Below are 55,276 nucleotides of genomic sequence, written 5' to 3' on the forward strand. Positions count from 1 at the left end.
ATTTAAGGGATGTTGTACTAGTTCGTCGAAACATGGCGAGAAACGCCCGATACCGCGCCGCAAAGCACAGCAAGGCCTTGGCCTTGCTGTGCTTTTTTCCTTGTCCCGGACCGGTTTCGCCACAATGATTGTTCAACCATCTTGCAATCGATGACGCCGGGGGCGACTTAAACGCGTTTTTCGGCGCGCGTTTGGCAGGCAATGCACAGGCGCGCCTCGGGCCGCGCCTGCAGGCGCGAAAAACCGATGTTTTGGCCGCACTCGTCGCACATGCCGTAGCTGCCGTCGTCGAAGCGCGCCAGCGCGCGCCTGATGGCGAGCGCCTGCGCGGCGTTGTGGCCGGCCGCCTCGAGCGCGAGGTCGTTGAGCAGGCGCACCGTCGCCTTGTCGGCGGGCGAGGTTTCGATTTCCTCCACCGCGAGTTCGCGCGCGTTGGCGGGCGCGCTGGCCGGCGCGGCCAGGGCGCCGAGGCGTTCTTCGAGGATCGCCCTGAGCAGGGCGAGCTGTTCCGGTGCCAGGCCGTTCATCGCGGAACTCCGTGTTGTTCGAAGGCAGCCGCGCCTCGGTCGACGCATGGCTAGCCTTTAGTGTAGCGCGATCCGCGTGCGCCGGCGCACGCGTGGCTTTGGCGCGGCCCGTATCAGGGCTTTTTGGCGGTCGCGTCGACCAGCGCGATCTGCTTGCGCACCTTGTCGAGAGCGGGAACGATCAGCATCACCTGGTGCGTCATGACGGCGCCGCCGAGCGTGACCAGGCTGCCGGCGAGCCCGACGAGGTGGCCGATGTGGCCGATCTTGCGGATCGTTTCGGCGGCGTTGGCGGTGAGCGCCATGATGTGCTTTTGCTGCTGGCCGAGCTCGCTGACGACGCTGATCGCGGCGTCGGCATACAGGCCGTCGGCGCGCTGGCGCAGCAACAGTTCCTCGTCGAACAGCGCGCGCGCCGCGTTTTGCTCGGACTCGCTCAGCGGGCCGTTGTTCTCCCTGATCTGGCGCAGGATGCGGGCGTGGATCTCGTCGGCGCATTCGCCGAGCTGGTCGGCCAGCGCTTCGATCTCGGCCGCGTTCGACAAACCGTGTGGGGAATCGGCGCCGGCCGGCTCCGCTGCGGCCGGCGCCGGTGCTGCGGCAGTGAGTGCGGCGGCAGCCTTGGCGGCGGCGTCGGCCGCTTCTTGCGGGGTCAATTCTTTCATGGTCGGTCTCCGGTCAAATCGAGGTGTCGTGCAAGCCTTCGCGGATCATGCGCAGGTCCTTGGTGTACTTGGCCAGCGTGAGCATCAGTTCGGCGCCGGTCATCTTGTCGAGGTTGTCGCGCAGCTTGCGGTGGCCCAGCGAGACCTTGCTCAAGCCTTGCATCGCGAGGTCGTAGCGCTTGTCGATGAGGCGGTATTCGATCGACTTGTTCAGGTAATGCACCTTGGCGAGCGTGACGAGCATGCGGTCCTGCGGCTTGTTCGAAAACGGGATGTCGATGTCGAAAATGCCGAGCACGATCTTTTGCTCGTTCTCGTTGGTCTTGGCGTAGTAGCGGGTGAGCGTGATCATCGCCTCGATCAGGGTTTGCAGGTCGGCGTCGCCGTCGCGCACCATCGATTCGACGCTGCGGCCCTGGTAGCCCGAGGCGATCACGCGCGTGAGCAGGCGCGTCAGGCCGGTGTAGGCGACCACGTGCTTTTGCTCGATGCCGCTGTCGGCGAAGGCCTTCAGGCCGGTGCCGAGATCGTCGAGCTTGGCGGTCAGGTCGAAGCGCTCGTCGCCGGCGAGCAAACTGAGCGTTTGCATGTAGAGCACCACCGTTTTCTGCACGCTCTGGAAATCGTCGTAGGCCGCGCGCCGCTTGGCGTCGTTCTCCTTGGCGATCTTGTCGGCCGCCGCCGTCAGGTAGGGTTGCTCGCGCACGTAGGTGTCGCGGAAGCGGCTCGACAATTCTGAGTAGCCGCCCAGCTTGGCGGAGGCGTCGGCGAACTCGCGCACTTCGGACAGACTGACTTTTCCGGTGCTGGCGCAGCCCCCGAAAAGGAGGCTGACGGCGAGGGCTGCACAGACGGTAAGGGAGCGGCTTGCGTTCATGGGGATCCTCTCGGGCGGCGCGAAAATGGCGTACCGGAAGGCCCCATTCTTGCCTCTGTGGCATAGAGGCATCTTGCTCAAGGTCAAGCTTGTAGTGCTTGGCGGTAAAATGCGGCGGAGGGTCCCCGTCCGCGGCGCCCATTCCGAAGGAACCACCATGTCCAAGCCACCCCAATATGACGTGATCGTGTTCGGCGCGACCAGCTTCGTCGGGCAGATTTTGTGCCGCGTGCTGACCGAGCAGTGCGCCGGCCAGTTCGTGTGGGCCGCGGCCGGCAGGTCGCGCTCGAAACTGGAACAGGTGCGCGCGCAACTGGGTCCGGCGGGCGTTGGCGTGCCGCTGATCGTGGCCGACGCGGCCAGCGCCGACGACATGCGCGCGCTGTGCGCGCGGGCGCGGTTGGTCGTCTCGACGGTGGGGCCGTACGCGCTGTACGGCGAGCAACTGGTCAAGGCCTGCGCCCAGACCGGCACCGACTACTGCGACCTGACCGGCGAGGTGCAATGGGTGCGCCGCATGATCGAATGCTACCAGGACAGCGCGCGCGCGTCGGGCGCGCGCATCGTCCATTGCTGCGGCTTCGATTCGATCCCGTCCGACCTCGGCGTGCGCTTCCTGCAGCGCGAAGCGCGACAACGCTTCGGCCAGCCGTGCACCAGCGTCAAGATGCGCGTCAAGGCGATGGCGGGGACGGTCTCGGGCGGCACTTGCGCGAGCCTGGTCAACATCGCCAGGGAGGCGGCGGCCGACCCGGCCGTGCGGCGCGAGCTGGCCGACCCGTATTCGATCTGCCCGCCCGGGCATGGCTTGAGCGCGCGCCAGAACGCCGCCGCGAGGGCCGATTACGACGCCGACTTCAAGACCTGGACCGCGCCATTCTTGATGGCGGGCATCAACACGCGCGTCGTGCACCGCTCGAACGCGCTCTTGAACGCGGCCTACGGCAGGGAGTTCACCTACGACGAGGCGACCATGGCCAAGGGCTGGCTGCGGGCGCAGGGCTTCACGCTCGGGATCGGCGCGTTCATGCTCGCGCTCGGCGTCGCGCCCCTGCGCGGGGTGATCGAGCGGCGCGTGCTGCCGCAGCCGGGCGAGGGGCCGAGCCCGGAGGCGCAGGCGAAGGGTTTTTTCGACTTCCGCTTTTTGGGCACGACCGCGCACGGCCCGCAGTTGCGGGTCAAGGTCACCGGCGACCGCGATCCGGGCTACGGCTCGACCGCCAGGATGCTGGCGCAGGCGGCCGCCTGCCTGCTGCTCGACGTGCCGCGCACGGAGCGCGGCGGCGGTTTCTGGACCCCGGCCACGGTGTTCGGCGACAAGCTCATCGCGCGCCTCGAGGCGCACGCGGGGCTGCGCTTCACGGTGCTCGAGGCGTGACAGATTAATTATAGGGGTATAGGGCTGCACCTCCAGCTTGATGGCGAAGCCCGTATTTTCGGGGTGGAACAAGCTTTCCGGCCGTGGCGAGCGATGCTGGACATGCATAAGCGGAGCACGCAGTCACCGATAAGCGACGCCATCACCGAATTGGAGGAAACGCTGGGAGCGAAGTTGCTGCTGCGTTCACGCGGCGGCTGCGCGCCGACCGAAGCGGGCCACCGCGCGCTGGGCAAGGCGCGCCCCTCGCTCGCCTTGCACGCCCCCGTGGACTGGGCGCAATTGAAGGCGCTGCCGTACATCCAGTTCGCCTGCCCGGGCGCGCTGGCAATGCTTGACCATTGCCGCGCGGCGGGGTTCACGGCCGACGTCGCGCGCACCGTCGCGACCGAAAGCGCGATCGCGGCCATGGTCGGGCATGGAACCGGCTATTCGATCTTGCCAAGACTTGCGGTGTCCCCGATCCGCAACAGGTCAACATCGTCGCCCTGCCATTTCCGGCGCGGCGGCGCTTTGCGTTGCTCACTTTGGCCGGCGCGTCGCGCATGAAGGCGGTGCAGATCGCGCTGCGTTATGTCGGCAACCGGCGCATCGTGGCAAACAGCCCGGCCTTCCGGGCCGGCCATTTAAGCTGGTCGTGACGGCGCCGCGCCGGCAAGCACCAGCCGCATCGCTTGTTCGAACAGCGGCGTGCCCGCGCGCGGGGTCGCCGGGCCGACGTCGTGGAACCCCTCGCGCAGGTAGAGCCGCGCGGCGGCGCTGCCGCCGCAGGTCACGCTTAGCTGGACCGACAGCGCATTTTTTGATCGGGCCCAGTTGATAGCCTCGCGCAGCAGGGCGGCGGCGACGCCGCGGCCGCGGCCTTCCGGCGCGACCCACATCTGGAAGATATTGACCACCGCCGGATCGTCGGCATCGCGCTTGGCCCACACCTGCCCGACGGCCGCTCCCGCGAGCTCGGCGACGAGCGGATAGTCGTGGCCCGAGGTCCCCGCCGCGGCTAGGCGCTCGGCCCAGGCCACCGGCGGGCGGGCTTGTTCGGAGGCCAGCGTGCTGCAAAACATGTCGGGCGCGTTGGCCAGCGCGCGCAGGCGCACTTCGCGGTAGATCGGCGCCTCGTCGGCGGCGAGCACGCGGATGACGAGCGGTGGTTGCGGTTGTGACATTTGACCCTTGGGTTTCATTGTTGGACGGCCTGGCGCCACACCAAGCCTTCCACGGTGGCGCCTAGCGGAATGTACTCGCAGCCGATCCAGCCATTGTAGCCGAGCGCGTCGATCAGTTTCAGCAGGGCAGGGAAGTCGATCCCGCCCGTTCCCGGCTCGTGCCGTCCGGGCGCGTCCGCCAGCTGCATGTGGGCGATCAGGGGCAGGTGCGCGCGGATGGTCTCGGCCAGGGCGCCCTCCATGCGCTGCATATGGTAGATGTCGTATTGCATGAACAGATTGCCGGCGCCGCACTCGGCGATGACGGCGGCCGCCTGCGCGCTGCCGGTCAAAAAATAGCCGGGCATGTCGAAGCTGTTGATCGGCTCGATCAACAGGCGCATGCCGTGCTCCCCGAGCCGAGCCGCCGCGTAGCGCAGGTTCGATACATAGGTGGCGTGCGCGGTTTCCCGGTCCGCCGACGAGGGCACGATGCCGGCCATGCAATGGAGGCGTTCGACCCCGAGGCCGCGCGCGTATTCGAGCGCGAGCGCGACGCTGTCCCTGAATTGGGCCACCCGCAGCGGGTCGCACGCCATGCCGCGGTCGCCCGCATCCCAGTCGCCGCAGGGAAGGTTGTGCAGCACCAGCTCGAGCTTGTTGCGCGCCAGTTCGCGGGCGATGTGACCGGCCTCGAACGAATACGGAAACAGGAATTCAACCGCCTCGAAACCGGCCTCGGCGGCGGCCTCGAAGCGATCGAGGAAGGGCAGCTCCTTGAACAGCAAGCTCAGGTTGGCGGCGAATTTCGGCATCAGGAATTGGACAGGTTCATGCCCGCGATCTGCCCCAGCACGAGGCCGAGCGCGTCGAGCTGTCCGGGGGTGGCGCCGCCCAGCGACTCCTGGCAGATACCGCGCGCCGTCGTGGTCGCCTCGCCCAGCAGGGTTTGGCCGGCCCCGGTGATCACGGCATAGCCGACGCGCGCGTCGCGCGGATCGCTCTGGCGCGCGACCAGGCCGATTTTTTCGAGCGGCAGCAGGGTGCGCGTCACGCCCGATGCCGTCAGCGCCAGCCGTTCGGCCAGGTCGACCCGGCGCAGTCGTCCGCCCGCGGCGCGGCTCAGGTGGTGCAGCAGCACGTAGTCGCCGAAGCCGATGCCGTGCACGCTGCCCAGGGTGTTGTCGAGCCGGCGGCCCAGCACCGCCTGGGCGCGCGCCATCCGTACGCAAAAGTCGAGCGCCGCGTCGGCGCCATGGCCGGTGGCCGGCTGGTCGGAGGTGCCCATAGTGTCCTTGTGCTTGATTTATGCTTGAGTTGTCAACTCTATGGCAATCATCGGATGGATGGGGATTTTTTTTCAAGCGGACGTAAAAACAGCCACCGCGGCCTGCGCCGGGGTGGCTGTTGTCGCCGCGGCCATGCGGCCGCGTTCGTGTCTTACCGGCCGCGCCCGCCCGAGCGGTGCAGGGGCGAGGCGCTGGTGCGGTTGCCGCCACCGCCGTTGCCGGACGCGCCGCGCGGTTTGCCCGCGCTGCGGTTGCTGTTGCCGCCGGCGCCGACCTTGACCACCTGGCCCCCGCCGCCGCCGGAGCGGCGCCCGCCATGCCCGGGCGCGCCGCTGCGCAGCTGCACCGGTTGCGCGCGCGCGGTCGGATCCGGCTCGAAGCCCGGCACCACCTGGCGCGGCAGGGTTTGCTTGATCAGCTTCTCGATGTCCTTGAGCATCTCGTGCTCGTCCACGCAGACAAGCGAAACGGCCTCGCCGGTGGCGCCGGCGCGGCCGGTGCGGCCGATCCGGTGCACATAGTCCTCGGGGATGTTCGGCAGGTCGTAGTTGACCACGTGCGGCAACTGGTCGATGTCGATGCCGCGCGCGGCGATGTCGGTCGCGACCAGCACCTGCAGCGTGCCGTCCTTGAACTCGGACAGCGCGCGGGTGCGCGCGGTCTGGCTCTTGTTGCCGTGGATCGCGAGCGCGCCGATGCCGTCGGCGCCGAGTTGCTCGACGAGCTTGTTGGCGCCGTGCTTGGTGCGCGTGAACACCAGCACCTGGGTCCAGTTGTTCGACTTGATCAGGTACGACAGCATCGGGTGCTTCTTGTCGCGGTCAACCGGATGGATCTTCTGGGCGATCACCTCGACCGTCGAATTGCGGCGCGCGACCTCGATCATCGCCGGCTTGTTGAGCAGGCCGTCGGCCAGGGCCTTGATTTCTTCCGAGAAAGTGGCCGAGAACAGCAGGTTCTGCCGTTTTTTCGGCAACACCGCGAGGACCTTCTTGATGTCGTGGATGAAGCCCATGTCGAGCATGCGGTCGGCCTCGTCGAGGATCAGGATCTCGACCTTGGACAGGTCGACGGTGCGCTGGCCCATGTGGTCGAGCAGGCGGCCCGGGGTGGCCACTAGGATGTCGACCCCGTGCTTGAGCTGCTTGATCTGCGGGTTGATGCCGACCCCGCCGAAGATCACGGCCGAATTGAGGTTGGTGTACTTGCCGTACACGCGCACGCTTTCCTCGACCTGGGCGGCCAGTTCGCGCGTGGGTGTGAGGATCAGACAGCGCACCGCGCGCGGCGAGCTCTTGTTGGCCTGGGCGGCGCCGACGGCGTCCGTCGAGAGCCGGTTCAGGATCGGCAGCGTGAAGCCGGCCGTTTTGCCGGTGCCGGTCTGGGCGCCGGCGAGCAGGTCGCCGCCGTTCATGACGGCCGGGATGGCCTGGGTCTGGATCGGGGTGGGGACGGTGTAGCCGTGTTCAGTGACGGCGCGGACGATGGCGTCGGACAGGCCGAGTGCGGAAAATGACATGATAACTTTATGGTGGAGATCGGCCCGTCGCCAAATGAGGGCGCCAGTCGCAGGCAATCAGAGTGAGAGAACGGGGCGGCAAGACACTGGAGGCAAGGCCGCCCGGGGGGCAGTATAACAGCCCGGGGGAAATGACGAGCAAACGCCCGGAGAAACGCCCGGAGAAACGCCCGGAGAAACGCCCGGAGATGCGCCCCGGGCGCGCCGCCGGCGGCGGCGAACGACTAGGCGAACGGCCCGAGCAGCGTGACCATCTGGCCGAACACCTTCGGGCTGGCGGCCAGGATGTCGCCCTTGCTCATATACCCGGACTCGCCCGAGAACTCGCCGCAGATGCCGCCGGCCTCGGTCACCAGCAGCGAGCCGGCGGCCAGGTCCCAGGGCTTGAGGCCCTTCTCGAAGAAGCCGTCGCTGCGCCCGGCCGCCACGTTGGCCAGCTCGAGCGCGGCCGAGCCGGCGCTGCGGATCGCCTGGCAGCGCTCGGACACGAGCGCGTACATGCGCAGGTATTCGTCGAGCGCCTTGGGGCCGGCCGCGTGGCCGGAGCAGAGCAGCGCGTTGGCGATGCGGTCGAGCTTGGTGACGCGGATGCGCTTGTCGTTGAGGAAGGCGCCGCCGCCCTTGCTGGCGGTGAACAGGTCGTTGCGCACCGGGTCGTACACGACGGCCTGGGTGATGATGCCGCGCTGCTGCAGCGCGATCGAGACGCAATAGTTGGGGTAGCCGTGCATGAAGTTGGTGGTGCCGTCGATCGGGTCGATGATCCACGCGAATTCGCTCTCGTCGTTCATGTTGGCGGAGGCGCCGGACTCCTCGGCGAGGACCGCGTGGTCGGGATAGGCCTTGAGCAAGGTCTCGATGATCGCCTGCTCGGCCGCCTGGTCCACATCGGTGACGAAGTCGTTGTGTTGTTTTTCAGTGATGGTGACGCGGTCGATGTCGAACGACGCGCGCTGGATCACGGTGGCGGCGCGGCGGGCGGCTTTGATCGCCGTATTGAGCATTGGGTGCATGTGGAGCTTCCGTTAAAAGAACGCTACGCGCCCACGGCGCCCCCACGGGCACAGCAAACGGTAATGAACAAGAGTGAATTAAAGAGCGGCGCGGCGGCGAAATGGTTAGAATCCCGGGCTGGAGGTCGATGGCGCTGCCATCCATTCCGCCCGAAACATCCCCTTCGACACCGCGCGATTGCGCTATTTTAAATGAACCTGCCCGAAATCGACACTTCTGTTTTCAAACGCCTGCGCTTCGTGCTCGTCGAAACTAGCCGGGCCGGCAACATTGGCGCGGCGGCAAGGGCCGTGAAAACGATGGGATTCTCCGACCTGGTGCTGGTCAACCCGCGCTTTCCCGACGCCTGCGGCGACCCCGAGGCCATCGCCTTCGCCAGCGGCGCCCAGGATGTGCTCGACGGCGCGCGCATCGTCGGCAGCATGGCCGAGGCGCTCGAGGGCTGCAATTTTGCCGCCGCCGTGTCGGCGCGGCTGCGCGCGTTCTCGCCGCCGGTGTGGGCGCCGCGCCAGTTCGCCGGCCACATGGCGGGGCAGGGCGATCTGCGCGGCGCGCTCATCTTCGGCAACGAGCGCTTCGGGCTGCCCAACGAGCTCGTCGAGCAGTGCAATGTGCTCATCAACATCCCGGCCAACCCCGGCTACTCGTCCCTCAACCTGGCCCAGGCGCTGATGGTGCTCGCCTACGAGTGCCGGGTCGCGACCGAGGAGGGGGCCGCGCCGGCGCCCGGATTCGGTTTTTCGGGCGCGGCGGCCGGCATGGACCAGATCGAGGGCATGTACGGGCACCTCGAGCAGGCGCTGGTGGCGATCGACTTCCTCGACGCCGGCAATCCGAAAAAACTCATGCCGCGCCTGCGCCGCCTGTTCGCGCGCACCCAGCTCGAAACCGAGGAAGTCAACATCCTGCGCGGCATCGCGCGCCAGATATTGAAGACGCGCGACTGAACAAACGGCACGGGGATTATCCATCTGTTAAATCCGGCTTTTCTTGTCGCTCTCCATGGAGGAAAAGGCGATTTACGACCGTGCTCGATTCGTGTTAACGTAATGCAAAGCGTGATGCAAAGCGTGATACAAAGCGCGTGCGCGGGGTGCCCATGGAAACAAGCCGGAACGAACGGAAAAGACCGATCAGCGCGCTGATGGAAGTCGCGGTGCTCATGTTTACAACGATGTGCGTGTTCGAACTGGCCAAACAGTTCCTGCTTCCCGCGGTGACGATCTGGGAGTCGCACGCGCTCACGATCGTCTTCACCACGCTCGGCGCGACGCTGGTGGCGCGCCATGTCCTGCGCGAGCGCGAACGTTTGATCGGCCGGCTCACCGCCGAGGGGCGCGAGCGCCAACAGGCCTTGGCGCAGGCCGGCGACCAGAACAGCTTCCTCAGCGCGCTGATCGACAATCTGCCTTTGAGCGTATTCACCAAGGACCCGGCCGACGAATTCCGTTTCACGCGGTGGAACCGGCACGCCGAAAAGGAATTCGGGTTCAGCCGCGAATCGATGCTCGGTAAAAACGATTACGATTTCTTTAATAAGGAGGAGGCCGATTTTTTCCGCGCGACCGACGAACAGGTGATGCGCGAGAAAAAGGTGGTCGATGTCGAGTGCGAGACCGTCACCACCGCGCATGGGCAATTCCTCGCCCACACGATCAAGGTGCCGTTCTACGGCAACGAGCAAACCGGCGACGCCTTGCTGGGCATTCTGGAAAACATCTCCGCGCGCAAGCAGGTCGAGCAGTTGCTGGTGGACGACCGCGCCAGCCTCGCCGCGCAGGTCGCGCACCGCACCAGCGACCTGGCGGCCAGCCAGGGCCTGCTGCAGTCGGAGGTGGCGCAGCGGCTCGAAGCCGAGCGCAAGGTCGAGTACCTGGCCTATTACGACGTCCTGACCGACCTGCCCAACCGCACCCTGGTCGAGGACCGCATCGAACGGGCGATCGATGCGGCAAAGCGCAGCAATACCCACGTCGCCGTGCTGTGCATCGACCTCGACGACTTCAAGAACGTCAACGATTCGCTCGGCCACCAGATCGGCGACCAGTTCCTGCAGGCGTTCGGCGCGCGCATGCTGGCGCTGATGCGCAGCTCGGACACGTTCGGGCGCAACGGCGGCGACGAGTTCGTGCGGCTGCTCACGGGGCTGCGCGACGAGCAGTACAGCGCCTGGATCGCCGACAAGGTCATCGCGGCAGCGCGCGCGCCGTACCAGGTCGGCGAACACGCGCTGCACATGACCTCGAGCATCGGGATCGCGACCTTCCCCGCCAACGGCGCCGACGCGCTGACGCTGCTGCGCAACGCCGACAACGCGATGTACCACGCCAAGGCGGAGGGGAGGGACATGTACGCGTTCTTCTCGCTGTCGATGACCTCGCGCGCGCGCGCGGTGCTGCAGGTGCGCCACGAGCTGCGGCGCGCCGTCGAGCGCGGGCAATTCGTGCTGCATTACCAGCCGCAGGTCGACCTGCGCAGCGGGCGCATCGTCGGCGCCGAGGCGCTGGTGCGCTGGCAGCATCCTGAGCGCGGCCTGATCTATCCGGGGAGCTTCATCGGCATCGCCGAGGACTGCGGCCTGATCGAGCCGCTCGGCGCCTGGGTCATGCACGAGGCCTGCCGCCAGAACAAGGCCTGGCAGGACGCCGGCCTGCCCCCCCTGATCATGGCGGTGAACCTGTCGGCGCGCCAGTTCCAGCGCAACCAGGTCGAGCAGCTCACGGGCGAGGCGATCGCGGCCAGCGGCCTCGCGCCCGAGTGGCTCGAGCTCGAAATCACCGAGGGCATGGTCATGCAGAACGTCGAACTGGCGATCGAGGTCATGCAGCGCCTGGTCGCGACCGGGGTGCGGTTGTCGATCGACGACTTCGGCACCGGCTACTCGAGCCTGAGCTACCTCAAGCGCTTCCCGATCGACAAACTCAAGATCGACCAGTCGTTCGTGCGCGACCTGGGCCAGAGCGGCAACAATCCGGCGATCGTCACTGCCATCATCGCGCTGGCCAAGAGTATGGAACTGAAGGTGATTGCCGATGGCGTCGAGGACCAGTCCCAGATGGCCTACCTGCGGCGCCAGGGTTGCGACGAGATCCAGGGCTATTATCTGAGCAAGCCGGTCGGCGCGGAGCGGTTCGCGCCGCTGCTGGCGGCCGACGGCCACTACGGCGCCCAGGTGGCGGCATAGCCCGGCGCGGCCGGCTGGCCCCTAACCCACCCTGAACGGGTCGGCCCGGCCCTCGAACAGGTTGTCCATCGCTTGCCGCTCGCGCGCGCAGATGGTGGCCACGAAGCGGTTCGGCTCGCGCATTTTTTTGAACGTCGTGAAGCCGCGCTCGAGGAACTCGTGCAGGTCGCCCAGCCGCGCCAGCCGGGCCGGCCCGCGCATCACCTTCAGCGTCATCGACAGCAGCGGAATGCGCACCAGATCGCACAGCGACTCGCCCAGCTGGCGCACCAGATCGAGCTGCCTGGCGCGCTCCTGCGGCTCGCCCACGCTGCGGTAGGCGCGCGCGTAGTCGTCCTCGTCGAAGGCGGTGCCGAGCTCGCGCGCCATGGCCGTGTCGAGCCGCTCCGACAGCGCGTCGAGCACGATCGCGTCGGTGATGGCGCGCAGCGCCTCGTACGACAGCAGCCGCTGCAGGGTCGGGATGATGCGCTCGAGGTCGACGTCGCGCTGGCTCAGGTCGTGCGCCCCGTACAACTCCTCGAGGAAATACACGGCCGCGTCGTGCGTGTCGCGCCCGGCCAAGAGGTCGGCGTGGGTGGCGGCCAGCCGCGCCGACTGGAACCGTTTGAGCGCGGTACGCGCCGCCAGCAGCGCCGGTTCGCGCTTGGCCTCGAGGCGCTCGGCCTTGACCGCCTTGAGTTGCTGTTCGAGTGTGTGGACCAGTTTTTCTTTTCCCATAGGATGTTGTTTACCAGAAAGACGTAGATTGTTCACTCTATTTTGCTTGGCCAACGCGCAATCGGTTAGGCGTACACTACGAAAAAACAACATAGATCAAGCAAGGACACGATGGCGACGACTCGCAGGGGCTTTTTGAAGGTGGGCGCACTGGCCGCGCTGGCGCTGGCGGCCGGCGGAGGCATCTACCGCCTCACGCGCGCGCCCGTGGCGCCGGGGCCGTTCGTGCTCGACGGCGAGGCCCGCAGCGCGCTCGAGGCGATGCTGCCGGCCATGCTCGGCACCGCGCTGCCGCCCGGGCCGGCCGCGCGCGCCGCCGCCGTCAAGGCCGCCACGCTGCATGTGCACCAGGCCATCCTGGGGCTGCCGCGCGCCACCCAGCAGGAGCTGCAGGACCTGTTCGGGCTGCTCGCGCTGGGCCCGGCGCGCCGTTTTTTGGCCGGGGTGCCCGACAGCTGGGGCAGCGCCAGCGCCGAGCAGGTCGGCGCCTTTCTGCAAAGCTGGCGCACGCACCGGCTGGCGATGCTGCAAACGGCCTACCACGGCCTGCACGACCTGATCATCGGCGCCTGGTACGCCGACCCGTCGAACTGGCCCGCGATCGGCTACCCCGGCCCGATGGCGCAACTGAGCTAGGCCAGCGCCTCCGCCCCTTTTTTGATCGAACCGTCATGACCCCTGAGAACGCCGCCGCGCCAAGCGCCAAAATCCGCATCCCCGACCCCATCAAGGCCGGGCTGGCCGCCGGCTGGAACGTCACCGACTGCGCCACGCTTACCGGGCCGCGCGAGATCGAGGCAGACGTCGTCATCGTCGGCAGCGGCGCCGGCGGCGGCGTGAGCGCCGAGATCCTCACGCTGGCCGGGCTCAAGGTGGTGATCGTCGAGGAGGGCGCGCTCAAGTCCTCGAGCGACTTCAAGATGCGCGAGGCCGAGGCCTATCCCGCGCTGTACCAGGAGTCGGCCGCGCGCAAGACGGCCGACAAGGCCATCAACATCTTGCAGGGGCGCACCGTGGGCGGCTCGACCACCGTCAACTGGACCTCGAGCTTCCGCACCCCGGCCGACACGCTCGCCTTCTGGGGCAGCCAGTTCGGCCTGAAATCGTACACGCCCGAGGCGATGGCGCCGTGGTTCCTCATGATGGAGGAGCGCCTGGGCGTGAGCACTTGGCTGACGCCCCCGAACGAAAACAACGACCTACTCAAGCGCGGCGCGGCCAGGCTGGGCATCCCCGCCGCCGCCATCATGCGCAACGTCAAGGGCTGCTGGAACCTCGGCTACTGCGGCATGGGCTGCCCGACCAACGCCAAGCAGTCGATGCTGGTGACGACCATCCCGTCGGCCCTCGCCGGCGGCGCCGCGCTGCTCACCCACGCGCGCGCCGAGCGCTTCGTGTTCAAGGGCGACCGCGTCGACCACCTGGTCTGCCACGCGCTCGACGCGAGCGGCCTGGCCGCCACCGGCCACACCGTCACGCTGCGCGCCAAACACTTCGTGCTCGCCGGCGGCGCCATCAATTCGCCGGCCCTGCTGCTGCGCTCGAAGGCGCCCGACCCGCAAGGCCTGCTAGGCGAACGCACCTTTTTGCACCCGACCGTGATCTCTGCGGCCATGTTCGAGCAGCGCGTCGACGGCTACGCTGGGGCGCCGCAAACGATCTATTCGGACCACTTCCTCGACGTCGACCCGGTCGGCGGCCCGATCGGCTACAAGCTCGAGGCGCCGCCGCTGCACCCGTTGCTGCTGTCGACCACGATGGCCGGCTTCGGCCAGGCCCACGCCGAGACCATGCGCCAGTTCCCCCACGTGCACGCGCTGCTGGCGCTGCTGCGCGACGGCTTCCACGAGGACTCGCCGGGCGGGCGCGTCAAGCTGCGCGGTGACGGCTCGCCCGTGCTCGACTATCCGATCTCCGACTTCGTCTGGGACGGGGTGCGCCGCGCGCTGCTGTCGATGGCCGAGATCCAGTTCGCCGCCGGCGCCAAGTCGGTGCAGCCGGTGCACGAGCTGGCCGAACGGTACACGACATGGGCCGCGGCCAAAAAAGGCATCGCCGCGCTGCCGTACAAACCGCTGCTCACGCGCGTGGTCTCGGCCCACGTGATGGGCGGCTGCCCGATGTCGGAAGACGAGCGGCGCGGCCTGGTGGGCCCGGACGGGCGCTACCGCGGCGTGGCCAACCTGTCGGTGCACGACGGCTCGCTGTTCCCGACCTCGATCGGCGCCAATCCGCAGTTGTCGATCTACGGCGTCACGGCGCGCCTGGCCAGCGGCCTGGCGCAGCAACTGACGGGCAAGCCGGCGCCGCGGGTGCGCGCCTAGGCGCCGGCCCGGCCACAAAGGCGATGGAGCAGCCGTGAGCGCGCGCCGGATTATGCATTTGCTGTTGCTGCTGCAGGCCGGGCTGGTCGCGCTGGCGGCGTGGCTGCTGCTGCGCCTGGGGGTGGCCGCCTCGCCGTGGAGCGCGCTGGCGCTGGGCGCCTGCGGCATGCTGCTGCTGCGCCTGCTGCTGACGGCGAACAATTTCCTGATGAGCGCGCGCTTCGGCAGCCCGACCCCGTCCGCCTTCGCGCTCGGCCCGCTCGGGCGGGCGCGCATGTTCGGCGAGGAGTTCGCCGCCACGCTGCTCCATTCGTCGTGGTTCATGGCGCGCGCGCGCCAGCGCGAGCGCATCTACCACGACGCGCCGGCGCCGCCGGTGCTGCTGCTGCACGGCTACGGCTGCAACAGCGGCTACTGGGCGCAGCTCACGGCGCGCCTCGACGCGGCCCGCATCAGCCACGCCACGCTCGACCTCGAGCCGGTGCTCGGCGACATCGACGACTACGTGGCGCCGACCGCGCGCGCGGTCGAGGACCTGTGCCGGCGCGCCAACGCGCCGCGGGTGCTGATCGTGGCCCACAGCATGGGCGGGCTGGTGGCGCGCGCCTACCTCAACGCGCACGGCGCGGCGCGCGTGGCGCGCGTGATCACGCTCGGCACGCCCCACGGCGGCACCCGGCTGGCGCGCTTCGTCCCCGGGCGCAACGCGGCCCAGATGCTGCGCGGCGGCGCCCCCGGCGCGTCCGGATGCGTCGACGACGCCGCCGCCGCCAGCGCCTGGCTGCGCGCGCTCGCGGCGGCCGAACCGGACGCCGCGCGCGCGCTCGTCACCTCCCTCTACACCCATCACGACAACATCGTCGCGCCGCAGACCTCGGGCCATCTGCCCGGCGCGCGCAACATCGCCTTCGGCGGCGTCGGCCACGTCGCGCTCGGGCGCAACCGGCGTGTGCTCGACTGCCTGATGCAGGAGATCGCGCGGGCGCGCGCCGCCCGCGGAACGGCCGGAACGGACGATCCGGCCAGCCATCGGGCATCATGACGGTTGGCCGCCGTCAATTTATTTCACCCGGATGCCACAATCGCATAAAGAATGAAATGTTCTTAATGCTTATTGCGTACTGTTGATGTATGTTAACACCTGTGGCCCCGATCGCGTTTATGCGCGGCGCGCGCGTATGCATACCGCATGAACAAGTAGTTGGCTGAGCCGGGCTTGCTGTAGCCAGAGGGGCGAAAAAGTGACTGCACGCATCCTGATCATCGAAGACAACGCCACCAACATGGAATTGATGGTGTACCTGCTCACGGCGTTCGGCTACGCGCCGGAGATGGCCAGCGACGGCGAGAGCGGCCTCGAGCGGGCCCGCGCGGCGCCGCCCGACCTGGTCGTGTGCGACGTCCACCTGCCCAAGCTCGACGGCTACGGCGTGGTCGCCGCGCTCAAGGCCGACCCGCGGCTGGCCCATGTGCCGGTGCTGGCCGTGACGGCGCTGGCGATGCTGGGCGACCGCGAGAAACTGCTCGAGGCCGGCTTCGACGGCTACATCGCCAAGCCGCTCGAACCGGACACCTTCTTGGCCCAGCTCGAGGCGTTCCTGCCGGCCTGGCAGAGCGCGCCCAAGACCGAGCCGCGCGCCACCATCCTGATCGTCGACGACCATGTGCTCAACCGCGAATTCCTGATCGCGCTGCTCGGCTACGGCGGCCACCGCCTGCTCGAGGCGGCCGACGGCGTCGAGGGGCTGGCCGTGGCGCGCGAGCTAAAACCCGACCTGATCATCTCCGACATCATGATGCCGAACATGGACGGCCACGAGTTCGTCACGCAGCTGCGGCGCGAGCCCGGCCTGGCCGCGGTGCCCGTCATTTTCTACACCGCCACCTACCGCGAACGCGAGGCGCTCGACCTGGCGCGCGCCTGCGGGGTGCGCTGGGTGCTGCCCAAGCCGTCCGAGCCCGAAGTCATCCTGCGCGCCGTGCGCGAGGTGCTCGGCGGCGGCGCCGAGCCCGGCGCGGCGGTGTTCTGCGACGCCGCCTACGGCGCCGGCCAGGACGGCCGGCTGGCCGGCGGGGGCGCCGTTGGCGCGCACGGGCAGGGCGGCGCCGCCATGACCGGGCAGCTCGCCAGTTCGCTCGCCAGCCTGCAGGCGGTGAGCCTGCGCCTGACCTCCCTGATCGATCTGGGCATCGCGCTCGGCGCCGAGCGCCACCCGGAGGCGCTGATCGCGGTCGGCTGCCGGGTCGCGCTCAACATCTGCGGCGCGCGCTACGCCTGCGTCGGCGTGCTCGAGGACGGCGCGCCCGAACTGAGCCATTTTTCGTCGTGCGGCGAGACCGGCATGGCCGCCAAGGCCGCGATGGTGGCGCAAACGCCGCGCGCCGGCCTGCTCGGCACCTTGCTCGGGCAGCCCGGCCCGGTGCGCATCGGCGCCGCCGGCGGCGACGCGCCCGCGCTCGGCCTGCCGGCCGGCCACCCGCCGGTGCACGCCTTCCTCGGCGTGCCGATCGCCTCGCGCGAGCGGGTCCACGGCTGGCTGTACCTGGTCGACAAACTGGGCGGCGCCGAGTTCTCGGAGGTCGACGAACGGGTCGCCGTCACGGTCAGCGCGCAGATCGCGGTGGCCTACGAGAACCTGCTGCTGTACGCCGAAATCGAGCGCAACCACGCCCAGCTGACGGCCGACATGGCCGCCCGCATCCTGCTCGACGAGGACCTGCGCCGCTTCCGCACCGCGATGGACGCGACCGCCGACGCCATCTTCCTGCTCGACCGCACCGGCATGCGCTTCGTCGACGTCAACGCGACCGCCTGCCACATGCTCGGCTTCGGGCGCGAGGACTTCCTCGCGCTCGGGGCGCCCGGGGCCGGCCCGACCCACGAAGGCCTGCGGCAACTGGTCGAGCGCCTGCTCGGGGGCGACCAGTCGGGCGCCTCGAGCGAGTTGCAGCTCGAACGTAGGGACGGCACCAGCCTCTCGGTCGAGGTGCAGCGCCGCACGCTGCGCTCGGGCGCGGGCTGGATCGTGGTCGCGGTGGTGCGCGACATCACCGAGCGCAAGGACGCCGAACTGCGCCTGCTCAAGCTGTCCCATTTCGACACCCTGACCGGGCTGCCCAACCGGGTCCAGTTCTGCGACGCGCTCACGCGCGCGCTGGCGCAGGCGGCCGAGCACCACTGGACAGTCGGCGTGCTGTTCCTCGACATCGACCGCTTCAAGAACATCAACGACACGCTCGGCCATACGTTCGGCGACGACCTGCTGCGCCAGTTCTCGATCCGGCTGGTCGGCTGCCTGCGCGCGCGCGACGTCGTCGGCCGCTTCGGCGGCGACGAGTTCGCCGTGATCCTGATGCTGCCCGAGGGCCCGCAGAACGTGATCGCCGTGGTCGACAAGATCCGCGAGCTGCTGCGCCGCCCGTTCGACCTCGAGGGCCAGGATGCCACCGTCACGGTCAGCATCGGCATCACCGTCTACCCCGACGACGGGCTCGACGCCGACAGCCTGCTCAAATACGCCGACACCGCGATGTACCGCGCCAAGGACGCCGGGCGCGACGCGTTCCGCTTTTTCACCACCGAGATGAACGCGCAGTCGCTGGCCCGGCTCGACCTCGAGAACGCGCTGCGGCGCGCGATCGACAACGACGAATTCGTGCTGTACTACCAGCCCAAGGTGCACATCGGCTCGGGCCGGGTGAGCGGGGCCGAGGCCCTGATCCGCTGGCAGCGGCCCGGCCACGGCATGGTCTCGCCGGCGCTGTTCATCCCGATCCTCGAGGAGACCGGGCTGATCGTCAAAGTCGGCACCTGGGTCATCAACGAGGCGTGCGGCCAGATCGGGCGCTGGGGCCGCGCAGGAGTCGGGCCGGTGCATGTCTCGGTCAACGTCTCGGGCATCCAGTTCTTCGTCGGCGGGCTCGAGGAGGAGGTGCTCAAGGCGATCGAGCTGCACGCGATCGCGCCCGAGCTGCTCGAGCTCGAGCTGACCGAGAGCTCGCTGATGTCGAACGCCGAGGAGACCATCGCGGTGCTGCGCAACCTTAAGGCGCTCGGCATCTCGATCTCGATCGACGACTTCGGCACCGGTTACTCGAGCCTGGCCTACCTCAAGCGCTTCCCGATCGACAAGCTCAAGATCGACATCGCCTTCGTGCGCGAGGTGACGAGCAATCCGGACGACGCCGCGATCGTGCTGGCGATCATCAACATGGCGCACAGCCTGAAGCTGCGCGTGATCGCCGAGGGCGTCGAGAAGGACGCGCAACTGGCCTACCTGCGGCGCCACGGCTGCGACGAGATGCAGGGCTATTATTTCAGCCGCCCGCTGCCGGGCCCAGAGTTCGAGCAGATGCTGAGGGGCGGCAAGATGCTGGCGCCGCCGGCCAGCGACGGCTGCCCCGAGCAGCTCACCTTGCTCATCGTCGACGACGACGCCTTCATGCTCGAGGTGCTGTCGGACTTCCTCGAACAGGACGGCTACAAGATCCTGACGGCGCAGGGCGCGGCCGACGGCTTCGACATGCTGGCCCGGAACCGGGTGCAGGTGATCCTGTGCGACCAGTGCATGCCGGTCATGAGCGGCACCGAGTTCATGGAGCGGGTCAAGGACCTGTACCCGGACACCTTTCGCATCATGCTCTCGGCCAACGCCGACCTGACCCCGATCATGGCCGCGATCAACCAGGGCGCGATCGACCGCTTCTACACCAAGCCGTGGAAGGGCGCGACGCTGCGCGAGAACATCCGCGAGGGCTTCAGGCTGCACGCGGTGCTGCACCGCGGCGGGCTGGCGTCGTAGGCTGCCGCATAGGCGGCGTAGGCGGCGCAGGCGGCGGCTTAGGCGATTAGGCGGCTTAGGCGATTAGGCGGCTTAGGCGATTAGGCTATTAGGCGATTAGACGATTAGACGATTAGGCGAATAGGCGGCTTAGGCGGCGGGGCGGGGCGGCGGCCGGCGGCACCCGGCACGCGTCCGCGGGTGCGTCTGGCATTCGTGCTCGTTCCGGGTCGCGTTTTGTCTCCTTCTGTCGCTTCCCGCCCCGGTATTTTCCTCCTTGCAAATCGCCAGGCAAAACAAGACAAAACGCGCACTAACGCGACCCCGATCGGGTGGGAACGCCAGAGCGGGCGGCATGGTGGCGGCGCCTGAGAGGCTGAGAGTCTTTCGATCATGCCCGCTCATCACGCCAGAAAGCGCCAGTTCGTCGTTGCAAATGCTCGCCATAGCCCGCTATGGCTGTGCTTTGCGCCTCGATCTGCCGCTTTCTGGCGGGCTGCTCGGGCACGCCCGAAAAACTCTCAGCCTCTGAGTCCCTTTGCGCAAAGTTAACCTGGGCATGTAACAAAATGTTACTAAGCGCGCCAGCGCACACAGCGGTTGTCGGGCGGGGCTGTATAAGGACCTTTGCAGGCGGCCTTAGTGCCAGCGGATCCACACCAACCTGAAAAACCAGGCCTGGGATCCGCAACCAAGACAAAGGAAACACAATGATCCAATTCCACACCAAACCAAAAGCCATTTTCCTCGCGACTTTGTTGAGCGCCATGCTCGCCGCCCCGGCGATCGCCAGCGCATCCCAACCCCAGGCGCCAGTCAAGCTCGGTTCAGCCGGAACGTTCGCATTGCTTAGTAAAACCGGCATCACCAATGTCTATGCCTCAGTCATCAAAGGCGACGTCGGCACCAGCCCGATCACCGGCGCCGCGATCGGCCTGACCTGCGGCGAAATCGCCGGCGGTATTTTGTACACCGTCGATGCCGCCGGCCCACTGCCGTGCAGCGTCACCGCCGCCACGCTGCTGACCTCGGCAGTGAGCGACATGGAAACGGCTTACCTCGACGCGGCCGGCCGCGTCCTGCCCGACCACATCAACCTCGGCTCGGGCGAAATCGGCGGAATGACGCTCAAACCGGGCTTGTACAAATTCGGCACGGGCGTTTCGATCTCGACCGATGTGAAGCTGTCGGGCGGCCCCAAGGACGTCTGGATTTTCCAGATCGCCGGCGGCATCAAGCAGGCCAGCGCCACGCGCGTGACCCTGGTCGGCGGCGCGCTGGCCAAGAACATTTTCTGGCAGGCCGCCGACGTTGTCGCGATCGGCACCACGGCCCATTTCGAAGGCGTGGTGCTGGCCAAGACCCTGGTGTCCGTGAACACCGGCGCGACGGTCAACGGACGTCTGCTCGCACAGACCGCCGTGACGCTGCAGAAGAATCGGGTCACACAGCCAGCCCAGTAATACCGGGTCCCCGCTGCACGAAAGAACGCCAACCCATGCGGTTGGCGTTTTTTTTCGTGAACCGGAGGCTGTGCCGGATCGGCGGCTTGGCAACACACGATCCGGTGCCGCCGCGGCGGCTGGCCCCGCACGTGGCCCGCACATGGCCCCGCACGTGCCCCCGCCCGTGCCCCCGCACGTGCCCCCGCACGTTTCCCTTAGCGCGCCGACTCGCCGATGAGCCGCTTGAGCGTGTCGTAATCGACCGGTTTGACCAGCTTGTGGTTGAGCCCGGCTTCGCGCGTGCGCGGCCCGGTGTCGCCCTGGTTCCAGCCGGTCAGCGCGATGGCGAGAACCGGTCGGCGATCCAGTTGAACACGCCTGAACGGCAGCATTTTCATACCGATGGTTGCGCTTCGATAGATCCATGCGGTATGCGGCGCTTTGCCCCGTCATAGGCGCGGCGAAACGCAGCGTGCGCCACCACACGGACGGGGTTGTTTGGAGGCGCCATATTTTAATCAGGAAAGAATTTCATGCGTGGCGCAAAACACCGTGCGCCGCGCGAACAAGGGAACAAGATGACGACCGACTTGAATCAGAGGCAACATGGAACGCGCCCGCCGGCGGCGCCACCGCCCGTCCGGAAGTACCTCGTGCTGAGCGTGGAGGACGATCCGAGCGACTCGGCCCTGATCAGCGAGCTGGTGTCGCGCCGCGCCGACCTGACCTTGCTGTCGGCCACGCACGGCGGCGCGGCCGTCAAGCTGGCGCGCGCGCACCGGCCGGCGCTCAATTTAATGGATATAAACCTGCCCGGCCTGAGCGGGATCGACGCGCTCGGCTTCCTGCGCGACGACCCCAACACGGCCGGCATCCCGGTCATCGGCTTGTCGTCGGATCGGTTCGATTGCGCCGTAGACATGTGCCTGTCCGGCTTCTTCGGCTATCTGAGCAAACCGTTCAAGCTCGACGATTTCGAGTGCATGGTCGATGCCGCCTTGGTGCAATCGGCGCGAGGCCCGACGCGGGCGAACTAGCGGGCCTAGGCTAGCACGGCCATCAGTTCGTCCCTGCGCGCGGCCATGCGCCGGCCCAGCGCGACGAGGTCGACTCCGCTCTTGCGCACCTTGGGGAACATCTCGTCCTCCTCCTCCTTGACGTGGTGCTCGATCTGCTCGGCCAGCACCTTGACCTTGGCGTCGTACAGGTCGTCGCCCGGATCCATGCCGCCGATCTGGGCGATCAGGTCCTTGGCGCCCGCGTGCTCGACAATGGCCTCGTCCATCAGGTCCTCGTCGCCGATCGGCTTGCGGATGGCGGGATAGAAGATTTCCTCCTCCACCTGCGTGTGGACCGTGAGCTCGTTGCAGATCTCGTCGGCGAGTTTTTTCTTGCTGGCTTTGGAGCGGTCGCTGAGCGCGTCGTATTGCTTGAACAGGCCTTTGACCTTCTTGTGGTCGGCGATAAGCAAGGCGATGGCGTCGTTCGGGGTGGTTTTCATGGTGGGCCTTTTGCGTGGTTGAAGGCGCATCATGCTCCGGAAGGGCTTGGCGGTATGTGCGCCGTTGCACCCAACGGCGGCGACGGCGGTGACGGCGGACAAATCGCCCCGTCCCGCGACACGCGCAATATTGTTTCAAACGAATCGGGCCCGGCTTGTGGTTATACTGGCCCTCCTTTGAAAATGTTCAAGCCGCCGACGGTGCCCCATGGCCATCGTGCACAACAATCCACCCGAACGCACGGGACGGCCCGGATCGATGCGGGCGCCCGCTTCCAACTTTGATTTCATGTCCGAAGGCGGCGAGATGGGCGCCCTGACGCGCGCCCACGACTGGCGCGCCGGGCCGCTCGGCGATCCCGCGCAATGGCCCGAGGTGCTCAAATCGACCCTGCGTCTGGTGCTGACCTCGAACCATCCGATGTTCATCTGGCGGGGCGAGCACCTGGTCCAGTTCTACAACGACGCCTACCGCGCCACCATGGGCCCCGAGCGACACCCGCACGCGCTGGGACAGTGCGGGCGCGCATGCTGGGGCGAGATCTGGCCCATCATCGGCCCGCAGATCGAGGCGGTCATGCAGGGGCGGGGCGCGACCTGGAACGTCGACCAGCTGGTGCCGGTGACCCGGCACGGCGCGCGCGCGAACGTGTGGTGGACCTACGGCTACAGCCCGATCCAGGACGCCAGCGGCGTGCGCGGGGTGCTTGTCGTGTGCAACGACGTGACCGAGGAGCACGAAGCGCGGGTCGAGCTGATCGATCTGAACCGGCGCCTGACGGAGCAGATCCGCCAGCGCGAGCAGGCTGAAAGCGACCTCGCCGCGCAGCTCGACATGTCCGACAAGCTGCGCGGCCTGACCGACTCGCACGAGATCGCCGAGGTCGCGTTCCAGACCCTGAGCCGGCGCCTGGTGGCGTCGCGCATAAACTACACCGAGATCGACGCCGCCGCCGGCGCGTTCACCATCCGCCACGCGTGGCGCAGCCCGGGCCTGCCTTGCGTGGCCGGGGCGCAAGGGGCGATGGCGGCGTTCGGCCCGGCGCTGATCGACGATCTGTCGGCCGGCCGCGTGGTCTGCATCGCCGACGTCACGCGCGACGCGCGCACCGCGCTCTCGCTCGAGGCGTTCAACAGCATGGACGGGCGCGCCGTCATCATCGTGCCGCTCCTCGAGGCGGGCCAACTGGTGGCGGCGATGTCGATCATGCGCTCGGCGCCGTTCGAATGGTCGGCCCACCACCTGGCGCTGACCGAGGGGGGGCGCGGACCGCATCCGCAACGCGATGGAGCGCGCGCGCGCGCTCGAGGCGCGGCTCGCCGCGCAGCGCCTGCAGCACGAACAGCAGCGCGCCGAGAGCGCGCGGCTCAAATCGATGTTCAGCCAGGCCCCCGGATTCATGTGCATCCTGGGCGGGCCGGAGCACGTGTTCAAGTTCGCCAACACCGCCTACGGGCGGCTGGTGGGCGCGCGCGAGCTGTTGGGCAAAAAGCTGCGCGACGCCCTGCCCGAGATAGCCGAGCAGGGTTTCCTGGCGCTGCTCGACCAGGTGTTCCGCAGCGCCCAACCCTATGTCGCCGACAACGTCCCGGTGTCGATCCAGCGCAGCGCGCAGGGTCCCCCGACGACCAGCTATCTGGACTTCATCCACCAGCCGATCGTCGGCGCCGACGGCAAGGCCACGGAGATCTTCGTCGAGGGATTCGACGCCACCGAGCGGCACTTCGCCAAAGCGGCGCTGGAGGCCAGCGAACAGCGTTTGAAGGAGGGCATGCTGGCCGCCAGGATGGTGATTTGGGATTGGGAGCTGTCCGGCGGTCGCACCACGTTCTCGGACAACGCCGGCATCTTGTTCGGCGGCCAATGGCACGAGGCCGAGTCGGTCTGGGAGCGCGTCGTGCCCGAGGGCCTGGCGCTTCTGGAGGAAAAGCGCGCGCTGGCGCTGGCGCGGCTGGGCAGCTACCAGGAGGTGGTCCGGCTGGTGCGCCCCGACAACGGCGACACGCTCTGGCTGCAGGTGCACGGTACCGTGATCGCCGACGGCGACGGCAGGGCGTGCGCGATCCGCGGCGTGGCGCTCGACGTCACGGAGCGCAAACAGGCGGAGGAGGCGCTGCGCCGGGCGGACCGCCGCAAGGACGAGTTTTTGGCGATGCTGGCCCATGAGTTGCGCAACCCGCTGGCGCCGATCAGCGCCGCCGCGCAGCTGCTCAAAATGCGCGGCAACGACGAGGCGCGCGTGCGCCGGAGCAGCGAAGTGATCGGGCGCCAGGTCGAGCACATGACCAGCCTGATCAACGACATGCTCGACGTCTCGCGTTTCAACGCGGGGCTGGTCAGCCTGCACCGGGAGCTGCTCGACCTGCGCGAGGTGGTGGCTGAATCGACCGAGCAGGCGCGCCCCTTGATGCAATTGCGGCGCCACCGGTTCGACACCACCGGCGTCGAACTGCCCCTCATGGTGCTGGCCGACCGCACGCGGCTGGTGCAGGTGCTGACCAACCTGATTCAGAATTCGGCCAAGTTCACGCCGCCGGGCGGCGACATCGGAATCGCGCTCGACGTTTGCGGCGCCGAAGTGTCGATCAGCGTCGGCGACAACGGCGTCGGCATGGCGCCCGAGCTGGTGCCGCATGTCTTGAGTTGTTCACGCAAGGCGAACGCTCGTCGGACCGGGCGCAGGGCGGCCTTGGCGTGGGCCTGTCGCTCGTCAAAAGCCTGGTCAATCTGCACGGCGGGCGGGTCAGGGCGCGCAGCGACGGCCCGGACCTCGGTTCGACCTTCACCGTGATCCTGCCGCTGCAGCTGGCCGCCCCGGACGGCGCCGCTCTGGCAAGCCATGCATCCCAGGCGCAGGCCGCCGGCAAGCGCGCCTTGCGCATCCAGGTGGTCGACGACAACGTCGACGCCGCGCGCATGCTTTGTCTGTTGCTGGAGGCGGATGGCCACGCGGTGTCGGTCGAACACGATCCGGTCGCCGTGCTGCGCGGCGCCGACAGCGCCCCGATGGATGTGTACCTGCTCGACATAGGGCTGCCCGGCATGGACGGCAACACGCTCGCGCGCGCGCTCAGATCGTCGCCGGGGGCGGCGCAGGCGACCCTGATCGCGGTGACGGGATACGGCCAAAAATATGACAGGGAGTCGACGCTTGCGGCCGGGTTCGACCACTATTTCATCAAGCCGGCCAATCCGGACCAGTTGGTCGGGCTGCTTGCCAATATCGCGCCGTCGGCCGCGGCCAGCCTCACTACTGCCTGAGGGGAGTTCGGCGGGAGTTCAGTGGCCGGCGCTGTCGCCAGCTGAAATGATGCTTATGCTTCCTGGTGTTAACTCTTCTCTGGCATTGCCGAGGAATGATGGCTCGTGATGAGCCACGCCGAACCGTTCCACCGATAGGTGTAGGTGTAGCGTCCGCTGACCTTTGCCCCTGTCTTGGCAAACGTGAACGTGTAAAGACCAGCGTCGACGGCGGTGTTGCAACCGAGTTCGACGGTGCGCAAGTCGATCGCGCCGGAGGGGCGGTTCTCCAAGAAATGCGCGAAGTAATCGACCTTCTCGGCCTGCGTCAGACGCGGCTTGTTCGAAACCGTGGGCAAGAGTATGGATCGCTCCGCGTATCGCGCGGCCACCTTGCGTGGATCACCGGTTTGCAGAGACTGATTCCAGCCATCGAAAAGCGAGGTGATCTCCTGTTCGGTCGTGGCCTTGCAGGACTCCGTGCGCACGCCTTGGGTGCCGGCACACCCGGCCAGCGTTGCGGCAACCACAAAAATACCCAGAAACTTCATTTGCGTGTTCCTTTTGGCGTGGGTGGAAAAGCTTGATGCACAACGTTTCGACGAGGGGAGGGCCGCCTACTACAAGAGCGTCGGGTTGCTTTGCCATACGGACCAAGTGAGCGCGGTTGCGACGCAGACCCAGGCGAGATACGGGAGCATGAGAACGGCGGCTAAACGACTGATCCGCCAGAACACCGCGATCGTGGCGGCGATGAGCGCCAGCAGAACCAGCACCTCTACAAACGCGAATGCGCCGTTGTGCCAAGCGAAGAACAGCCAGGACCATAGTGCGTTTGCGAATAGCTGGGCAATAAAGAGCATCAGGGCAGCCGCCAGATGTCTGGCGCCGCTCTCGCGCCACACCAGCCAGGCCGAAATTCCCATAAGCAGATAGAGGACGGACCAAACGGGGCCAAAGGCGGACGCCGGTGGTGCCCACGCGGGCCGATTCAGTTGCGCATAGAAAGTGCCGGCATCGATGGAAGCTGCCGCCCCTATCGCTGCCGCGACGAACACGACGGCCAGGCAAGCTACAAGGCCAAGTGTTTGCGAGAGAGTTGATCGTTGCGACATGGTGTGGGATTCTCGTTGGGACTAATGTTTAAAGTAAGGGGATGGCGCAGTCTTGCCCCCGCAAATCAGCTGCTGCCTAGCTCAGGGCAACAGCAGAACTGGTGATCAACATCAGGACAGCGATCGGCGTCCAGATGATGCGTTCCCATTTGCTTGGCGTAGCCATATTGGCGACAACGCCTATCGCGCTATAGCCAACGACCGCCCAAACGGCGGCCGCGGACAACTGCGCAAACTCGGGAAGCACCAGGCTGGCGCGTGCGCAGACGATCAGTCCAAAGGCAAGTAGAAGGAGCCCGGAGAGAACACTCGCAATCCGCATGCGAGCCGGCAGCGTGCCGGGATGGCGGCCTCCAAAAGCCAAGCGACCCCATGGCATGCCAACAGCCAATGCCAACTGAAAAAGCGAGACAAACAAAACCAGGACCGAAAAAACGATTGCCGCCACGACGGTGCTCATTGGATAAAAATCTGCAAGGGCTGCTCCAGGGCACCAGCCCCCAAGATAATGAACATGAAAGACGCAGTTTGGCATGTTTCCATTTGATTGAATAGGACCAGGCGAAAGACCTTATTCAGCCCTCGTATCGCCGCAGCCTTTCATGCAGCGTACCTGTGTGTAGCTCAAAAAGGTGGTTGTCGAAATCGTAGAAGTATAGGGAGTGGCCTTCTCCCTCGACCCTTTTGCGAGCGGATCTGATCTCCACGCCAAGCGACCCCAGTCTTGCCTCAAACGGAGCAAGTTCCGCCTCTGTGATCCTGAAAGCCAGATGGCCATACGTGCGCTCTGTCGGTGGCTCGCCTTCCATCGCAGCTATCCAAATATCGCCAAGCAGGAAGAATTTTTCTTTGGAAAGGGAGAATGTCCTTGTGCCACTGTCGTACACCTCCCGCGCCCCGAGGCCCTCGCACAGGAACGACGTCATGCGATCAAGATCTCGCACGACGAATGTGATGTGACTGATCGCCTCAATACCCATTTGGTCCGCCACCTGAGTTGAGCCGGCCGCGAAGCGGCATCCTGACAGTGTCCATGAGGATGCCTAGCCGGTTGACTAACGCCGAATGTCAGCCCTCAATCAGAGGATCCGGATTTGCGACGCATCGGTGACGAGGACATGCGTCTGGTAGTAGTACTTCCCGGTCTGCTTGTCGTCGACGATGAAGTCGATCCGCACCCGGCGAGCCGTGCCGGCCACAAGGATGCGCTTGCCTTTCAGTGCGACCTCAGGTGGCGACTTAAGTAAGGATTCCAGCTCAGCGGCAGCCCCTGGCGTTAACGCGACAGATAGGTTTCGGGAATTGCGGTAATCAAGCTCGGAGTTCAAGTAAACTTTTTTCGTGTGACCGGTGGCCTTAACGGTCAGCGCAAATACACCCGTGACGCCGCTTTGCGGTGCGGCCGCCGCGCCGAGAACGGCCTGTCCTGGGTCGATCCAGGATGATGTGGCAGGCATAGGCGCGGTTGCGCACCCTGTTGCCAAAACGAAAACAAGGGAAAAGGCTGCCAGCTTCTTACAAGTCATATCGATTTTTCCTTGAGTGCGGTCATTTGTGGGGTTGCCACTTTACCATCTATCGAAAACATCGCCGTTGTTTTTTTGATTGGATGGTCTGGCCGGCAACGTGTTCGCGATCCACCGAACTAATGCTGCCGGCAACCCGGCCTCACATCTGTCTGAACAAGGCCTGATACTGCAACGACACCTTGATCCGTTCAGACCGGTCTTTCAGTATCACTTCCATGTTTTCATCGATCCGCACCACGCTCACGACCTGCCTCAGGTTCACCACCGAGCTGCGATGCACCTGCCAGAACCACTGTGGATCGAGCTGCCCTGTCAGTTGTTTCAACGGCATCCGAATCAGTGCCTCGCCATCGGCCGTGACGACGCGGGTGTACTTGGCGTCCGATTCAAAGTAATGCACCTCGTCGACGTGGATCAGGCGCACCTGTGCGCCGACCGAGGCCTTGATCCACTGCAGCGGCGGCGCCGCCTTCGGCACCTCGACCGGCGGCGGGTCTGGTCTCGCTTGCGCGGTGCCCAGCTGCGCCAGGCGCTCCTGCAGGCGGCGCACCACGGTCACCAGGCGCGGCAGCTCGACCGGTTTGAGCACATAGTCCACCACACCCTTCTCGAACGCCGACACCGCATAGTGGTCGTAGGCCGACACGATCACCACCAGGGTCTGCTCGCCGACCGCCTCGGCCACCTGCAAGCCACTCATGCCAGGCATGCGGATGTCCAGGAAGGCGAGGGGGGGCCGATGGGTGCGAATCGCCTGGAACGCCGACGGGCCGTCGCAGGCGCTCGCCACCACCCGCAGCTCGGGCCAGACCAGCGCCAGCGCGTCGGCCAGTCCGGCAAGGGCGAATGGTTCATCGTCAGCGATGACGGCGGTCAAGGTCATATGGAACTTTCAGGAATGCTGACGGTGGCACACACGCCCCCGCCGGGCGCGTCGGCAATATCGAGCCGCGCGCGGCCTTGGTATGCCACGGCCAGGCGATCGCGGATATTGACCAGGCCCACGCCGGTGCCGACCGTATCGCCGGCGCCGAAGCCGGGCCCGTTGTCCCGCACCGTGATGTCGATGCGCGCCTGCCCGCCATGCGCCACGCGCGCGGCCCGCACCGCGATGCCGACCGGTCCGGGCTTGAGTTCGACGCCATGTTTGATGGCGTTTTCAACCAGGGTATGGATGATCAAGGTGGGAAACGGCACCTCCGCCAGTGCCGGATCGAATTGCACGTCCACCTCAAGCCGGCCGCCCATGCGCACGCGCACGATGTTCAAGTAGGTTTTGACCAAGCCAAATTCGCGCCCCAGGACCGAGCCGGTGCCACGCACATCCGGGATGGCCTGGCGCAAATAGCTGATCAATTGCGTCAACAGGAAATCGGCGTTCTCGGGATCCTTGCGCACCAGATGCTGGACGCTGGCCAAGGTGTTGAACAAAAAATGCGGTTCAATTTGTGCCTGCAGCAAGGTGAGCCGGGCTTCCGCCAGCGCCTGGCCTTGCTCGGCGGAGTGGCGTTTGAGCGCTTCGCTGCTCAAGCGTTCATGCCACTGGTGCACATACGCGAAGCGCAAATAGCTCAACGCGACCAGGACGCCGACCATTAGCTCCGGAAGGAACCACAAAAACGAGGGCATCGCCGCGAGTGTTTGAATTCTTGCGGCCAAAAAGAGTATCAGATGCCCGGCGGGCAAACCCAACAAGACCGTCAGTCCCGCCCATTTCAGGAATTCCGCTGTCGTTGGCGCCCGCTCGGAATGTTTGTCGATTGCCATCGCCAATAGCCAGCTCACGAAAAAGACGACCACCCCGCACGTGACAGCCGCGTTTAAGGCCCAGGTGTCGTCAGTTTGATCCTTCGTGAACCACACGGCGACGAGCAGCAGTACGACGCCCAGCACCATCGTGAACTGCGCGATGATGGCGCCGCGCGACAGGCGCGACATCCACACCCCGGTCTTGGGTGACATGTCGCCACCTTCATTGATCAGATCGCGCGCATGCTTCAATCCCGCCCAGCTGTTTTTTAGATATTTCATGATGTTTCCAGTGTAGTTGTTCAGTTTGCCGCAGGCAATGCATACCTCGAAGCCGCCTCCGGTTCGCATCAGGCACCACCGATCGCGTGCGCTTGGCCACATCGGCTGGCATCTGCCATTGATATCGATGGCTGCACGATAAAGCTTGTTCCCCACGGCGGGAGGCAGGCTGCGACGAATCCCGGCTGGCGCGGTTTCGGTGCCGGATTGACGCGACGAACAGGGAAAGCGGTGTGCGAAGGACGACGCGACGTGGCGGTGCGCGGCGCAGCCGCGCTTGCCCATCAAGCGTTCAAAGCAATGGGCCGCCAGGGCGCCAAGCACGACAAGACTGCGTCCTTGACGGGAGCGGGCGCTTCCTCCGCCCACGATCTGATGCATGCCTCCATGTACTGCGGGAAGGAAATGTAGCGGTGCTCTCCAAGAAGTCTGGGGGGAGACCAATACTGAATCGCGTACTCGCCAGTCGATAGATCGAAGCTGCCTGCATCGAGGCAGTCGTAGTCGGCATCGCAGCCATGATTGATCGGAATAAATGCTGCTGGCTTTACAAACTCCCAGCGGCCGCGTCCGCCGACCACGCGGCGCCGAATCTTGCGGGCACGGGCGGCCAGATGCAGGATGTGGTGCGCAGAATCAAAGTCTTCGCCGAGACTGGCGAGCCAATGTTGGCACGCGCTCGTGTTGGCGGCGAACCATACGAGAGAGTCTGGAAGCCGGATCGACAGCCCCTCGTTGATACGTTGAATGCTCCTTTCGGTGGGCGGGAAGGGGCAAGCGCCCGGCCTCCTGGGAAAAGGGCCCCATATGCACGGGCGAGATCTGCGATGTGAGTGGTCATGTGGTCCGACGGTCGGGTAGCCCGGACGCGGCTACCGCGCCCGGCCCCCAAGAACTGTACGTGCAAGTTTCGCGGCACAAAGCTCAATTTTTGTAAAGGCATCCTTCGACACTCGGCAGTCATCGCGTATTCCCCAATTTTTCGAATTTTCCGTTTCGATAAGCGAACAAGGTGTCGGTGAGGCCGTAAGTGGCTTTTTGCAAGGATTTGGTGGCCAGCTCGCGGAGGTTGGCAATGCCTTCGCGACTTTTGGACCCGGTAGCCAGGAGAAGATCGCGCGCCGGAATCGCTACAACGATGTCTCTGTCAACTTGAAATGTACCGTCCAAAGTTCGTTGACAAGCAATAGGCACGCTTCAAAGTCTCCGCCGGCGGTGACCATGGATAAAACAGGCCCTTTGTGGATCTCAATTTTCGGGAGAATCTTCTTGAGATTGCTAACCGCGAGTGCCCTTACCTGCGTTCGAGAAACGCCGATTTCTTCCAGATGCTTCCAGGTCAGGTAACGTATGTTCGTCGGGCTGTCCTCGGCGTACACGATGACGAGCCGCTCGTTAAATTCCTCGAAGGCGTTCTCCAATGGTTCCTTTGCGCCGCGATCCCGCAGCGACTGGGTGATTTCACTTAGCCACTGTCGATCTTTGATGATTGGAACGATGCGCGCTCGATCGATTCTTACTTCATCTTTTGTTATCGCCAGGTAAGAAACGGTGTAGCGTTGAATTACATCTTCAATGGCTTTGGGGTCGTGAAGATACTCTTTGTATGCGTTGTCCAAAAACGCGGTTGAGGCTTCCCCTTCGGCGTTGGTGAGCTGGAGCTCAAGATCTGTTTTCACCGTTGTTTTGGTTGATGGACTGGCCAGCCTTAACGCCTTTGCATACGCCACAGTTAACTGCGATGGTGTCATTGCTTGTGCGCAAGAAAAACAAAAAAGGGAAGCTAGTAGAATGAACAGGCGTTTCATGTAGTGCCTCAACGTTGACGTGATCGGACCGCCGCCCGAAAATCCGAACCATGAACTGCGCCGTTCCCGGATTGCGCAATGAACGGCGCGCTTCCGGCGCAGCCCGCTTTACGCGAATGGTAGTTGCTCGCGCACATGCTTAACCCGATGCTCGCAGAAACCTTGGTCGTTCAAATCCGGGAAGTCAATTGGAAGGATTGTTAATTAAAAATTAAGCAACCGTGCGACTTTAACACATCAAAAATAGAGGGCGCTTGTCGACCACCGAGCTTGCGAAGCTCATCGATTGGGTGGGAAATTTTTTCAGGGACGCCATCCGTGTGGTCTCTGCCGCAGACCGGTTTGCCCGAGGTCCGCATCGGCCAGCAGGAAATATTTTTGTCCCATGCAACCCAACCGGCGCCCTACATCTGCTTGAACTGGTCCATGTAGTTGCGGCTGACCACCAGCTGTTCGCTGCGCCCCTTGAGCTTGACCATGAGGCGCCCGCGCAGATCGGTGCGGGTGCCCGCGACATGGCTGGCGGCGACGATCACGCCGCGGTGGATCTGCCAGAATTGCGCCTCGTCGAGCTGCTCGCGCAGTTTGCTCAGCGGCGTGCGGATCAGGCATTCGCCCTCCTGCAGGAACACGCTCGTGTACTTGTCGTTGCTCTGGAAATAAACCACCTCTTCGATCGCGATCAGGCGCGTCTCCTGGCCCTGCGCGGCGCGGATCCATTGCAGCTGCGCGGCGCGCGGCGCGGGCGCGACCGCTGGCCCCAGCCCCAGCCCCAGCCCCAGCCCCAGCCCGGGCAGTTGCGCCAGCAGGGCTTGCAGCGCCGCCGCCGGCGGGGCCGCCCGCCTGCCCGCCAGCGCGGTTTTGAGCTTGTTGACGGTGCGCGCCAGCCGTTCGAGCGTGACTGGCTTGAGCAGATAATCGACCGCCTCGCGCTCGAACGCGTCGACCGCGTAGCGCTCGTGCGCGGTGACGAACACGATGCGCGGCGCATGCGCGTCGGCGGCCAGGCGCGCCGCGAGGTCGATCCCGTTCAGGCCCGGCATTTGTATGTCGAGGAACACCACGTCGGGCGCCTCGTCGTCGATCAGGCGCAGCGCCTCGACGCCGTTGGTTGCCCTGGCCACGATGCGCAGCTCCGGCCAGGCGATGGCCAGCTGGGACGCGAGGTAGTCGAGCAGGTGCGGCTCGTCGTCGGCGATCAGGGCGCGTGGATGGTCGATGGCGGCGATTCCTGTAAGGGCAGCAGCACGCGCACGGTGACGCCGCCGGGTTCATTTTCGAGCAATTGTACCTGAGCGGCGCCGCCATACAAGCTGCGCAGCCGAGCCCGCAGGTTGCCCAGGCCGACCCCGCCCCCCGGTTTGGAAGGCGCGTTGCCAAGGCCGACACCCGTGTCGCTCACCTCGATGCACAACAGCGCGCCCCGCAGGTGCGCGCGCACGACGATCTCGCCGCCCTCGATCTTGGGCTCGAGCCCGTGCGCGACCGCGTTCTCGATGATCGGCTGCAGCAGCATCGGCGCGATCGCCAGCTCGCGGCAGCCGGGGCCGGCCTCGATCCGGTAGCGCAGGCGCGCGCCCATGCGCACCGCGAGCACGTCGAGGTAGGCGCCGGCCAGCGTCAGTTCGGCCCCCACCGTGGAGCGGTCGGCGCGGCTCGCCGCCAGGCTGGCGCGCAGGTAGTCGATGAAGCGCTCGAGCATGTGGCGCGCCTCTTTGGGCCGGCTGTCGATCAGGCTGACCACGTTGGCCAGCGTGTTGTACAAGAAGTGCGGTTCGATCTGCGCCTGCAGCGCGCGCAGGCGCGCCTCGGCCAGCAACTGGGCGGCGGCGGCGATCTGCTCGCTCTGGCGCGCCGCCAGAATTTCGCCCGAGATGCGCCGCTCGCCGGCCAGGAACACCAGGAACATGAAGGCGGCGGCGAACAGCGCGAAGCCGAACAGGGGCGCGAAATGGGTCCCCGCGCGCAGATACGCGAGCGGGCTCACGCCTTTGAGCAGCGCGCTGCCGATGGCGATGCCGGCCACCACGCACAGGCCCACCACGCCCACCTGGTAGAGCACCCGCGGCGCGCCGCGCGCGCGCCCGGGCCAGCCGCCGAGCAGGGCGTTGAGCGCGAGCAGGCTGGCGTGGATCAGGTAGCCGACGATGTTCGAGATCAGGAGCATCGGCAGCAGGTAGGCCGAAAACGGCGCGCCGCGGCGCGCGAAAAACGCGTTGGCGGCGGCCAGGAACAGCGCGATCAGGCAGTTCCACAAGCCCGTGTAGAGCAGGTCGCGCGCCGGCGAGGCCGGCCAGCGCCGGAACAGCGGGATCAGGTCGAGCGGATGCGAGGAGGGCGCCTGCGGCGCGCTGTTGTCCATGGTGGTTCCAGTCTGAATCAGCTTGGCAGGAAGTTACCATGAAAACAGTGCGGCGCGCGGTAGGGCAGCCGCGCCAGCGCCACCGGGCCGTCCTTGACGTGGGCCGCGTCGAACACCGTCAGCACCGTCTGCAGGCGGCCGCTGTCTTGCGCCACGCCGACGAGGTAGCCGTCGGTCTCCGAGCGCGCGTTGCGGCGCGGCACCAGCACGTGCTCCTCGACCTGCCAGCCGGCGTCGAAACGGTAGCTGTCGGCCTTGCCGCTGTCGGTGTCGACCAGGTTGACGGTGTTGAGGATGCGCCCGCCGTTGCCGCCGGCGCCGCCGGCGCTAAGCAGTGCGAGACGCCGGTGGCGCCGCGTCGCCACCTGCGGCATCACGCCCGGGAATTCGCTCGCGCCGAACAGGCGCGCCTCGCGCGCCGTGCCGGCCGCGTAGTCGAGCGTGATCTGGGTCGCGCTGCTGCGTCCTGGAACCGGGGCGCGCTCGCCGCGCATGATGCCGCCCAGTTCGCCGAGCACGTCGCCCTCGTGCAGCACTGCGTCGAAGCGGGTCGTGGCGCCATCGTCGAAGGCGTTACCGAAGTGGAAAACCATGCGCGGGGGCAGTTCGAACACCCGGCGCAGCGTCAGCGTCGCCTTGTCCACCACCACCACCCGCATCGGGCGCGCGCCGGCGCCGCTGCCGACCCACACGTGCTGGTCGAGGAAGCTCTTGGAGGCGTCGTTGCGGAACGTGTACGGCGGCACCAGGAATATCAGGTGCTTGGCGCTGACGGCGAAGTCGTGCACCATCGTCAGGTCGGCGATGTTGACCATGCCGGCCGCCAGCACCGCGCCGGCGGCGCCGATGTGGTACAGCGCCAGCGTGTCGGTGCCGGGCAGGGCGCCGAAATTCCACAGGCTGCCGTCGGGGTCACGCTTGGGGTGGGCCGAGAACGGCATCGACTTGAGGTCGTCGCGCCAGGTCTTGAGGCCGATCGTGGCCAGCGTGGCCGGGTCTAGCTCGGTGGCCGAGCCGCCTTCCCACAGTGCGTACAGGCGGCCGTTGAACGGCAGCAGGTTGGTGTTGGCCGCGTTGAGCGTGTCGTTCGACTTCATCGGGCTGCGGTCGATCTTGGTGCCGTAGGTCGAGTACAGGAAGCGGCCCGCCTTCGACTCTTCGGTGAATTTTTGGGTGCGCACGAAGCTGCCGCAGTGGCTCACCTTGCCGCCGCCGATCTGCCAGCGCTGGGCCATGCCGTCGCCGTCGAACCAGTGGTGGTAGCGCTCGCCGCCGAGCTCGAAGCGGCCCGGGCCGTTGCGGAAGAACACGCCGTCGAGGTCGGCTGGGAGGCGGCCGCGGACCGTCGCCGCGCCGGCCAGTTCGCCCTGGGTGTCGGCGTAGACCGCCAGCCGCGAGTCGCGTTTGAGTGCCGCGTGGAAGCTGGCGCGGGTGGCGGCGTCGGCCAGAGCGGCGCCAGGGGCGAGCCCGAGGGCGCCGAGGCCGATGCTGCTGCTGGCGAGGAAGTGGCGGCGGTCCATGGTAGGCCCTCCCTTATTTGAGCGAAACGCGCACGGTGCCGCCGGCCTCGGCCAGCGCGAACTTGGCCGCGTCGTAGCTCGGCGGGCCCATCTTGCCCATCGCGTTGTTGGAAAAGCCGTAGTCCTCGGTCGGGATGCCGATCATGTTCTTGTCCATTTTGCCGTTGCCGTTGGCGTCGTGGTAGACCGCGAACGCGTACTCGCCGGCGGGCAGGTTCTTGATCACGACCACGTTGCTGCCGACGGCGGCGGGGGCGCCGCCGACGCCGGCCGGGGCGGCCTTGAGGAAGGTGCCCTCGGCATTGTAGACCGCCACCATCAGGTTGCCGGCGGCGCTCTTGACGTCGTCGACGTGGATGGTCAGGTCGGCGGCCGAGGCGAGGCCGCAGGTGGCGAGGGCGGCGCTGCAGAAGATGGTGCGGATAATGTTGTGGATGCTGTGGTTCATGTGGGTCTCCGGGGGTTAAATGCACCACGTGTGCGGTGCGACGGAGTGAACTTTAATGCCGCTTGGCGCGGCCCGATTGAGTTTGCGACGACTGCGCGCGCGCACGGCGCCAGTTGCATCCTGGAGGCGCGAAATGCAAAAGGGCGGCGCCGGAAAAGCGCGCCGCCCCCTCTCGGCGGGTCCTCGCATCCGCGCACTGCTGTCTGGAATAATATCCCTGACCTCCCACCGGTGCGAAAACTGATGTTGCCCGCAGCGGAAATCGCGCTACCGATCCTCGGCAATAAAAGACACAACGTCATCCCCGCGAAAGCGGGGACCCATGCTGAGCTTGCCAATACGCGGAGTTCAAGCCTTCAGGACTGGGAACTGTATCGGTCCAAATTTTGGAAGGCGCATAACTGCACGCTCATAATGGGTCCCCGCTTTCGCGGGAATGACGTTGTTATTTTGAACGACGTTGCTTATTTTATCGACGAGGAAGGATGACGGTTCGGCCAAACCGGCATCAGAAATGCACCCCGCGCAGCAACTGCTGCATCGCGATCTGCTCCGAGCTCATCTGCGGCGCCTTCTTGCCGTCGCCGCCCTTGGCCGCGTCGGAGTCGGGGAACATGCGGAACGTGGTGTTGAGCACGATCTGGGCCACGCGCGGCATCAGCGCGTGCAGGACTTGGCCGAACACGCCCACGCGGGTGGCGATGCGCACCGGCTTGTAGACCACCGCCTCGGCGATCATGTCGGCCGCCTCCTCCGGCGCCAGCGTCGGCACGTTCTGGTAGATCTTGGTCGGGGCGATCATCGGGGTGCGCACCAGCGGCATGTTGATGGTCGTGAACTTGATGCCCACGTCGGACAGTTCCGACGATGCGCAGCGGGTCCAAGCCTCGAGCGCGGCCTTCGAGGCCACATACGCCGAGAAGCGCGGCGCGTTGGTCAGCACGCCGATCGACGAGATGTTGATGATCTGGCCGCGCTTTTGCGCGATCATCGACGGCAGCAGGCCCATGGTCAGGCGCAGGCAGCCGAAGTAGTTCAGCTGCATGGTGCGCTCGAAGTCGTGGAAGCGGTCGTAGCTGGCCTCGATCGCGCGCCGGATCGAGCGGCCCGCGTTGTTGACCAATACGTCGACCACCCCGTGGTTGGCCAGCAGCAGCTGCACGAAGCGGTCGCAGTCGGCCATGTCGGCGATGTCGGCCGGGTAGGTGATGCAGTCGAAGCCCTTGGCCTGGATCTCCTTTTTGGCTTCGAGCAGCTTGTCCTCGTCGCGCCCGCAAATGATCGTGATCGCGCCCGCCTCGGCGAACTTGTGGGCCGCGGCCAGGCCGATGCCGGACGAGCCGCCCGTGATCAGGACGACCTTGCCGGCCACCGTGCCGCGCAGGGTGCGGTCGATGAACAGGTCGGGGTCGAGGTTGCGCTCCCAGTAATCCCAGATCGGGGCCGCGTATTTTTCGAGCGGCGGGCAACTGATGCCGCTGCCCTTGAGCGCGGCGGTCGCCTCGCGGCTGTCGAAGCGGGTCGGGTAGTTCACGAACGTCATCAGGTCGGGTGGCAGGCCCAGGTCCTTCATGAGCGCGTCGCGCACCCGGCGCACCGGCGTGAGCGACATGATGCCCTTCTTGACCGACTTTGGAATGAAGCCGAGCAGGGCGGCGTTGATGCGGATGCTCATGGTCGGCGCGTGGGCGGCGCGGCAGAACACATTGAGCACCTCGCCGACCCGCATCGGGTCCGGGTCGGTCAGGTGGAAGGCTTGGCCGTCGAGCTTTGGAAGGTGCGCGATGTGGTCCATCGCGTTGACCACGTAGTCGACCGGCACGATGTTGATGCGCCCGCCCTCGAGGCCGATGGTCGGCATCCATGGCGGCAGCAACTGGCGGATGCGCTGGATCAGCTTGAAGAAATAGTAAGGGCCGTCGATCTTGTCCATCTCGCCGGTCTTGGAGTCGCCCACCACGAGGCCGGGGCGGTACACGCGCCAGGCGCCGCGGGTTTCGACGCGCACGATTTTTTCGGACTCGTGCTTGGTGGCGAAGTAGGGGTGGTCGAGCCCCTCGGCCTCGTCGAACATGTCTTCGCGGAAGATCCCCTCGAACATGCCGGCGGCGGCGATCGAGCTCACATGGTGCAGGCAGCCGGCGCCGATGGCGTTGGCCAGTTCGACCGTGTTGCGCGTGCCTTCGACGTTGACGGCCATTTGCTCGTCGGCGTCGGCCATCATGTCGTAGATCGCGGCCAGGTGGAAGAAATGGTCGATCGTCTTGCTAAGCTTTTTGATGTCGTCCTTGGAGACGCCCAGCTTGGGCTGGCGCAGGTCGCCGAACACGGGGATGGCGCGCGCCTTGCTCACGCCCCAATACTCGAGCAACTCGGGCAGCTTGTCGCGGCTGGCCTCGCGCATGAGGAAGTAAACCACGCTGCCTTTGCGGGCCAACAGCTTCTTGACGAGCCGCTTGCCGATGAACCCAGTAGCTCCGGTGACAAAATACTGCATCTTGATCTCCCTTTATTTTGGTTGTGCAAATCTATACGTCAAATTACAGAACAAGTGCTCGGTTTGCAAGAAGTCTTACGCACGATCTTCAAGCCCCGGTGTTATTTAGAAGCAGGTCTCTATCGTATTAGAACCCGATCTCTACTTTTGCCCTCTAGAATGGTCTCATCAAAAAAGGTTTTATTCAATTTCCGACTTACGATACTGGGAGCTAAATATGGTTAAGAAACTCAAGACACTGGCAAAAAACGAAGACAAACAATTGGCTAGCGCTGTTCGCACCTCGGCTTCCCAGATCTGGCAGGCCGGCCTGGGCGCTTTCGCCAAGGCGCAGGAAGAAGGCGGCCGCGTGTTCAACAAGCTGGTCAAAGAAGGCACCGACCTGCAAAAGCGCACCCGCATGATGGCCGAGGACAAAGTCTCGGAAGTGACCGACACGGTCAACAAGGTCGCCGACGGCGTGAGCAAGCAAGCCTCGGGTTCGTGGGACAAGCTCGAGCAAGTGTTCGAAGACCGCGTCGCTCGCGCCCTGGGCACGATCGGCGTGCCGACCCAAAAAGACATCCAGGCGCTGACCCGCCGCGTCGAGCAACTGAGCAAGGCCGTGTCCCAGATGACCGGCAAAAAAGAGCCGGTCGCCAAGGCAGCCAAGGCTGCGCCAAAAGCGGCCGCAAAGGCAGCGCCTAAGAAGGCAGCCGCCGTCAAAGCGCCAGCCAAGAAGGTCGCCGCCGCCAAGCCGGCCGCAGCCAAGCCAGCCGTGAAAAAAGCCGTTGTGCGCAAGCCGGCAGTCAAAAAAGTCGCCGCCGCCCCTGCAGCACCGGCAGCCGACACCAGCGCCGCGTAACAGCCGGCCTACCGTTTCCCCCAGTCTTCACCCCTGGCCTGTTCGCAGGCCAGGTCTGGGGGAGCCGGACAGACGCATGATTGGGGCTTGTGCGCTGCACAAGCCCCTTTTTTATACTGAATACTTATACTGAATAGAATCCGACTCCGATGACGAAAGCCGCCCCCGCCAAACCCGCCCCACCGACTCCCCGGCCCAGCATCGGCCTGGCGCTGGCCGGCGGCGGCCCGCTGGCGGCGGTATACGAGATCGGGGCCCTGGCCGCGCTCGAGGAATCGATCGAGGGGCTCGACTTGAACGGCCTCGACATCTACGTCGGCATCAGCGCCGGCGGCATCGTCGCCGCCGGGCTGGCCAACGGCATCACCCCGCGCCAGATGTGCCGCATGTTCATCGAGAGCGACGTCAAGCAGGCCCCGGGCACCAGCGCGCTCAAGCCCGAGATCCTGCTGCGCCCGGCCGGCGCCGAGTTCCGCAAGCGCCTCGCGCTCGTGCCCGGCCTGTTCGTCGAGTCGCTGTTCCACTACGCGCGCACGCGGCGCAGCCTGATCTCGTCGTTCGAGCGCTTCAAGGAGGCGCTGCCGGCCGGGATCATCTCGGGCGAGGGCATCCACAACTACCTCAAGGCGACCTTCGCGCTGCCCGGGCGCAGCAACGACTTCCGCAAGCTGCGCCGCAAGTTGGTGATCGTGGCCACCGATCTCGACACGGGCGAGGCGGTGCGCTTCGGCGAGGCGCCCTGGGACGCCATTCCGGTTTCGCTCGCGGTGCAGGCCAGCGCCGCGGTGCCGGGACTGTTCCCGCCGGTCGAGATCAAGGGCCACCACTTCGTCGACGGCGCCGTGCGCAAGACCATGCACGCCTCGATCGCGCTCGAGCACGGCGCCAAGCTGCTGTTCTGCGTGAACCCGATCGTGGCCTACAACGCCAAGTTCCACCACGACGCCGGCAAGCTGGCCGGCGGCGGCCTGCTCGACGTGCTGTCGCAGACGCTGCGCGCGATCCTGCACTCGCGCCTCGAGACCGGCATGGCCAGCTACGCGCGGCGCCACCCGGACGCCGACATCTTGCTGTTCCAGCCGAACCAGGACGACGCCGAGCTGTTCTTCACCAACATCTTCAGCTACTCGAACCGGCGCCGCATGTGCGAGCGCGCCTACCAGAACACGCGCCTGATGCTGCTCGAGCGCAGGGCCGAACTGGGGCCGAAGCTGGCGCGCCACGGCCTCAAGCTCAAGTTGTCGGTGCTGCGCGACACCAGCCTGACGCTGGTGCACGAGGAGGTGCCGCGCGGCGCGCTGGCGCGCCTGACGCACGCGCTCGACGACCTCGAACACTGCCTCAAAGTGGCGCACTGGTCCAAGGAGTGAAGCGCGCGGCGGCGGCCTCCGGCGGCGCGCGCAAGGCGCCGCGGGGCCGTTGTTGATGCGTCAATCGCTAGGTGTTATGCTTGGCGCTGAAATGCTCGATGCAGAAAAAAACAGAGGCCGCTCTTTATGCTCCAAAAAGCTCCACGCCGTACCCGCGAACGCATCCTCGAATTGTCGCTTCGGCTGTTCAATGAATTCGGCGAACCCAACATCACGACCACCGTGATCGCCGAGGAGATGAATATCTCCCCCGGCAACCTGTACTACCACTTCCGCAACAAGGACGACATCGTCAACTCGATCTTCGTCCAGTTCGAGGCCGAGATCGAGCGCATCCTGCAGGTGCCCGACGGGCGCCGCTCCAACATCGAGGACGTCTGGCTGTATTTGCACCTGATGTTCGAGCTGATTTGGCGCTACCGCTTTTTCTACCGCGACCTCAACGACCTGCTCTCGCGCAATCGCAAGCTCGAGCTGCACTTCAAGCTGATCCTCGCGCACAAGATCAAGGTCGCCAGGCAGCTGTGCGAGGACCTGCGCTCCGAACGCTCGCTCGAGGCGTCCGAGGCCGAGATCAACGCCATGGCCACCAACATGGTGGTCGTGGCCACCTATTGGCTGTCTTACGAATACGTGCGCAATCCGCGCAAATACACCGAGCAGCAGGCCATGGCCGACGCGCTCGCGCGCGGCTGCTACCAGGTGCTCTCGCTGGTCGGCCCCTACCTGCGCGGCGACACCCGCCTGCTGTTCGAAAAACTGTCCGAAGAATACCTAAAACAACTCAAGTAAGACAACTTAAGTAAGACAACTCAAGTAAGACAACTAAAGTAAGGAGAACCCGATGGCCTGGACCAAATTTCCGTACCCCGAAGACGGGTACGTCTACACCGCCGCCAGCGTCAAGAAAGCCTGGCCGCGCCTGCACGTGGGCGACGCCGAGCCGTTCCCCAAAAAGGCGGCGCTGGTCGACGCCTGGATCGCCTTCCACGCGGGGCAGTTCGAGGAGGCAGCCAAGCTTGGCCTGGCCGCCGGCCTCGACGGCTACGCGGTGGCGCACAAGGCCACCTGCATCTACGCCAACTATCTCGAAAAGAACGAGAAGAAAAAACTGGCGATGTTCGAAGAGGTGGTCGAGCGCTGCGAGCGCCAGCAGGCCGAGCAGCCGGGCAATCCGGCCGGCTTCTACTGGCACGCGTACGCGCTGGGCCGCTACGCCCAGGGCATCTCGGTGGTCAAGGCGCTGGCGCAGGGCATCGCGCCCAAGGTGCGCGCGAGCCTCGACCAAACGATCGCGCTGGCGCCGGCCCATTCCGACGCCCACATCGCGCTCGGCGCCTTCCACGCCGAGATCATCGGCAGCGTCGGCGCCATGATCGGCGGCCTGACCTATGGCGTCAAAAAAGAGGAGGCGTACAAGAACTTCAAGAAGGCGATCGAACTGAACGCCGACACGGCGATCGGGCGCATCGAATACGCCAACGCGCTCGTCACGCTCGACGGCAACAAGAAGATGGCGGACGCGGTCAAGCTCTACCAGCTGGCCGCCGCGGTCGAACCGCAGGACGCCATGGAGCGGCTCGACGTCGAGGCCGCGAAAGAAGAGCTGGAAGACGACTGATGAAGGCGATCGCGGTCTACTGCGGCGCCTCGCACGGCGATTCGCCGCTGTACGCCGAGGCCGCGCGCGCGATGGCGCGCGCGCTGGTCGGGCACAACATCGGGCTGGTGTACGGCGGCGGCAATGTCGGCTTGATGGGCGTCATCGCCGACGAGGTGCTGCGCCTGGGCGGCGAGGCGAGCGGGGTGATCCCGCGCGCGCTGCTCGAGCGCGAGGTCGGGCACACGGGCCTGACGCGCATGTTCGTGGTCAAGGACATGCACGAGCGCAAGGCCATGATGGCCGAGCTGTCCGACGGCTTCATCGCCATGCCGGGCGGCATGGGCACGCTTGAGGAGCTGTTCGAGATGCTGACCTGGTCGCAGCTCGGCATCCACGCCAAGCCGGTCGGGGTGCTCAATGTGAACGGCTATTACGACGGCCTGGTCGCGCTCATGGAGCACATGCGGGGCGAGGGCTTCGTGCGTGCGCAGCACGCGGCGCTGATGATGGTCGAGTCCGATGCAGAGGCGCTGCTGCGGCGCTTGCAGGGCGGCGCGCCTGCGCTCTGACGCATGTTTTGTAAGGCGTCGACAGCGCCGCGTGCGTGTGGTCCGCAGTTCATCTGGCGCGCCTGTGACCGTGGCGCTCGTCGACACATTGCTGCTCGCGTCGATGCACGCTCAGTATGGGGCCCCGCCTTCGCGGGGATGACGTTGGGTCTTGTAGTGGTAAATTCGATTCCACGAATTCTCTGAGGCTTCCTGGACCGATTTCTCAGGCATTGAAGCAAACTAGTGCGCCGCCACGCCGGCCTGCGCCTTCGCCTGCGCCTCCAGCATCTGCGCGATCTGACCCGGCGGAAGCGGCGGGCTGACCAAAAAGCCCTGGATCTCGTCGCAGTCGTTGGCGCGCAGGAAGTCGCGTTGCTGCTCGGTCTCGACGCCCTCGGCGATCACCCGCAAATTGAGCTTGTGCCCGAGCGAGATGATCGCCATCGCGATCGCCTGGTCGTCGGCGTTCTCGGCCAGTTCGCTGATGAACGACATGTCGATCTTCAGGCTGCTGATGGGGAAGGACTTGAGCGCCGACAGGCTCGAGTAACCGGTCCCGAAATCGTCGATCGACAGCCGCACCCCCATCTCCTCGAGCTCGCGCATCTTGCCCACCGACTGCGTCAGGTCGCGCATGATCAGGCTCTCGGTCACCTCGAGTTCGAGCGCGTGCGGCGCCAGGCTGCTCTCGCGCAGCGCCTGCGCGACCCGCCCGACCAGCCGCTTTTCGGCGAACTGGCGCGGCGAGACGTTGACCGACACCGTGATCGGCGCCAGCCCTGCCACCTGCCAGGCGCGGTTCTGGCGGCACGCCGTCTGCAGCACCCACTCGCCGATCTCGACGATCAGGCCGCTGTCCTCGGCCAGCCCGATGAAGCGCAGCGGCGAGATCACGCCGTGCTCGGGATGGTGCCAGCGGATCAGCGCCTCGACCCCGAACACGAGGCCGCTGCGCAGGTCCACCTTGGGCTGGTACACGAGCCGCAGCTGGTTTTGCTCGAGCGCGTTGCGCAGCCCCTCGAGCAGGCTCAGTTTCTCCTCGCCGCTGGCGTTCATCTCGCTCGTGTAGAACTGGATGTTGTTGTTGCCCATCTCCTTGGCGCGGTACATCGCGGCGTCGGCGTTGATGATCAGGGTGTCGGGGTCGGCCCCGTCGCGCGGATACAGCACCACCCCCATGCTGCAGCCGATGCGCACCTCCTGGCCGCCGAGCATGAACGGCGCGACCACCGACTGGCGCACCTTTTCGAGCACCGGCGCGACCGCCTGCGCGCTCTCGCCGGCGTCGCTCAGGATCAGCACGAACTCGTCGCCGCCGAAGCGGCCCACGGTGTCCTCGCGCCGCAGGCAGTGCATCATGCGCTGGCCGACCACCTTGAGCAGCTCGTCGCCGGCCTTGTGGCCGAGGCCGTCGTTGACCAGCTTGAAGCCGTCGAGGTCGATGAAGGCGACCGCCACGCAGCCGCCCGTCACCTGCGCGCCCGCCATCGCCTGCTCGATGCGCTCGCGGATCAGGCTGCGGTTGGGCAGGCCGGTCAGGGTGTCGTGGTGCGCCATGTGGCGGATCCGCTCGTCGGCCAGCTTGCGCTCGGTGATGTCGCGGATGATCGCCACCACGCCGCCCTCGACCCCGACCAGCTGGCGGTGCATCCAGATGCCGCGCATGGCCGGCGTGCCGCCCTGCCATTCGGCCTCGTGCACGCCGCCCTCGGTCATGGCCTTGACCAACTGCGCGAACACGCCGTTGTGGCGGTACGCCGGGATCAGGTTGCACAGCCGCGCGCCGTGCAACTGCTCCTTGGTTTGCCCCGCCATCTGCTCGGCGCGCGTGTTGGTCGCCTCGATCACGAAGTCGATCACGCCGCCGTCGGCGTCTTGCACGCTGCGCATGACGAAAAAACCGTCGGGGCTGGCCTCGGAGGCGGCCGCGTAGGTCTCCTGGGCGCGCCGGATGCCGCGCTGGCCGCGGATCAGCTGCCACGACCAGACGCACACGATCGTCACCACCAGGATCAGCAGCGCGCTCGCGCTCGCGGCCGACCACAGGTAGCTGCGCTGGTGCTGGGCGAAGGCGGCCATCTGCTCGTCCTCGGCCAGGCCGACCACCACGCTGAGCGGAAAGCCGTGCAACTCGCGCACGGCGCTGTAGCGGCGCACCCCGTCCCAGGGGCTGGCCGCCGGCTCGGCCGGACTTGGCCCGGCGCCGGGTTTGTAGGCGCGCCCGCCCCACGACAGCGTGTCTCCGATGCGCAGGGCGCGGAACTCGCCGTCCGGGCCGAACATCCCGAGCAAGCCCTGCGCGCCCTGGCGCGAGTGCTCGTAGGCGCTGGTGAAATAGGCCGGGTCCACTTCGAGCACCGCCACGCCGCCGAAGCGCCCCGCGGCGTCGTTGATGCGGCGCGAAAAATGCATGTGCGCGCCGCCCGCCCCAAGCTGCACCCGGCTCACGAAGGGGGTGTCGGCGGCCGCGTCGCGGTGCACGGTGAAATAGGGCTCGCCAGACATCTCGTCCCTGGGGCCGGGCGGATTGCTCGCCACCACCACGCCGTCGCGGTCGGCGATGCTGACCGTAAACACCAGCGACGGTGGCAGCAGGCCCTGTTTGTTCAGCGCGGGCAGGGCGCCGTCCGCGCCCTCGAGTTCGATCGCGTACTTGAGCACCTTGAGGGTCTGGTCGATGCCGTCGAGGTTGCGCGCCATCTGCGCCTCGTAGGTGTCGATCAGCTCCCCGGTCGAGGTGCGCGCCGCGTTCTCGGCCTGGGCGCGCTCGGTCCGGATCGACTGCAGCGTGAAAATCCAGATGGCCCCCAGCAGCAGCAACGCGAACAGCGGCAGCGTCGCGTACGAGGGCAGGCCGAGGCCGAGCCAGCGCAGCAGCGCGGCGCGCTCGGCGCCGGCCACCGCCGCGGGTTCGCGGCCATCTTGCGCGCTCTCTGGCATCGGCATCCCCTAGTGCACCACCAACACCGTCTTGACGCTGTCGTCAAGCGCCGACTTGTCGATGTAGCCGATCAGGGCCGGGTTCTCGGCCACCATCTTGCGGATCGCAGCGCTGCCGCCGGCCTCGCGCGGCGGCCGCCCGCGCCCCGTGAATATCATCTTGGTCCAGTAGGCCTTGAGCAGCGCCGGCGACTTGGCCACCACCTTGCTGTAGAACTCGTCGCGCAGGGGCGAGCCGACCCGGTGGTCGAGCGCGACGGCTTCGGCGCCGTCGGGAAAACGCCCGACCTGGCCGAGGAAGATGTCGGCCACCTGCTGCGCGTGCATCGCCTCGACCGCGCTCCGGGCCGAGACGATGACGACCAGATCGCCCGCGCGCGCGCCCGCCGCCGCCAGCGCGAACGCGAGGGCGGCCAGTGCGTGGCGTGGTGTGTGTTTGGCCGGGCGCATGGGGATGGGCCTCCTCAAAACACAAAGTCGAGCAGGACGCTCGCCACGTGGAACGGGCGGCCGGAGCGGAACCCCGGCTGCGTGTTGACCAGGGTGCCGGGCGAGCCGCCGCGCGGCGTGATGCGCTCGAGCTGCAGCTTGAGCGCGTAGTTGGGGCTGAAGTCCCAGCGCAGGCCGGCCGTGATGTTCGATTGCACCGGCACCGCGATCAGCGCCGCGTTCAGGCCGGCGTTGAGGGCGGCGCCGGCCGCGGCCAGCGGCGGCGCCAGCCCGGCCAGGTTCAGGCCGTCGTCGCGCGTGGCGCTGTGCACGCGCGTGCGGGCGTACGACAGGTAGGGCGTGAAGTCGCGCAGGCGGTAGCCGGCGCTAGCGTACATGCTGGTCCTGTCGCCGAAATACGAGTCCGTGTTCATGCTGCCGAACTCGCCCATGACGAACCAGCGGCCCGGGTCGTAGCTCGCGCCCGCGCTCCAGGCGGTGGCGCGCTTGGGGTCGACGTCGAATCTTTCGGCCAGCGCCGCGCCCTGCGGCCCGAACTGGCGGAAGGCGTCGAACATGGGGCGCAGGATGTCGATCGTGAGCGAGGAACTGAACACGCTGGCGCGCAGCGTGGCCGCGCCGACCGTGGCCGTGTTGGCAATCCCGGCCAGGCCGCGCGCCTTGGCGCTGGCGCCGTCCCACAGCTTGACCACGCTGCGCCCGTAGAAGGCCTGGGTGACGTGCTTGACGGCGCCGCTTTGCCAGCGGTAGGCCAGGTCGACGCCGTCGCTGTTGCTGATCGGGACCAGGTTGTAGAGTTCGATCGGGGGGCGCGCCCACGGGATCGCATAGCCGACCTTGCGGTGGTCGGCCACCAGGAACAGCGGCAGCGCGATGCGGCCGGCGCGCAGCGCCAGGTCGGGCGTGGCCTGGTACTTGACGTTGGCCCATTCGACGATCGGGCTGTAGTTGTTGTCGAGCCCCTGTTCGCTGACCACCTGCAGCACGGCGGACCAGCGCTGGCCCGGCGCGATGTCGAGCTGCACGCCGAGGCGGCTGTCGACGTCGCCGCTCCAGCGCCGCGTGTGGCCGGCGCCGTTGGGCTTGAGGATGGTCGAGGTGAAGTCGGCCCCGCGTTCGCCCGAATGCACCGCGCCGAGCGTGCCGAAGCCACCGAAGGACCAGGACGGCTTGTCGGCGGCCGGTTCGGGCGCTGGGTCGGGCGCTGAAACGGGCGCCTCGGCCCCGGCCAGCACGGCGCCGTGGGCAGCCGCCAGGCCCAACGCGAGGGCGAGCGCGCCCATGCGGCGCGGCGCGGAAAAGGACGATGGATTCACATTCGGGAATGTCATATGGGTCCATGGGAAACAAGACATTCTGGCGCCGCGCGCGTTTGCGCGGGCTGACCACGCCAGCCACAACTGGACAATCAGTCCACTTTATACTTGGCTGGAGGGAATGTCGATAGCTTTGGCCGCGCATCGGCGATGTTGCAAATTATGCTGTATGAATGCAACAAGCTGCGCTGAGGGGGCTTCGCAGCGCCTTCAATCCTGTTCTTCAAGGACTTCGCTTGCAAGCTTTTATAATTCGCGGATAATTCAACAGATAGTTGATCTTGCAAACCAGGAAGAATTCATGTCTGCCGAAACGATAGACCACGCGACCTTGACGACACTTTCCAAAGCAGGCGTGGTGCGAAGCGCGCACGTCGTGGGGCAAGATGGCGGCTGGAGTGTCCTGGTGAAATACGGCATGACCGAGCGCGTGCTGGCGGCTCAGCGCACGCACAAAGTGCGCGTCTTCCGAAAGCTCGACACCTTGGTCGACTACTTGAAGGGGGTTGGCATTTCGCGCTTCGAGGTGGACGCTTTGGCCTACGACCCGAACGGCGTTACCGTCATCAAACGTCCGGATCGCGCGGCCGCGATGAAAAACGCCCATGCGGCGGCGGCTTACACAAAGTGGCTTACAGCGCAGATACACGAAGCGATCGACGAGCCCAGCCCTTCGGTGCCGCATGACGACGCGATGGGTCAGGTCCGCGCTGCGCTAAAGCGGTAAGCGAATCTCGTGCATCTCATCGATTGGTAGAAACAGGCCGGTACTTTGCCCAAAAACCTTCTAGGCGCCGCTCCAGAGGCGCTTGCCCGACAAGTCGAGCTCAGTCAAATAAAGCCGCAGGTCGAATTCGTATTGGTGATAATTGGGCTCCATATATGAGCAAAGCTTATAGAACGCCTTGTCATGCTGTTTCTCCTTTACGTGCGCCAGTTCGTGCACGGCGATCATGCGCAAAAACTCGAGCGGCACATCCTTGAACAGCGACGACACGCGGATCTCGTGCTTGGCCTTGAGCTTGTTGCCCTGCACGCGCGAGATGGTCGTGTGCAGGCCAAGCGCGTGCTGGATCACCTGGATCTTGCTGTCGAAGGCGATCTTGTTGATCGGCTCGGCGTTGCGCAAAAACTCCGTCTTCAGGTCCTGCACGTAGTCGTGTAGGGCCTTGTCGGTGCGTACCGCGTGCGCGCGCGGATAGCGTTCCTTGAGCACCTCGCCGAGCTTGTCCTGTTCGATCAGGCGCGCGACCTGCTCGCGCGTCTGGTCGGAATAGTGGCTCAGGTATTTGAGGGGCTGCTGCATGCGGCGTTTTTCAACACGGGGAAAGCGCGCAGCTTACCACGGTGCTCAATTGGCCGGGACCGCGCCGGCCTTGCCCGCCTCGATGAAACGATCGAGAGTGGTCTGCTCGTCGCGCTCGCCGAAGGCGTAGTTCGCCTCGAGCCACATCACGTTGATGACGGCCGCGCCGAGCGCGAAACCGAGGCCCAATATCCAGGTGAAATACCACATTTTTAGCTCCAGTTTTCCAACTCAATAGGATTCGTGCGTGTTTTCGCGGATGCGCGCGGCCGTGACCTTGCCGCGCATGATGCTGTAGACCCAGCCCGTGTACAGGCTCACCACCGGCAGAAACAACAGCATGACCCAGAACATCACGGACAGGCTCTTGTGGCTGGCGACCGCGTCCCACGCCGTCAGGCCGCTGTCGGGCGCGAGCGAGGAGGGCATGATGAACGGGAACATGGCCGCGCCCGCCGTGATCACGATGCCCGCGACCGAGGCCCCGCTGGCCAGGAACGCGGCCAGGCTGCGCCGCGCCACGCAGGCGGCGGCCGCCAGCGCGGCCCCGCCCAGTCCGAGCGCGGGGAACAGCAGCGTCAGCGGCCAGCGCGTGTAGTTGTCGAGCCAGGCGCCGGTGGCCAGCGCCACCGTCTTGGCCGGCGGCATGAAGGCCGAGTCGAGCGGCGGCGACGCCGTGATCCGGTGTCCCTCGACGCCGAACGCGACCCAGGCCCCGGCCAGCGCGAACAGCGCCAGCGTCACCAGGGCGGCGCCGATGGCGGCGCGGCGCGCCCGTTCGGCGATGACCTCGTCGGTCTTCTGGTACAGGAAGGTGGCGCCGTGCATGGCCAGCATGCTCACCCCGAGCGCGCCGGCGAGCAGGCCGAAGGGGTTGAGCATGTCGAAGAAGGTGCCCGTGTATTCGAGCCGCATGCTGTCGTCGTAGCGGAACGGCACGCCCTGCAGCAGGTTGCCGAAGGCGATGCCGAAGATCAGCGGCGGCACCACGCCGCCGGCGAACAGGCCCCAGTCCCAGGCCGATCGCCAGCGCGCATCGGCCAGCTTGGAGCGGTAGTCGAAGCCGACCGGGCGCAGGAACAGCGCGAACAGGAGCAGCATCAGCGCGATGTAAAAGCCCGAGAACGCGGCCCCGTACACCAGCGGCCAGGCCGCGAACAGGGCGCCGCCGCCGGCGATGAACCAGGTCTGGTTGCCCTCCCAGGTGGGGCCGATGGTGTTGATGATGATGCGGCGCTGCATGTCGTCCTTGCCCAGCAGCGGCAGCCACATGCCGACCCCGAAGTCGAAGCCGTCGGTCAGCGCGAAGCCGATCAGCAACACCCCGACGAAGCACCACCAGATCACCTTGAGTGTGACGTAATCAAACAGCATGGAGCGTCCCTCCCGCGGTGGCGGACCGTTCGGCTTCGGCCTCGGCCCCGTCCTCTCGTTCCCAGTGGTATGCGCCGGTGTGCAGGCTGCTCGGCCCGAGGCGCACGTATTTGATCATCAGGCCCATCTCGACGACGAACAGCAGGCTGTAGAAGGCGAGCAGGCCGGCCAGGCTGAAGTACAGGCTGGAGGGCTGCAGCGTCGACGACGACAGATGGGTCGGCAGCACCCCGGCGATGGTCCACGGCTGGCGCCCGTACTCGGCCACCACCCAGCCCAGCTCGGCCGCGACCCAGGGCAGGGGGATCGCGCACACGGCCAGCTTGAGCAGCCAGCGCTGGCGCGCCAGCCGCTTGCGCACGAGGAAGTAAAACGCTGCGCTGAAGATGAACAGGAACAGGATCCCGAGCCCGACCATGATCCTAAACGACCAGAACAGCGGCGCCACGTTTGGGATCGTGTCGCCCACGGCCAGCTTGATCTGGGCCTCGCTGGCGTCGACCACGTTGACGGTGTACTTCTTGAGCAGCAGGCCGTAGCCGAGGTCGGCCTTGAGGCGCAGGAAGTCGGCGCGCGCGGCCTCGGATTTGTCGCCCTTTTTCAGGCGCGTGAGCGCGGCGTAGGCCAGCATGCCGTTGCGGATGCGCGCCTCGTGCTGCACCTTGAGCTCCTTGATGCCTGTGACCGGCTTGTCGAGCGAGCGCGTGGCGATCAGGCCGAGCACGTACGGGATCTTGACCGCGTAGTCGGTGCGTTCGGTCTCGTTGTTGGGCAGGCCGATCAGGGTCAGGCCGGCCGGCGCCGGCTCGGTCTCCCATTCGGCCTCGATGGCGGCCAGCTTGACCTTGTTGACTTCGCCGGCGGTGTAGCCCGACTCGTCGCCGAGCACGATCACCGACAGCGTCGAGGCCAGCCCGAAGGCGGCGGCGATGGCGAACGAGCGCAGCGCGAACGGCACGTCGCGCGCCTTGAGCAGGTAGAAGCTCGAGACCCCGAGCACGAACATCGAGGCCGTCACGTAGCCGGCCGCGACCGTGTGGACGAACTTGACCTGCGCCACCGGGTTGAAGATCACTTCGCCGATGCTGACGAGCTCCATGCGCATGGTCTCGAAGTTGAACTCGGCGCCGACCGGGTTGTTCATCCAGCCGTTGGCGATCAGGATCCACAGCGCCGACAGGCTCGAACCGAGCGCGACGAGGAAGGTCACGAACAGGTGCTGCACCTTCGACAGGCGCGACCAGCCGAAGAAGAACAGGCCGACAAAGGTCGATTCGAGGAAGAAGGCCATCATGCCCTCGATCGCGAGCGGGGTGCCGAAGATGTCGCCCACGTAGTGCGAGTAGTAGGCCCAGTTGGTGCCGAACTGGAACTCGAGCGTGATGCCGGTGGTCACGCCCATGGCGAAATTGATGCCGAACAGCTTGCCCCAGAATTTGGTCATGTCGCGGTAGATCACGCGCCCGGTCATCACATAGACCGACTCCATGATGACCAAAATCCAGGACAGGCCGAGCGTGAGCGGGACGAACAGGAAGTGGAACATGGCCGTCGCGGCGAACTGCAGGCGCGACAGGCTGACGACGTCATCTAAGGGGATCATGCTCGGCTTTCATCGGGGGTGGGACGATCGCCTGCGTGCCGAGCAGCTTTTGCTCGACCTGCTCGGTGGGCAGGCGCATTTTTTTTGTTTGGGGCGCCGAGAAGAACGCCTTCCAAAGCATGCTCAGGATGATGACCTTGACCACCAGCGCGAGCGTGATGGCGAGCGCCAGCGGCAGGCGCACGGGGGCGGGGCGCATCTCAATTGCCTTCTTTGGGGGCGGCGCTGGCGGCGTCGATGGTGGCGGGCGCGGCCGGGCCGGCCGGTCCCGGGTCCGCAGGTTCCGCGTCCGCCGTGCCGCCCGGGCCGGCGCGCTTGATGCGGAAGGTGTCGCGCACGCTGTCGCCGACGTTGAGCAGCTTCTTGACGGTCGAGCCCATCTTCATGAGCGAGGTCAGGGTTTCGGGCGAGAGGCGCTGGACGTCGTCGAACCAGGAGCTCGACAGCTCGATCAGGTCGTACATTTCGCGCATGCGTTGCTGGGCGGTGCGGTCGGCCTCGGTGGCCGGGGTTTCGAGCAGGGCGTCGCGCAGCATCGACAGGGTCGGTTCGACCTCGCGCCGGCGGCGCTCTTCGAGCAGGGCCTTGAAAATGTCCCAGATGTCCTTGGGCGGCTCGAAATATTCGCGGCGGTCGCCCGGTTTGTGCAGCAGCTTGACGAGGCGCCAGGATTGCAATTCCTTCAGTCCCATCGACACGTTCGAGCGCGAGAACGAGAGGTGCTCGGCGATGTCGTCGGCGTTGAGCGGGGTGGCCAGCACGTAGAGCAGGGCGTAGATCTGGCCGACGGTGCGGTTGATGCCCCAGCGGCTGCCCATTTCGCCGAAGTGGAGGATGAATTTCTGCGCGAGGGGGCTGAGATTGGTCATGGATTTCTCGGTTGATTTGTAATTTCAGGAATTACTGAAATTATAGGTCAAGCAAAAAATCCGCGCTGGCGGGGGAGCAAAATCACCCCCGCGCCGATCTGCTCCGTGTTTATGGCGGTACTGGGGCAACCATAGCCCGGCCAATTCCCGCGCAAACCGGCCGCCCAATAAAAAACCGGGGATGTCTCCCCGGTCGCTGTGGTCCCACTTTTTTGAAAAGCTTAGGTTTCGTCCTTGCCGCCCTCGCGGCCGTCGTCCTTGGCCACGCCCGCCGCGGCACCCGCGCCACCGCGCGCGGCGTTGCCCGCTTCGGCGGCGGCGGCGTTGGCGCGCGCGGCCGACTGGCGGCTCTCGCCACCCTTGCGGCCGATCTCGGCCATGTGCTCGCGGTCGCGGCTGACCGCCTCGCCGCCTTTTTGCCCGGCCCGGCGCGCCTCTTCGGAATCGAATTCGTGCGCGGTGCCTTTTTGGTGCGCCGCCTGGCCACCCTTGCTGGCGATTTCGCGCTGCTGCTTTTCGTCCATCGCGGCGAACCCGCGCTTGGCCGGCGTCGCGCTGCCGCCACCGCCCTTCTGCGAGTTGCCCGCCTGGCTGCCGTCGCCCTTGCTGACGCTGTCTTTGCTAGTTGCCATTTCGATCTCCTTGGGTGTACATCGGTATCAGTACGAGAAGTAACGGCCCGGTGCGACCGCCTGTCTGTGCGCTCGCATTGCTGCGCTCGTGGGATTAGAGAGGCGCTCAATTTCAATAGTTCCGCCCCCGCCCCGCTGTATGCGCGGTCTTGTCAGTCGGGCGAACGCGGCTGGCGGCGCGCCTTTTCGTGCGGCAGCGCGGCGTCGAGCGTGGCCGCCGGCGAGGTCAGGTCCTCCTCGAGCTCCTCCTTGCGCGCGAGGAGCTGCTCGGCCAGGTCGTCGAGGTCGAGCCCCGCCTCGCGCGCGGCGTCGAACATCTCGGCTTCCTCCTTCTCGATGTGGTGGACGATCTCCTCGCCGAGCACGGTGACAGTGGCGTCGAAGTGGTCGTCGCCCGGGTACATGACCTCGAGTTGGCTGATCAGCTCGCGCGCGCCGGCGTGCTCGACGTCGGCCTTGTCCATCATGTCGTCGTTGTCGATCGCCGCGCGCAGCACCGGATAGAAGATCTCTTCCTCGATCATCGTGTGCAAGGTCAGCTCGTAGCAGATCTCGTCGACCAGTTCGGCCTTGCGTTCGTCGTCGTCCTGGTCGCTGCCCTTCATGCTTTCGAATTCGCGAAACAGACTCTTGACCTTGTCGTGGTCGGCCTTGAGCAACTCAAGGGCGTCCATCGAGGATCGGCTTTTCGGCTTGCCTGTGTTTGACATTGTGAGCTCCGTGATTGATTGTTGCTGGTTGCTGGTTGCTGGTTGCCGGTTGTGGCTGGCTGGTTGGCGCTTGGACTGGGCCGGCCGTCGCCGCGCGCGGCCGGCGGTCGGTCTTAGTGCGGCCGGTCTTAGTGCGGCCGACCGCTGCCGCCGGCGAAGGCCGGTCCGCTCCAGGTGTCGAAGGTGGCGCCCTCGCGCCGTGGCGCGGCGCGCTCGGTGGCGGCGGCGGCCGGGCGCAGCAGGGCGCCGGCAAGCGCGGCGGCGGCGCCGCGTCCCGCCTCGGGCATGTGGGCCTCGGCCGCGCGCGTGAGGTCGAGCTGGGCGCCGGCGATCACGTTCATGAGTTGTTCCTGGTAGTGGCGGATGCGCTCGGTGGTGGGCTGGATCTGGCCCATCATGGTAGAGCCCACCTGGTAGTGGTCGGAGCAGGCGAGCAACTGGCGGCTTGTGTTGAGCGCGCCTTCGACGAATTGCTGTGCCCAGTGCATGTTCAGCTCGCTCAGCTTGCGCAGCGAGTCGACACTGGTCGCAGTCAGCTCGTTCATGAAGTTCATTTGTGATTCCATTTGCGAGCGCATGGCGCGGCTGTTGGGTGTTGCTTGCATGGTGTCCTCGGGGTTGACGATTGCATTGCCCTCCCTCGGGCAAGGGATGGACGCGCCCGGCATGAGCACGCGACATTCAGACGTTGTTTGTCGGGCCAAGTTCCGCCAATGGCGGACGGGCGCGCGTTCGGTCAAGGAAGGTGCAGATAGGGCGGGGGAGGGTGTTGCGGGGGAGTCGTCGGC

At 66.1% G+C, this 55,276-nt stretch carries 55 protein-coding genes and 1 pseudogene; 19 read left to right on the top strand and 37 right to left on the bottom strand.

Annotated elements, in window-relative coordinates; all coding sequences use genetic code 11:
* Window positions 1-167 precede the first annotated feature (167 nt).
* The 3 genes from C7C56_RS11155 to C7C56_RS11165 all read right to left on the bottom strand — a co-directional run bounded on the left by C7C56_RS11155 (window position 168) and on the right by C7C56_RS11165 (window position 2,069).
* Window positions 168-527, bottom strand: a complete 360-nt coding sequence (locus C7C56_RS11155) for a TraR/DksA family transcriptional regulator (RefSeq protein WP_106757476.1) — start codon at window positions 525-527, stop codon at window positions 168-170.
* A gap of 113 nt (window positions 528-640) precedes the next feature.
* Entirely contained in the window at window positions 641-1,192 is a 552-nt protein-coding gene (locus C7C56_RS11160) for a hypothetical protein (RefSeq protein WP_229458714.1), read from the bottom strand.
* A gap of 13 nt (window positions 1,193-1,205) precedes the next feature.
* The gene (locus tag C7C56_RS11165; protein WP_106757477.1) at window positions 1,206-2,069 is read right to left on the bottom strand and encodes a hypothetical protein; all 864 of its coding nucleotides are present in this window, start codon (window positions 2,067-2,069) and stop codon (window positions 1,206-1,208) included.
* Between the two features lie 157 nt (window positions 2,070-2,226).
* Between C7C56_RS11165 and C7C56_RS11170 the strand changes: the two genes are divergently transcribed.
* Together C7C56_RS11170 and C7C56_RS11175 are read left to right on the top strand one after the other, a co-directional pair.
* A complete protein-coding gene (locus C7C56_RS11170; RefSeq protein WP_106757478.1) occupies window positions 2,227-3,447 on the top strand; it encodes a saccharopine dehydrogenase family protein in 1,221 nt (406 codons plus the stop codon).
* Between the two features lie 63 nt (window positions 3,448-3,510).
* Complete coding sequence (locus tag C7C56_RS11175) at window positions 3,511-3,996, top strand: LysR family transcriptional regulator substrate-binding protein (protein ID WP_146204429.1); 486 nt, start codon at window positions 3,511-3,513, stop codon at window positions 3,994-3,996.
* A gap of 77 nt (window positions 3,997-4,073) precedes the next feature.
* Here C7C56_RS11175 and C7C56_RS11180 read toward each other — a convergent pair whose 3' ends face one another.
* The 5 genes from C7C56_RS11180 to C7C56_RS11200 all read right to left on the bottom strand — a co-directional run bounded on the left by C7C56_RS11180 (window position 4,074) and on the right by C7C56_RS11200 (window position 8,404).
* Window positions 4,074-4,613, bottom strand: coding sequence for a GNAT family N-acetyltransferase (locus tag C7C56_RS11180; protein ID WP_106757480.1), 540 nt, complete (start codon window positions 4,611-4,613; stop codon window positions 4,074-4,076).
* A 14-nt stretch (window positions 4,614-4,627) separates the two neighbouring features.
* Window positions 4,628-5,407 carry a hydroxypyruvate isomerase gene (gene hyi, locus C7C56_RS11185; protein WP_106757481.1) on the bottom strand — a complete coding sequence of 260 codons (780 nt, stop codon included), beginning with the start codon at window positions 5,405-5,407 and terminating at the stop codon, window positions 4,628-4,630.
* Window positions 5,407-5,880 (bottom strand): MarR family winged helix-turn-helix transcriptional regulator, encoded by a 474-nt coding sequence (locus tag C7C56_RS11190; protein WP_106757482.1) that lies wholly within the window; start codon window positions 5,878-5,880, stop codon window positions 5,407-5,409. The genes hyi and C7C56_RS11190 overlap by 1 nt, the downstream gene beginning before the upstream one ends.
* Window positions 5,881-6,032: 152 nt before the next feature.
* Window positions 6,033-7,400 (bottom strand): DEAD/DEAH box helicase, encoded by a 1,368-nt coding sequence (locus tag C7C56_RS11195; RefSeq protein ID WP_106757483.1) that lies wholly within the window; start codon window positions 7,398-7,400, stop codon window positions 6,033-6,035.
* A 224-nt stretch (window positions 7,401-7,624) separates the two neighbouring features.
* The gene (locus C7C56_RS11200) at window positions 7,625-8,404 is read right to left on the bottom strand and encodes an inositol monophosphatase family protein (protein WP_106757484.1); all 780 of its coding nucleotides are present in this window, start codon (window positions 8,402-8,404) and stop codon (window positions 7,625-7,627) included.
* Between the two features lie 201 nt (window positions 8,405-8,605).
* On the opposite strand from C7C56_RS11200, the gene C7C56_RS11205 reads away from it, so the two are divergent.
* Entirely contained in the window at window positions 8,606-9,361 is a 756-nt protein-coding gene (locus C7C56_RS11205; RefSeq protein ID WP_106757485.1) for an RNA methyltransferase, read from the top strand.
* A gap of 215 nt (window positions 9,362-9,576) precedes the next feature.
* Window positions 9,577-11,598: a putative bifunctional diguanylate cyclase/phosphodiesterase gene (locus tag C7C56_RS11210; protein ID WP_229458716.1), complete on the top strand. Its 2,022-nt coding sequence runs from the start codon at window positions 9,577-9,579 to the stop codon at window positions 11,596-11,598.
* Window positions 11,599-11,619: 21 nt separating this feature from the next.
* Here the strand turns inward: C7C56_RS11210 and C7C56_RS11215 are convergent, their stop codons facing one another.
* On the bottom strand, window positions 11,620-12,318 hold the full coding sequence (locus C7C56_RS11215) for a DUF8198 family protein (protein WP_106757487.1): 699 nt from the start codon (window positions 12,316-12,318) through the stop codon (window positions 11,620-11,622).
* 111 nt (window positions 12,319-12,429) lie between these two features.
* Between C7C56_RS11215 and C7C56_RS11220 the strand changes: the two genes are divergently transcribed.
* From C7C56_RS11220 to C7C56_RS11240, 5 genes are all read left to right on the top strand, one after another.
* Window positions 12,430-12,954 carry a twin-arginine translocation signal domain-containing protein gene (locus C7C56_RS11220; protein WP_106757488.1) on the top strand — a complete coding sequence of 175 codons (525 nt, stop codon included), beginning with the start codon at window positions 12,430-12,432 and terminating at the stop codon, window positions 12,952-12,954.
* A 35-nt stretch (window positions 12,955-12,989) separates the two neighbouring features.
* Window positions 12,990-14,642: a GMC family oxidoreductase gene (locus C7C56_RS11225; RefSeq protein ID WP_106757489.1), complete on the top strand. Its 1,653-nt coding sequence runs from the start codon at window positions 12,990-12,992 to the stop codon at window positions 14,640-14,642.
* A 52-nt stretch (window positions 14,643-14,694) separates the two neighbouring features.
* Entirely contained in the window at window positions 14,695-15,684 is a 990-nt protein-coding gene (locus C7C56_RS11230; protein ID WP_106757490.1) for an esterase/lipase family protein, read from the top strand.
* Window positions 15,685-15,883: 199 nt separating this feature from the next.
* Window positions 15,884-19,444, top strand: a complete 3,561-nt coding sequence (locus tag C7C56_RS11235) for an EAL domain-containing protein (RefSeq protein ID WP_106757491.1) — start codon at window positions 15,884-15,886, stop codon at window positions 19,442-19,444.
* 689 nt (window positions 19,445-20,133) lie between these two features.
* Window positions 20,134-20,886: an ice-binding family protein gene (locus C7C56_RS11240; protein ID WP_106757492.1), complete on the top strand. Its 753-nt coding sequence runs from the start codon at window positions 20,134-20,136 to the stop codon at window positions 20,884-20,886.
* Between the two features lie 197 nt (window positions 20,887-21,083).
* Here the strand turns inward: C7C56_RS11240 and C7C56_RS11245 are convergent, their stop codons facing one another.
* A complete protein-coding gene (locus C7C56_RS11245) occupies window positions 21,084-21,266 on the bottom strand; it encodes a response regulator (protein WP_106757493.1) in 183 nt (60 codons plus the stop codon).
* A 135-nt stretch (window positions 21,267-21,401) separates the two neighbouring features.
* Between C7C56_RS11245 and C7C56_RS11250 the strand changes: the two genes are divergently transcribed.
* Window positions 21,402-21,905: a response regulator gene (locus C7C56_RS11250; RefSeq protein WP_106757494.1), complete on the top strand. Its 504-nt coding sequence runs from the start codon at window positions 21,402-21,404 to the stop codon at window positions 21,903-21,905.
* 5 nt (window positions 21,906-21,910) lie between these two features.
* Here C7C56_RS11250 and C7C56_RS11255 read toward each other — a convergent pair whose 3' ends face one another.
* Entirely contained in the window at window positions 21,911-22,369 is a 459-nt protein-coding gene (locus C7C56_RS11255) for a hemerythrin domain-containing protein (RefSeq protein WP_106757495.1), read from the bottom strand.
* A 481-nt stretch (window positions 22,370-22,850) separates the two neighbouring features.
* Here C7C56_RS11255 and C7C56_RS30690 point away from each other — a divergent pair.
* Window positions 22,851-23,051 (top strand): annotated as a pseudogene (locus C7C56_RS30690) (hypothetical protein); the annotation flags it as partial.
* A gap of 248 nt (window positions 23,052-23,299) precedes the next feature.
* Here C7C56_RS30690 and C7C56_RS28785 read toward each other — a convergent pair.
* The gene (locus tag C7C56_RS28785) at window positions 23,300-23,530 is read right to left on the bottom strand and encodes a hypothetical protein (protein WP_181373128.1); all 231 of its coding nucleotides are present in this window, start codon (window positions 23,528-23,530) and stop codon (window positions 23,300-23,302) included.
* 125 nt (window positions 23,531-23,655) lie between these two features.
* On the opposite strand from C7C56_RS28785, the gene C7C56_RS30695 reads away from it, so the two are divergent.
* On the top strand, window positions 23,656-25,161 hold the full coding sequence (locus C7C56_RS30695; RefSeq protein ID WP_106757498.1) for a sensor histidine kinase: 1,506 nt from the start codon (window positions 23,656-23,658) through the stop codon (window positions 25,159-25,161).
* Window positions 25,065-25,631 (top strand): response regulator, encoded by a 567-nt coding sequence (locus C7C56_RS29805; protein WP_370660201.1) that lies wholly within the window; start codon window positions 25,065-25,067, stop codon window positions 25,629-25,631. Before C7C56_RS30695 ends, C7C56_RS29805 begins: the two co-directional genes overlap by 97 nt.
* Window positions 25,632-25,699: 68 nt before the next feature.
* Here C7C56_RS29805 and C7C56_RS11280 read toward each other — a convergent pair whose 3' ends face one another.
* The 13 genes from C7C56_RS11280 to C7C56_RS11345 all read right to left on the bottom strand — a co-directional run bounded on the left by C7C56_RS11280 (window position 25,700) and on the right by C7C56_RS11345 (window position 38,920).
* A complete protein-coding gene (locus C7C56_RS11280; RefSeq protein WP_106757500.1) occupies window positions 25,700-26,161 on the bottom strand; it encodes a DUF4440 domain-containing protein in 462 nt (153 codons plus the stop codon).
* A 69-nt stretch (window positions 26,162-26,230) separates the two neighbouring features.
* The gene (locus C7C56_RS11285; protein WP_106757501.1) at window positions 26,231-26,725 is read right to left on the bottom strand and encodes a TspO/MBR family protein; all 495 of its coding nucleotides are present in this window, start codon (window positions 26,723-26,725) and stop codon (window positions 26,231-26,233) included.
* A gap of 76 nt (window positions 26,726-26,801) precedes the next feature.
* Entirely contained in the window at window positions 26,802-27,185 is a 384-nt protein-coding gene (locus C7C56_RS11290) for a hypothetical protein (RefSeq protein WP_106757502.1), read from the bottom strand.
* Window positions 27,186-27,300: 115 nt separating this feature from the next.
* Window positions 27,301-27,705: a FosX/FosE/FosI family fosfomycin resistance hydrolase gene (gene fosX / locus C7C56_RS11295; protein WP_106757503.1), complete on the bottom strand. Its 405-nt coding sequence runs from the start codon at window positions 27,703-27,705 to the stop codon at window positions 27,301-27,303.
* A 99-nt stretch (window positions 27,706-27,804) separates the two neighbouring features.
* The gene (locus C7C56_RS11300) at window positions 27,805-28,251 is read right to left on the bottom strand and encodes a hypothetical protein (RefSeq protein WP_146204430.1); all 447 of its coding nucleotides are present in this window, start codon (window positions 28,249-28,251) and stop codon (window positions 27,805-27,807) included.
* Between the two features lie 142 nt (window positions 28,252-28,393).
* Window positions 28,394-29,137, bottom strand: a complete 744-nt coding sequence (locus C7C56_RS11305) for a LytR/AlgR family response regulator transcription factor (protein ID WP_106757505.1) — start codon at window positions 29,135-29,137, stop codon at window positions 28,394-28,396.
* On the bottom strand, window positions 29,134-30,666 hold the full coding sequence (locus tag C7C56_RS11310; RefSeq protein ID WP_106757506.1) for a sensor histidine kinase: 1,533 nt from the start codon (window positions 30,664-30,666) through the stop codon (window positions 29,134-29,136). Before C7C56_RS11310 ends, C7C56_RS11305 begins: the two co-directional genes overlap by 4 nt.
* 749 nt (window positions 30,667-31,415) lie before the next feature.
* Complete coding sequence (locus C7C56_RS11315) at window positions 31,416-32,093, bottom strand: DUF1444 domain-containing protein (protein WP_146204431.1); 678 nt, start codon at window positions 32,091-32,093, stop codon at window positions 31,416-31,418.
* Window positions 32,094-32,497: 404 nt separating this feature from the next.
* Entirely contained in the window at window positions 32,498-33,271 is a 774-nt protein-coding gene (locus C7C56_RS11320) for a LytR/AlgR family response regulator transcription factor (RefSeq protein ID WP_229458718.1), read from the bottom strand.
* Between the two features lie 20 nt (window positions 33,272-33,291).
* Window positions 33,292-34,455: a sensor histidine kinase gene (locus C7C56_RS11325; RefSeq protein WP_106757509.1), complete on the bottom strand. Its 1,164-nt coding sequence runs from the start codon at window positions 34,453-34,455 to the stop codon at window positions 33,292-33,294.
* Between the two features lie 17 nt (window positions 34,456-34,472).
* A complete protein-coding gene (locus tag C7C56_RS11330; protein WP_106757510.1) occupies window positions 34,473-35,975 on the bottom strand; it encodes a carotenoid oxygenase family protein in 1,503 nt (500 codons plus the stop codon).
* A gap of 13 nt (window positions 35,976-35,988) precedes the next feature.
* Window positions 35,989-36,423, bottom strand: coding sequence for a DUF2141 domain-containing protein (locus tag C7C56_RS11335; protein WP_106757511.1), 435 nt, complete (start codon window positions 36,421-36,423; stop codon window positions 35,989-35,991).
* A 508-nt stretch (window positions 36,424-36,931) separates the two neighbouring features.
* Window positions 36,932-38,920 carry an SDR family oxidoreductase gene (locus C7C56_RS11345; protein WP_106757513.1) on the bottom strand — a complete coding sequence of 663 codons (1,989 nt, stop codon included), beginning with the start codon at window positions 38,918-38,920 and terminating at the stop codon, window positions 36,932-36,934.
* Window positions 38,921-39,137: 217 nt separating this feature from the next.
* Here C7C56_RS11345 and C7C56_RS11350 point away from each other — a divergent pair, with 217 nt between their 5' ends.
* The 5 genes from C7C56_RS11350 to C7C56_RS11370 all read left to right on the top strand — a co-directional run bounded on the left by C7C56_RS11350 (window position 39,138) and on the right by C7C56_RS11370 (window position 43,306).
* Window positions 39,138-39,764, top strand: a complete 627-nt coding sequence (locus C7C56_RS11350; RefSeq protein ID WP_106757514.1) for a phasin family protein — start codon at window positions 39,138-39,140, stop codon at window positions 39,762-39,764.
* Between the two features lie 149 nt (window positions 39,765-39,913).
* Window positions 39,914-41,134, top strand: a complete 1,221-nt coding sequence (locus tag C7C56_RS11355; protein WP_106757515.1) for a patatin-like phospholipase family protein — start codon at window positions 39,914-39,916, stop codon at window positions 41,132-41,134.
* A 126-nt stretch (window positions 41,135-41,260) separates the two neighbouring features.
* Window positions 41,261-41,926, top strand: coding sequence for a TetR/AcrR family transcriptional regulator (locus C7C56_RS11360; protein ID WP_106757516.1), 666 nt, complete (start codon window positions 41,261-41,263; stop codon window positions 41,924-41,926).
* Window positions 41,927-41,978: 52 nt separating this feature from the next.
* Window positions 41,979-42,755: a tetratricopeptide repeat protein gene (locus C7C56_RS11365; RefSeq protein WP_106757517.1), complete on the top strand. Its 777-nt coding sequence runs from the start codon at window positions 41,979-41,981 to the stop codon at window positions 42,753-42,755.
* Entirely contained in the window at window positions 42,755-43,306 is a 552-nt protein-coding gene (locus tag C7C56_RS11370; protein ID WP_106757518.1) for an LOG family protein, read from the top strand. Before C7C56_RS11365 ends, C7C56_RS11370 begins: the two co-directional genes overlap by 1 nt.
* Window positions 43,307-43,528: 222 nt before the next feature.
* Here the strand turns inward: C7C56_RS11370 and C7C56_RS11375 are convergent, their stop codons facing one another.
* Genes C7C56_RS11375 through C7C56_RS11385 form a run of 3 tightly spaced genes read right to left on the bottom strand, consistent with a single transcriptional unit; the run spans window position 43,529 to window position 47,994 of the window.
* Entirely contained in the window at window positions 43,529-46,228 is a 2,700-nt protein-coding gene (locus tag C7C56_RS11375) for a bifunctional diguanylate cyclase/phosphodiesterase (protein ID WP_106757536.1), read from the bottom strand.
* 9 nt (window positions 46,229-46,237) lie between these two features.
* Window positions 46,238-46,678, bottom strand: coding sequence for a type 2 periplasmic-binding domain-containing protein (locus C7C56_RS11380; protein WP_106757519.1), 441 nt, complete (start codon window positions 46,676-46,678; stop codon window positions 46,238-46,240).
* Between the two features lie 14 nt (window positions 46,679-46,692).
* On the bottom strand, window positions 46,693-47,994 hold the full coding sequence (locus tag C7C56_RS11385) for a porin (protein WP_229458715.1): 1,302 nt from the start codon (window positions 47,992-47,994) through the stop codon (window positions 46,693-46,695).
* Between the two features lie 301 nt (window positions 47,995-48,295).
* Here C7C56_RS11385 and C7C56_RS11390 point away from each other — a divergent pair, with 301 nt between their 5' ends.
* A complete protein-coding gene (locus tag C7C56_RS11390; RefSeq protein WP_106757521.1) occupies window positions 48,296-48,721 on the top strand; it encodes a ParC-related protein in 426 nt (141 codons plus the stop codon).
* Window positions 48,722-48,781: 60 nt separating this feature from the next.
* Here C7C56_RS11390 and C7C56_RS11395 read toward each other — a convergent pair whose 3' ends face one another.
* The 9 genes from C7C56_RS11395 to C7C56_RS11435 all read right to left on the bottom strand — a co-directional run bounded on the left by C7C56_RS11395 (window position 48,782) and on the right by C7C56_RS11435 (window position 55,093).
* Window positions 48,782-49,300: a YgjP-like metallopeptidase domain-containing protein gene (locus C7C56_RS11395; protein WP_106757522.1), complete on the bottom strand. Its 519-nt coding sequence runs from the start codon at window positions 49,298-49,300 to the stop codon at window positions 48,782-48,784.
* Between the two features lie 45 nt (window positions 49,301-49,345).
* Window positions 49,346-49,510, bottom strand: coding sequence for a cytochrome bd-I oxidase subunit CydX (gene cydX, locus C7C56_RS11400; RefSeq protein ID WP_106757523.1), 165 nt, complete (start codon window positions 49,508-49,510; stop codon window positions 49,346-49,348).
* A gap of 21 nt (window positions 49,511-49,531) precedes the next feature.
* Window positions 49,532-50,674, bottom strand: coding sequence for a cytochrome d ubiquinol oxidase subunit II (cydB, locus tag C7C56_RS11405; protein WP_106757524.1), 1,143 nt, complete (start codon window positions 50,672-50,674; stop codon window positions 49,532-49,534).
* Complete coding sequence (locus C7C56_RS11410) at window positions 50,664-52,277, bottom strand: cytochrome ubiquinol oxidase subunit I (RefSeq protein WP_106757525.1); 1,614 nt, start codon at window positions 52,275-52,277, stop codon at window positions 50,664-50,666. The genes cydB and C7C56_RS11410 overlap by 11 nt, the downstream gene beginning before the upstream one ends.
* Window positions 52,261-52,476 (bottom strand): cytochrome oxidase putative small subunit CydP, encoded by a 216-nt coding sequence (cydP, locus tag C7C56_RS11415; protein WP_106757526.1) that lies wholly within the window; start codon window positions 52,474-52,476, stop codon window positions 52,261-52,263. The genes C7C56_RS11410 and cydP overlap by 17 nt, the downstream gene beginning before the upstream one ends.
* 1 nt (window position 52,477) lies before the next feature.
* Window positions 52,478-53,146: a GbsR/MarR family transcriptional regulator gene (locus C7C56_RS11420; protein WP_106757527.1), complete on the bottom strand. Its 669-nt coding sequence runs from the start codon at window positions 53,144-53,146 to the stop codon at window positions 52,478-52,480.
* A 221-nt stretch (window positions 53,147-53,367) separates the two neighbouring features.
* Window positions 53,368-53,778, bottom strand: coding sequence for a KGG domain-containing protein (locus C7C56_RS11425; protein ID WP_219933141.1), 411 nt, complete (start codon window positions 53,776-53,778; stop codon window positions 53,368-53,370).
* Between the two features lie 152 nt (window positions 53,779-53,930).
* Window positions 53,931-54,488, bottom strand: coding sequence for a hemerythrin domain-containing protein (locus C7C56_RS11430; protein WP_106757528.1), 558 nt, complete (start codon window positions 54,486-54,488; stop codon window positions 53,931-53,933).
* A gap of 128 nt (window positions 54,489-54,616) precedes the next feature.
* Window positions 54,617-55,093: a phasin family protein gene (locus C7C56_RS11435; protein ID WP_181373130.1), complete on the bottom strand. Its 477-nt coding sequence runs from the start codon at window positions 55,091-55,093 to the stop codon at window positions 54,617-54,619.
* Window positions 55,094-55,276: the final 183 nt, after the last annotated feature.

The organism is Massilia glaciei (genome assembly GCF_003011895.2).
Lineage (GTDB): Bacteria > Pseudomonadota > Gammaproteobacteria > Burkholderiales > Burkholderiaceae_D > Telluria_A > Telluria_A glaciei.

Bases quoted from the DNA above. Each gene is read 5' to 3' on its own strand.
- C7C56_RS11435 (WP_181373130.1), bottom strand. From the start codon at position 55,093: ATGCAAGCAACACCCAACAGCCGCGCCATGCGCTCGCAAATGGAATCA.
- C7C56_RS11165 (WP_106757477.1), bottom strand. From the start codon at position 2,069: ATGAACGCAAGCCGCTCCCTTACCGTCTGTGCAGCCCTCGCCGTCAGC.
- C7C56_RS11285 (WP_106757501.1), bottom strand. From the start codon at position 26,725: ATGTCGCAACGATCAACTCTCTCGCAAACACTTGGCCTTGTAGCTTGC.
- C7C56_RS11195 (WP_106757483.1), bottom strand. From the start codon at position 7,400: ATGTCATTTTCCGCACTCGGCCTGTCCGACGCCATCGTCCGCGCCGTC.
- C7C56_RS11220 (WP_106757488.1), top strand. From the start codon at position 12,430: ATGGCGACGACTCGCAGGGGCTTTTTGAAGGTGGGCGCACTGGCCGCG.
- C7C56_RS11180 (WP_106757480.1), bottom strand. From the start codon at position 4,613: ATGTCACAACCGCAACCACCGCTCGTCATCCGCGTGCTCGCCGCCGAC.
- C7C56_RS11190 (WP_106757482.1), bottom strand. From the start codon at position 5,880: ATGGGCACCTCCGACCAGCCGGCCACCGGCCATGGCGCCGACGCGGCG.
- C7C56_RS11305 (WP_106757505.1), bottom strand. From the start codon at position 29,137: ATGACCTTGACCGCCGTCATCGCTGACGATGAACCATTCGCCCTTGCC.
- C7C56_RS11430 (WP_106757528.1), bottom strand. From the start codon at position 54,488: ATGTCAAACACAGGCAAGCCGAAAAGCCGATCCTCGATGGACGCCCTT.
- C7C56_RS11395 (WP_106757522.1), bottom strand. From the start codon at position 49,300: ATGCAGCAGCCCCTCAAATACCTGAGCCACTATTCCGACCAGACGCGC.
- C7C56_RS11355 (WP_106757515.1), top strand. From the start codon at position 39,914: ATGACGAAAGCCGCCCCCGCCAAACCCGCCCCACCGACTCCCCGGCCC.
- cydX (WP_106757523.1), bottom strand. From the start codon at position 49,510: ATGTGGTATTTCACCTGGATATTGGGCCTCGGTTTCGCGCTCGGCGCG.
- C7C56_RS11280 (WP_106757500.1), bottom strand. From the start codon at position 26,161: ATGAAGTTTCTGGGTATTTTTGTGGTTGCCGCAACGCTGGCCGGGTGT.
- C7C56_RS11255 (WP_106757495.1), bottom strand. From the start codon at position 22,369: ATGAAAACCACCCCGAACGACGCCATCGCCTTGCTTATCGCCGACCAC.
- C7C56_RS11155 (WP_106757476.1), bottom strand. From the start codon at position 527: ATGAACGGCCTGGCACCGGAACAGCTCGCCCTGCTCAGGGCGATCCTC.
- C7C56_RS11300 (WP_146204430.1), bottom strand. From the start codon at position 28,251: ATGACTTGTAAGAAGCTGGCAGCCTTTTCCCTTGTTTTCGTTTTGGCA.
- C7C56_RS11250 (WP_106757494.1), top strand. From the start codon at position 21,402: ATGCGTGGCGCAAAACACCGTGCGCCGCGCGAACAAGGGAACAAGATG.
- C7C56_RS11380 (WP_106757519.1), bottom strand. From the start codon at position 46,678: ATGCGCCCGGCCAAACACACACCACGCCACGCACTGGCCGCCCTCGCG.
- C7C56_RS11325 (WP_106757509.1), bottom strand. From the start codon at position 34,455: ATGGACAACAGCGCGCCGCAGGCGCCCTCCTCGCATCCGCTCGACCTG.
- C7C56_RS11375 (WP_106757536.1), bottom strand. From the start codon at position 46,228: ATGCCAGAGAGCGCGCAAGATGGCCGCGAACCCGCGGCGGTGGCCGGC.
- C7C56_RS11160 (WP_229458714.1), bottom strand. From the start codon at position 1,192: ATGAAAGAATTGACCCCGCAAGAAGCGGCCGACGCCGCCGCCAAGGCT.
- C7C56_RS28785 (WP_181373128.1), bottom strand. From the start codon at position 23,530: ATGATGACGGCGCGCCCGTCCATGCTGTTGAACGCCTCGAGCGAGAGC.
- C7C56_RS11205 (WP_106757485.1), top strand. From the start codon at position 8,606: ATGAACCTGCCCGAAATCGACACTTCTGTTTTCAAACGCCTGCGCTTC.
- C7C56_RS11360 (WP_106757516.1), top strand. From the start codon at position 41,261: ATGCTCCAAAAAGCTCCACGCCGTACCCGCGAACGCATCCTCGAATTG.
- fosX (WP_106757503.1), bottom strand. From the start codon at position 27,705: ATGGGTATTGAGGCGATCAGTCACATCACATTCGTCGTGCGAGATCTT.
- C7C56_RS11390 (WP_106757521.1), top strand. From the start codon at position 48,296: ATGTCTGCCGAAACGATAGACCACGCGACCTTGACGACACTTTCCAAA.
- C7C56_RS11215 (WP_106757487.1), bottom strand. From the start codon at position 12,318: ATGGGAAAAGAAAAACTGGTCCACACACTCGAACAGCAACTCAAGGCG.
- C7C56_RS11240 (WP_106757492.1), top strand. From the start codon at position 20,134: ATGATCCAATTCCACACCAAACCAAAAGCCATTTTCCTCGCGACTTTG.
- C7C56_RS11350 (WP_106757514.1), top strand. From the start codon at position 39,138: ATGGTTAAGAAACTCAAGACACTGGCAAAAAACGAAGACAAACAATTG.
- C7C56_RS11210 (WP_229458716.1), top strand. From the start codon at position 9,577: ATGTTTACAACGATGTGCGTGTTCGAACTGGCCAAACAGTTCCTGCTT.
- C7C56_RS11335 (WP_106757511.1), bottom strand. From the start codon at position 36,423: ATGAACCACAGCATCCACAACATTATCCGCACCATCTTCTGCAGCGCC.
- C7C56_RS11230 (WP_106757490.1), top strand. From the start codon at position 14,695: ATGCATTTGCTGTTGCTGCTGCAGGCCGGGCTGGTCGCGCTGGCGGCG.
- C7C56_RS11365 (WP_106757517.1), top strand. From the start codon at position 41,979: ATGGCCTGGACCAAATTTCCGTACCCCGAAGACGGGTACGTCTACACC.
- hyi (WP_106757481.1), bottom strand. From the start codon at position 5,407: ATGCCGAAATTCGCCGCCAACCTGAGCTTGCTGTTCAAGGAGCTGCCC.
- C7C56_RS11330 (WP_106757510.1), bottom strand. From the start codon at position 35,975: ATGGACCGCCGCCACTTCCTCGCCAGCAGCAGCATCGGCCTCGGCGCC.
- C7C56_RS30695 (WP_106757498.1), top strand. From the start codon at position 23,656: ATGGAGCGCGCGCGCGCGCTCGAGGCGCGGCTCGCCGCGCAGCGCCTG.
- C7C56_RS11245 (WP_106757493.1), bottom strand. From the start codon at position 21,266: ATGAAAATGCTGCCGTTCAGGCGTGTTCAACTGGATCGCCGACCGGTT.
- C7C56_RS11170 (WP_106757478.1), top strand. From the start codon at position 2,227: ATGTCCAAGCCACCCCAATATGACGTGATCGTGTTCGGCGCGACCAGC.
- C7C56_RS11315 (WP_146204431.1), bottom strand. From the start codon at position 32,093: ATGAAACGCCTGTTCATTCTACTAGCTTCCCTTTTTTGTTTTTCTTGC.
- C7C56_RS11425 (WP_219933141.1), bottom strand. From the start codon at position 53,778: ATGGCAACTAGCAAAGACAGCGTCAGCAAGGGCGACGGCAGCCAGGCG.
- cydB (WP_106757524.1), bottom strand. From the start codon at position 50,674: ATGCTGTTTGATTACGTCACACTCAAGGTGATCTGGTGGTGCTTCGTC.
- C7C56_RS11200 (WP_106757484.1), bottom strand. From the start codon at position 8,404: ATGCTCAATACGGCGATCAAAGCCGCCCGCCGCGCCGCCACCGTGATC.
- C7C56_RS11370 (WP_106757518.1), top strand. From the start codon at position 42,755: ATGAAGGCGATCGCGGTCTACTGCGGCGCCTCGCACGGCGATTCGCCG.
- C7C56_RS11420 (WP_106757527.1), bottom strand. From the start codon at position 53,146: ATGACCAATCTCAGCCCCCTCGCGCAGAAATTCATCCTCCACTTCGGC.
- C7C56_RS11225 (WP_106757489.1), top strand. From the start codon at position 12,990: ATGACCCCTGAGAACGCCGCCGCGCCAAGCGCCAAAATCCGCATCCCC.
- C7C56_RS11310 (WP_106757506.1), bottom strand. From the start codon at position 30,666: ATGCATCAGATCGTGGGCGGAGGAAGCGCCCGCTCCCGTCAAGGACGC.
- C7C56_RS11290 (WP_106757502.1), bottom strand. From the start codon at position 27,185: ATGAGCACCGTCGTGGCGGCAATCGTTTTTTCGGTCCTGGTTTTGTTT.
- C7C56_RS11410 (WP_106757525.1), bottom strand. From the start codon at position 52,277: ATGATCCCCTTAGATGACGTCGTCAGCCTGTCGCGCCTGCAGTTCGCC.
- C7C56_RS11345 (WP_106757513.1), bottom strand. From the start codon at position 38,920: ATGCAGTATTTTGTCACCGGAGCTACTGGGTTCATCGGCAAGCGGCTC.
- cydP (WP_106757526.1), bottom strand. From the start codon at position 52,476: ATGCGCCCCGCCCCCGTGCGCCTGCCGCTGGCGCTCGCCATCACGCTC.